Here is a 56,526-nt window from a genome sequence, read left to right as displayed (position 1 = left end):
CGTACTGGTCGCTGGCCGCGCTGAGCGTGATCGGGAACTCCAGCACCTCGGCACCCTCCTTGGCCGTCGCCGCAACGATCTTCAGCGCCGGGGTCGGGTCGTCGTCGGTGACCAGGCCGTGCCCGAACGACTCGTCGAGCAGTCCCTCGCGCGGCACCGACAGCACCAGGCTGAAGGCCAGGTCCGCGCTGTCGCGGGTGTTCGCGGTGATCGGGACGGTGATCTTCTGCCGGGTCCGACCGGGCTTGAAGACCAGCTTCTTCGCGACCTGACCGACCGAGGTGCCGAGGTCGCCGTTCGTCTCGGCGTACACGCTGACCGGGCGGATCGACGGCCGCGACAGCGTCACGAAGAAGTCGACGTTCCTGGTGCCGGTGTTGCCCTCGACGACCTTGACGTTCGACGCGGACAGCTTCGGCAGCAGCACCGCCGGGGCGGACGTGCCGACCCCCGGCCGCGAGAACGACAGGTCGCTCAGGAACACCGCACCGCTCGCCACCCGGTCGGTGCGCAGCTCAACCGCCCGCACGTCGCTCAGGTCGATCCCCTTCAGCTGCGCGAGCGGCAGCCGGACAGTCCGGAGCAGGTGCTTCGGCAGCACCTCACCCGGGCCGGGAAGTCGCACCAGCGCGTCGCCGAGAGTAGAGGCCGGTACGGCGGCCGCCCGGCCGTGTCCGTCGACCACCCGGATGCTCAGGTCGGTCCGAGGCGCTCCCACCGCGTCAGGCGACGCGCGGAACGTCAGAGCGGCGTACTGGCGGACGTCACGCTGCCCAGCGGCCACCGGGACACGCAGTACGCCGTCCTTGCCGGTCCAGCTCAGCTTGGTGACGGCCAGCGTCGGTGTCTTCTCCGCGAACGCCGCAGTGATCCAGTGCGGCGTCTGACTCGGGTCCTCGGTCTGCACGCAGCCCGACGAGCAGACCGTCGCCTTGGCCTTGCCGGAGACCGCTCCGGCGGGCAGCGGCTGGTCGAGCGCGGACAGGTCGCGCCTGTCGGCCTTGGGAGCCTGCGCAACCACCCGTACGACGGCCTTGCCCGCCGAGACCGCCCGGCCGTTGGAGCCGTCGAGCAACGGCAGCAACTGCTTCTCGTGGCCCAGCTGCAGCCGGAAGAAGCCGGCCACGTACGCCGTACCGACCGCCTGCTGCTGCAGAGCTGTCAACCGGCCCGCGTACTTCGGGCCGCACGGCGACTCGGCGCCTTCCTCGTACCAGTCGTCGTTGGACGGCGCGACGGACTGGCCGGGCGTCCACTCGGTGTTGAAGAAGTTGTGGTTCGCGCCGAGCACCGTGACGGTCGAGCGCGGCGCGTTGTCACCGGTGACCGAGTAGCGGGTGTCGTCGTAGAACTTCTGGCCCTGCAAGTCGGAGACGTCGCCGTCGCAGTACGGCAGCACGACGCTCATCGCGACTCCCGGCACGGTCGCCCGGGCGAAGTCGGTCGGCGCCAGCGGGAGCACCGCGCGGATTCCGTACTTGCCGCCGCGGTCCGCGTTCAGCACGGCCGCGCGGGCCACGCCCTCGCCGCCGCGCGAGTGGCCCATCAGGCCGACGTTGCGCAGGTCGACCTTGCCGACGAACTTGCTCCCGAACGGGCCGCCGCCGACCGTCGCCCACTTCTTCCACAGGTCGAGGTGGTCGAGCACCAGCTCGGCGCGGGCCTGGGCGCCGGCGTCGTACGCCTCGCTGTCCCAGGCGTTGATCGCGTTCGCGCTGATCGAGACGACCTGGTAGCCGTGGCTGGCCAGCGCCTCGGCCGGGCCGTCGTACCCGCGGTAGCTCGGGATCGACTTCCAGACGCCGGTGCACGGCCAGGGCTTCTCGGGGTACGGGCCGTTCTCGTCGCCGCCGTAGCAGACCTGGTGCCGGCCGTGCAGGAAGACGACCAGCGGACGCGGACCGGTCGCGCCACGTGGCGCGTAGACCTTGCCGCGCAACTCGGCCTTCTGCTTCAGACCGGGCAGGTAGATCGCCTCGTCACCGAGGTCGTACTCCGACGTCTCGACCACGTACTTGCCCTTGGCACCGGGGTCGTCGGCCAGCGCCGGACCCATCTTCGCCTTGAGCCAGTCCGCGTCGGTCGGTCCGGCGGTGGTCTTCGAGCGGTCCTGGTCCGGATCACCCGACCAGGTCAGCTCGACGTCGCGAGCTTTCAGGACCGCCGGGTCCTTGCTGACCAGCGAGACGCTGCGCCGGTCGGGCGACTCCTTGGCGACGCCGACGGCGCGGCCGTCGACCGAGAGCACCGGGAGCGCGTCGCGGAGCGGGACCGGCCGGTCCAGCGCGAGCTCGATCCGGTACCCACCGGCCACCGGCTCGATCCGCCAATCCTTGCCTTGAGCAACATTCGGGGGCGGTGGTGCCGGTGCCGCGGACGCGGCCGGTACCAGTCCCCACCCGAGCAGTGCGACCATCCCCAGCGACAGTGGTTTGCTGCCGATCAACCGCACGAGGTTCCCTTCGTCGACGAACAGGTCGTCCGTCTGACCCCCGACGCGGCGGATTGGTTGTCGCGGTCAACGGATCGGGACGAAGATCATGCCACGGTCCGAGCCGGGTTCATGCCACAGTCTGACGCCGCAGCGACCTGCGTGTGCTGGTCAGCCGACGAGCTGCCGGAACGCGCGCTCGACCTCTTCGGGGTGCTCCATCTGCGCGACGTGACCGGACTGCGGCAGGTAGAGCGACCGGGCGTCGGGGAACGCGGCCTGGGCCTTGGTCCGGATCTTGGCGTCGACGAGCTTGTCGCGGCCGCCGTACACGAGCAGGACCGGGCAGGTGATACTCGCGGCGTCGGCCCACAGCGAGCGGCGCGGCGGAGCCAGCGACGACAGCAGGATGCTGCGGGCGCCGTCCAGCGTGGCCTGCGCGCCCCACGGCTGGGTGTCACGCCGGTGCAGCTCCTCCTCGTACGCCGCCCGCACCTCCGGCGGCAGCGTGCGCGGGTCGCCGAACACCATCGACAGCGACGCCTGGAAGCGCCGCTCGAACGGCAGCTTGCGGGTCCGCTCCATCACCATCGGCCCGATCCGCGGTGTGGCGAGCGCGGTGAACCAGAGGGCGCTGGCCGAGGCCCTGGGGTGCGGCAACGCCGGGGAGATCAGCGTGAGGGAGGCGATCCGCTCCGGCCTGCGCGCGGCGAGCGCTACCGCAGCGGCGCCGCCCATGGAGTTGCCGAACAGGTGCACCGGCCGATCGCCCAGCTCCTTGTCCATCAGCTCAGCCAGTACGTCGGCCTGCGCGCCGATGCCGATCCGGCCGACCGGCGGCGTCCGGCCGAAGCCGGGGAGGTCCGGAGCGATGCCGCGGACGGTGTCGCCCAGCAGCAGGCCGAGCGCCGTCCAGTTGAGCGACGACCCGCCGAGGCCGTGCACGTAGAGCGCCGGCGGCAGGTCCTCCGCCGCGTCCGGCACTTCTCTGACCAGCAGGTCCACACCCGCGACGGGCACGGTCCGGGCCGGCCACTCCTGCGCTCCCAGCGGCGCCGACGCGCCGGTTACTCCCCCGTAACTGTCCACGAAGCCATGTTAGAACCCCGCCGAGGCTGGACACTGGGAACCATGGCGGCCGGACAGACCCAACTGACCACCGAGGTCGACGGGCAGACGATGAAGCTCACCAACCTCGGCAAGGTGCTGTACCCGCAGACCGGGTTCACCAAGGCCGAGGTGATCGACTACTACCACCAGATCGCCGAGCTGCTGCTCCCGCACCTGTCGGACCGGCCGCTGACCCGCAAGCGGTGGCCGGACGGCACCGGAGCGTCGTACTTCTTCGAGAAGAACGCACCGCGCGGTACGCCGAGCTGGGTGCGCACCGAGACGCTGCCGACGCCCGGCAGCTCGACCGGGCGGGACGAGGCGTCGTTCGTCGTCGCTGACGACGTACAGACCGTGGTGTGGCTGGCCAACCTGGCAGCGCTCGAGCTGCACGTGCCGCAGTGGCGGATCGGGCTGTCCGACGGCGGCAAGGATCCGCAGGCCGACCTGGTGGTTTTCGACCTCGACCCGGGGCCAGGAGCGAGCATCGTGGAGTGCTGCGACGTTGCGCTGGCCCTGCGCGAGCTGCTCGGGCACTACGGGCTGGAGGGCTGGCCGAAGACCTCCGGGAACAAGGGCATGCACCTGTACGTGCCGATCGAGCCGACGTCGTCGCGGACGGCCAGCGCGTTCGCCAAGCAGCTGGCCGAGCAGCTGGCGGAGGCGCTGCCGGAGAGCGTCACCGCGACCATGACCAAGGCGCTGCGGCCCGGCAAGGTGTTCATCGACTGGAGCCAGAACGCCAGCGCGAAGACCACGCTCGCGCCGTACTCGCTGCGCGGCGCGGAGGAGCCGCGGGTCTCGACGCCGATCGACTGGGACGAGGTGGCCGCCGCGACGTCGCAGGCCGAGCTGACGTTCCTGCCGCACGAGGTGCTGGCGCGGGTCGAAGAGTACGGCGACGTGCTGGCCGGGCTGTACGACGACCCTCAGCCGCTGCCGGAGTGATACCAGTCGCCGTACTGGTCCGATGAGAAACGCACCAGTTGATCAGGGAAGGGAACGGGAGTGACTACCGCTAGGTAGGATTCGCACGGTATACACCGCCGGGGTCAGCCCGGTACCGCACCACCGTAAGGAGCCGATGTGTCGACGACACCGGAGACCGCACCGAAGCGTGGCAGTCGCCTGCCCCGGCTGGCTCGCCGCGCGCAGCTGCTCGAGGCCGCCCAGGAGGTTTTCGTCGCCAACGGCTACCACGCCGCCGCGATGGACGACATCGCCGACCGGGCCGGCGTCTCCAAGCCGGTGCTGTACCAGCACTTCCCCGGCAAGCTCGAGCTGTACCTGGCGCTGCTGGACAGCTCCTGCGAGGCGATCGTCGCGTCGGTCCGGGACGCGCTGAAGTCCACCGAGGACAACAAGCAGCGGGTCGCGGCGACCATCCACGCCTTCTACGACTACGTCGCCAACGCCCAGGGCGCGTTCCGGCTGGTCTTCGAGTCCGACCTGACCAACGAGCCGGCCGTCCGCGAGCGCGTCGACCGGGTCACCCAGGCCTGCGCCGAGGCCTGCTCCGAGGTGATCAGCGCCGACGCCGGCCTGAACAAGGAGCAGTCGATGGTGCTGGCCGTCAGCCTGGTCGGCATGGCCCAGGTCAGCGCCCGGTACTGGCTGGCCTCCGAGAACCCGACCCTCGCCCAGCAGCAGGCCGCCGACCTGGTCGCCAGCCTGGCCTGGCGAGGTATCCGGGGCTTCCCCCGTACCGAGGGCTGATCTCCACTTTCCGTTTTCACCGCTGACTGGTCAGGTGGGAGTTCTGCTGTCGGCGGACTGGTGAGAGCTGGGGATCGGCAGCGGATAGGCTCGTGGCGTACCGGCGAGACGCGCCGGTCGGAACGTGCCCGGGAGGGTTCCGTGGAGGTCAAGATCGGCGTGCAGCACGCCAATCGTGAGTTGGTTCTCGAGAGCGAGCAGACCCCGGAGGAGGTCCAGTCGGCCGTCGCCGAGGCGCTCACCGGGAAGACCGGGCTGTTGACGCTGGTCGACGAGAAGGGCCGCCGGGTGATCGTGCCGGCCGAGAAGCTGGCCTACGTCGAGATCGGCGAGTCCGAGATCCGCAAGGTCGGGTTCGGCGCGGTCTGAACCACCGGCGGGGCTCCGCGCGGGGACACCGCGCGGCCACGGTCCGGGATCGGTCCGGACTCGATCGCGTGTCCCGGTTGCGGAGCGCCACGATCGGGGCACGATGAGGATGAGACCTGCGTTCAGGTGGTCTGACGACGTACCCGTTTGACCCCGGGCACTGGACAGGCGCAGGTCAGCCATCCCTCTCGAGGAGGAACCGTGGGATTTTGGGTCTGGATGATCATCGTCAGCCTCATCGCCGGAGTCATCTTCGGGCCACTGGCCCGTCTGGTGCTGCCGGGCAAGCAGAACATCAGCCTCGGTTGGACCATCCTGGGCGGCGGCATCGGCGCCTTCCTCGGCGGTCTGATCGCCTACTTCCTCGGTGTCAAGGACACCTCCGGCCCGGACTGGATCCAGTACCTGATCCAGATCATCTGCGCCGCGATCGTGGTCGCGTTCATCTCGTCGCGCAACAGCAGGGCGAGAGTCTGACCTGATCGAGCAGGACCTGGCGGCCGCCACCCCACCCGGGGCAGGCGGCCGCTTCGCGTTCCAGGGCCGGTACGCCGGCCGCGTGAGCGCCGCGGCGCAGCCTGTACGCCGTACTTACGGCTGCAGCCCCAGCGCGGTCATCCGCGCCGTGTGCGCCTCGGTCAGCCGGGTGAACATCCGCCCGATCGCCGCCAGGTCCAGCCCGGGCCGGTCCACCGACCCCGCCAGCAGCGCCGCCAGCGAGTCCCGGTCGGCGGCGATCCGCTGCGCCTGGCTCAGCGCCTCACCGACCAGCCGCCGCCCCCACAGCGCCAGCCGGCCGCCGAGCTTCGGGTCCTCGTCGATCGCCGCCCGGACCCGGTCCACCACGAACTCGGCCTGCCCGGAGTCGGCGAACACCTCCAGCACCAGCGCCCGGGTCTCGCCGTCCACGAACGACGCGATCTCGCGGTAGAAGTCGTTGGCCAGCCCGTCACCGACGTACGCCTTGACCAGGCCCTCGAGCCAGTCCGACGGCGCGGTGTGGTCGTGGAAGGCGTCCAGCGGCGTCACGAACGGCTGCATCGCGTCCATCGGGTCGACGCCGAGCTCGACCAGCCGGTCGCGCAGCTGCACGAAGTGCCCGAACTCGGTGGTCGCCAGCTGCGCCAGCTGGGCCTTGTCGTCGAGGGTCGGCGCCAGCTTGGCGTCCTCGGCGATCCGCTCGAACGCGGTCAGCTCGCCGTAGGCCAGCACACCCAGCAGGTCCACCGCCGCGGCCCGGTAGGCGGGATCGTCGAAGGCCGTCGTTTCGGTCATGGACCGCACCATATCGGCCCCGGAGGACCTGGCGGGGAAATCGGGCTGGACGGCATGGACGCCCGCTCGGGTTACACTGGCTGGTGTTTCGCCGGTGACGCGCCCAGATGGGCAGCTGGTGCGAGCCGCTTGCACAGTGTCCCGCGCCTCACGATGAAGGACGCCGGGTGTTCAACCGAAGGACACCGGATCCTGGCGCCGGCCCTGTGCATTCTGTCCGTACAAGCATGTTGAGAGGCGATCAGCCTGACCACCTTCCGAGAGCTCGGGGTGCTCCCCGAGATCTGTGACGCGCTCGACCGCGTCGGCATCGTGGAGCCGTTTCCGATCCAGGAGATGACGCTCCCCGTCGCACTGATGGGCACCGACCTGATCGGTCAGGCCCGGACCGGGACCGGTAAGACCCTCGGGTTCGGCATCCCGCTGCTGCAGCGCACGATCTCGCCGGGCGAGCCCGACTACGAGGAGCTGGCTGCCCCGGGCAAGCCGCAGGCCCTGGTCGTCACCCCGACGCGTGAGCTGACCATCCAGGTCGCCAAGGACCTGACCACCGCCTCGACCGTGCGCACGGTCCGGGTGATGACGATCTACGGCGGTGTCGCGTACGAGCCGCAGCTGGACACCCTGAAGGCGGGCGTCGACGTCGTCGTCGGTACGCCGGGCCGGCTGCTCGACCTGGCCAACCGCGGTGTGCTGGACCTGTCGCACATCAAGGTGCTGGTGCTGGACGAGGCCGACGAGATGCTCGACCTGGGCTTCCTGCCCGACGTCGAGCGGATCCTGCGCAAGACGCCCGAGCTGCGCCAGACGATGTTGTTCTCGGCAACGATGCCGTCGGCGGTGATCGGGCTGGCCCGGACCCACATGCGGCACCCGCTGAACATCCGCGCGGAGTCCCACGAGGACACCCAGATGGTCCCGACGACGGCCCAGTTCGTCTACCGGGCGCACGATCTGGACAAGCCCGAGGTGGTCGCCCGGATCCTGCAGGCCGAGGACCGCGGCCGGGTGATGATCTTCTGCCGGACCAAGCGCGAGGCGTCCCGGCTGACCGACGAGCTGACCGACCGCGGCTTCAAGGCCGCCGCGATCCACGGCGACCTGAACCAGCAGGCCCGCGAGCGGGCGCTGACCCGGTTCCGCGGTGACAAGGTCGACGTGCTGGTCTGCACCGACGTCGCGGCCCGCGGCATCGACGTCGGCGGCGTCACGCACGTCATCAACAACACCTGCCCCGAGGACGAGAAGACCTACATCCACCGGATCGGCCGCACCGGCCGGGCCGGTGCGAGCGGTATCGCGGTGACGTTCGTCGACTGGGCGGACCTGGTCCGCTGGAAGACGATCAACAAGGCGCTCGACCTTCCGTACGACGAGCCGCAGGAGATCTACTCCACGTCGCCGGAGCTGTACCACGACCTCGGCATCCCGACCGACGCCAAGGGCCGGATCAAGCCGGTCCGCGAGGAGCGCGCCGAGCGCGACCGCCCGCCGCGCCGCAACGAGGGCGAGTCCGGCTCCGCGCCGGCGTCGGGCGAGCGCCCGGGCCGCAAGCGGAACCGCAACCGCCGCCGCACCCGCAACGGGCAGGCCGTCGAGGGCGTCGAGCAGAAGACCGACGCCGATGTGACGGCGAAGACCCAGGTCCCGCCGACCGCGGCGACGTCCACGGAGGCGGCCGAGCACGCGCCGGTCGAGCGCGGCGCCGGCGAGCGCAAGCCGCGTCAGCGGACGCGCAGGCGCCGCGGTGGGGACTCGGGTGAGAGCACCGAGTCGCTCACGCCGCAGACCACGCCGGAGGCAGCACCGGTTGAGTCCAAGGCCGCTCCGGCCGAGGCGAATGCCGCACCGGTTGAGGTGACTGAAGAAAAGCCTCGCCGTACTCGCACCCGTCGGCGCACCGAGTCGACGGAGGCTGCTCCTGCACAGGAGACAGTCGAGGCACCGGCAACGGTGGCTGAGGTGGTCGACGCTCCTGCTGAGGAGAAGCCGGCTCGGCGTACGCGCACTCGGAAGACTGCCGAAGCACCGGTTGCTGAAGAGGTCGTCGAGGAGAAGCCCAAGCGGACCCGTACGCGGAAGGCTGCCGCGGCTGCGCCCGTCGAGGAGGCTCCCGTCGAGGAGAAGCCGAAGCGGACGCGCAAGAAGGCCGTCGCGGCGCCTGAAGAGGCTGCTCCGGTGGCCACGGAAGAGGCTGCTCCCGTAGCGAAGAAGACCGCGGCCAAGAAGGCTCCGGCGAAGAAGGCTGTCGCCAAGAAGGCCGTCGCGAAGAAGGCGGTGGCGAAGAAGGCCGCCGCCGAGCCTGCTGCCGACGACGCGGAGAAGCCGGCCAAGCGGACCCGCAAGAAGGCGGCCCCCGCGGCGCCGACCTTCACTGCGCCGGAGTAAGCAACAAATCAGCGAAACCCCGCCCAGAATCCTGGGCGGGGTTTTCTGTTGCCCGACCGTGACCAGCACCCCGCAACGCCCTCCCCCGCCCGGCCGTCCCAGCTCGACAGATCGTCGAGGGGAAAGAGGGTGTGGGCGATGGTGAGAACGCGGTTGACCGCCGCGGCAGCGGGTGTGCTGCTGACGGCTCTGGTGATCTCGGGCTGCAGCGGCGGAGGCGACAGCGGTGACAGCACCGCGGGCGGCGCGGTGGCTCCGGAGTACAGCGGTCCGCAGGACAAGGCCGGCCCGCAGGCGGACACATCGGCCGGCCAAGGCGGTAAGGGCGCCGCCGCGCAGCCCTCGCTGACGCGAGCGATCGTGAAGACCGGCTCGCTGACCGTCGAGCACGAGGACGTGGACAAGCAGCGCCAAGCGGCGATCGGCGTCGTGGCGGGCCTGCGCGGGCAGGTCGCCTCGGAGGACACCGGCAGCGACGCCGACGGCAAGATCGCCCGCGCGAACCTGGTGCTGAAGGTCCCGACAGCGTCGTACGAGACCGCGATCCAGCGCTTGTCCGAGCTCGGCAAGCGGACCGCGATCCACCAGGAGTCGACCGATGTCACCGAGCAGGTGGTCGACGTCGAGAGCCGGATCGCCTCCCAGCGGGCGAGCCTCGGGCGGATGCGCGCCCTGCTGGCCAAGGCGAACACGATCGCCGAGATCGTCTCGGTCGAGTCCGAGCTGACCCGCCGCGAGGCCGATCTCGAAGCGCTGCTGGCCAAGCAGAAGGCGCTCGCGGGACAGACCGAGCTCGCCACGCTCACGCTCGTCATCGCCGAACCGGGCGAGGCGCCGGTCGTGGCGAAGGACGACCGCGGCTTCCTGGCCGGCCTCCAGGGCGGCTGGAAAGCCTTCACCACAACGTTTTTCGCGCTCGCCACGGCCTTCGGCGCGCTGCTCCCGTTCCTGGTCGCGCTGGCGCTGATCGCTGTGCCGCTGTGGCGCTTCCGCCACAAGCTGCGGCGCACCCCGGCACGGCAGCCTTAGAGCAGCGCCTTCGCCAACTCCCGGTACGCCGAGGCGCCCGGACTCGCCGGCGCCGTGGTCAGGATCGTCTGCCCGATCGCCGGCGCCTCGGCGAACCGGATCGACTTCGGGATCGGCGGGTCGAGGACCGGCAGCTCGTAGGTGCCGGAGATCGTCTCGAGCACGGTCCGGGCGTGGGTCGTGCGGCCGTCGTACAGGGTGGGGAGGACGCCGAGGATCTCGAGCCCGGGGTTGGTCAGCTGCTGGACGTCGTGGATGGTGTCCAGCAGCTGGCCGACGCCGCGGTGCGCGAGGGTCTCGCACTGCAACGGGATCAGCACCTCCGACGCCGCGGACAACCCGTTCACCGTCAGCAGCCCCAGTGTCGGCGGGCAGTCCACCACGATCCAGTCGTACGACGCCGCCAGCGGCCGCAGCACGGTCCGCAGCGCCTGCTCGGCACCGGAGTCGCGCGACAGCCGCACCTCGGCGGTCGCCAGCTCGATCGTCGCCGGGATCAGGTCCGGGCCCTCGTCGAGCGTGATCACGATGTCGCGGGCCTTCGCCGTCCCGAGCAGGACGTGGTGCAGCGAGGTGTCGAGGTCCTCGGGGTCGACGCCGAGCGAGAACGTCAGGCAGGCCTGCGGGTCGAGGTCGACGAGCAGCACCCGCTGCCCGAGCTCGCTCAGGGCAGCGCCGAGCGACGCGACGGTGGTGGTCTTCGCCACCCCGCCCTTCTGATTGGCGACAGCCAGCGTCCGCGGCACCCGGCCATTGTGCCGCACCGTGGAACCCGGCGCCTGCCGGGGCACCTGTTGACTTAAAGCTTCGTTGAAGTTTCAGGATGTTCGGCATGACGACTCTGGAGACGACACCCCGCGCCGGACGCCGGGAGTGGCTCGGCCTGGCCGTGCTCGCCCTGCCCACCATCCTGATCGGCCTGGACATGACGGTCCTGCACCTGGCCGCGCCGCTGCTGACCACCGATCTGGGCCCGAGCAGCTCGGAGCTGCTCTGGATCATCGACGTGTACGGTTTCGTCGTCGCCGGGCTGCTGATCACGATGGGCACGGTCGGCGACCGGATCGGCCGCCGCCGGCTGCTGATGATCGGTGCCGCCGGGTTCGCGCTGGCGTCGCTGCTGGCCGCGTTCGCGACCAGTGCCGCGATGCTGATCGGCGCGCGGGCGCTGCTCGGTCTGGCCGGGGCGACGCTGATGCCGTCGACGCTGTCGCTGCTCAGCAACATGTTCCGGGACCCCCGGCAGCGCCAGCTCGCGATCGCGATCTGGATGACCAACTTCATGGTCGGCGGCATCGCCGGTCCGCTGGTCGGCGGCGTACTGCTGGAGAACTTCCACTGGGGTTCGGTGTTCCTGATCGGGATCCCGCCGTTGCTGCTCCTGCTGGTGCTGGCACGGCCGCTGCTGCCCGAGTTCAAGCACCCGGGTGCCGGCCGGATCGATCTGGCCAGCGTGGTGCTGTCCACGGGCGCGATCGTCGCGGTCGTCTACGCGCTGAAGGAGACCGCCAAGGACGGCGTGCACCTGGTCAGCGTCGTCGTACTGGTCGCGGGCCTGCTGGCCGGCTACGTCTTCGTACGGAGGCAGCTGACCCTCACCGAGCCGCTGGTGGACCTGCGCCTGTTCCACCGGGCGTCGTTCAGCGTCTCGCTGGGCGCTCAGACCTTCGGCCTGTTCGTGCTGGCCGGCATGGGCTTCCTCTCGGTCCAGTACTTCCAGCTGGTGCTCGGCATGGCGCCGCTGGAGGCCGGTCTGTGGTCGCTGCCGCCTGCCGTCGGCGGCATCCTCGGCACGCTCGGCGGACCGTTCGTCGCCCGCCGGATGCGCGCCGGCGCCGCCATGACGCTGGGCTTCCTCATCGCCGCCCCCGGGCTGGCGCTGGTCGCACTGTCCGGTCGTACGGCGATCGTCGCGGGCCTGGTGATCGCCAACTTCGGCATCCAGCTCGTGTTGGCCCTCACCTACGACTTGGTCGTCGGCAGCGCACCGCCGGAGCGTGCTGGAGTCGCCTCGGGCATGGGCGAGACCGGCACGGAGCTCGGCATGGCGCTGGGCATCGCCGTGGTGGGCAGCCTGGTGACGGCGGTCTACAGGAGCGAGGTGACGCTCCCCGCCGGCGTCTCCAGCGAGGCACGCGACACGCTGGGCGGCGCTGTCGCCGTAGCCGAGCAGCTGCCGCAGCCGCTGGCCAAGGAGCTCCTGGAGCTGACCAGAGCGGCGTACACGGACGGTGTGCAACTGGCGGCTCTGGTCAGCGTGGGCATCGTCGCCGTACTCGCTGTGGCGACCGCCACCCTGCTGCGGACACGTCAGCGGGATACCGTGGACTCGTGAGTACGCCGCGCACGCTGACGCTCCCGGACAATGTCTCTCCCGTCACCCTCGAGACCGACCGTGGCGACTTCGCCACCTTGCAGGCGGTGCCCGACGTCGGTACGCCGCTCGGCACGGCGCTGCTGGTCCCGGGGTGGACCGGCAGCAAGGAGGACTTCGCTCCGCTGGTCGACCACCTCGCCCGCTTCGGCTGGCGCACGGTCGCGGTCGACCAGCGCGGTCAGTACGAGACGCCCGGCCCGGCCGACGCCTCGGCGTACACGCTGGACGAGCTCGCGCTCGACGTGGTGGCGATGAGCAAGGCGCTCGGCGGCTACAGCCAGCTGGTCGGGCACTCGTTCGGCGGGCTGGTCGCCCGCGAGGCCGTGCTGGCCGACCCGTCGGTGTTCTCCACGATCACGCTGCTCTGCTCGGGCCCCGGCGGCTTCAGCGACGAGGCGAAGGTGCAGGGGCTGCAGATGCTTGCCTTCGGCCTCGACAACCTGCCGATCGAGCAGGTGTACGACCTGAAGCTCGAGCACGACAGCAAGGAGCCGCGGTACGTCGCCCCGGCGACCGAGATCGCGGCGTTCCTGCGCAAGCGGTTCACCGGCAACGTGCCGGTCAGCCTCTCCGAGATCACCAAGCGGCTGATCGACGCCGAGGACCGGACCGACCGGCTGGCCAAGTCCGGCGTCCGGGCCCAGGTCGCGTACGGCGAGACCGACGACGGCTGGCCGCTCGCGGTCCAGGACCGGATGGCCGACATCCTCGGTGTGAAGCCGCAGGTGATCGCCGACGCCGGCCACTCCCCCGCGATCGAGCAGCCGGCCGCGACCGCACGCATCCTGGTCGATTTCTGGCACGACCGTCACTGACCGGATGTCGATCAACTGACGACTGGCTGTCTATCGGCGCTGCCTAGCGTGGCTACCATGACAACCACGCCTTCTGCCCGGTCGGGCATCGTCAACGGGACGCTGTGGCGCCTCGCACTCACCAGCGGACAGGTCGTCCACGGGCGGCACCGGCGCCCAGGTCCGGTCGACTCCGAGTTCCCGGGCCTGCGCGAACTGCTCCACGGGGATCCGCTGGCCGGCCGCGCCCGGCACCGCGCCGGGACGCACCTCACCGTCGCTTCCGAGCCGACCCGCACGTCCGAGCAGACCCGTACCTCCGAGCCGAACGCCGCTGCCTGACCGAGCTGTCCCTCGGCCGTCGTCAGGACCAGGCCTCACCCTGGTCCCTTGCGGACAACGGATCCCGGCTCGTCCATCGGTTGCCGACCGGGTGTCTATCCGGACTTCCTAGCCTCGAAGCATGACAACCGAAAGCACAGACCGCTCCAGCGCGGTCGGTCGCCGCAGCCTGATCGGTGGCGGCCTCGCAGCCACCGTCGCTGCCTCCACTCTGACTTCCGCCGGTACCGCGTCCGCCGCGCCGGCCACGACCACCACGGTCGTCCCGCCGGCCGAGCTCAAGGGCTACAGCCTCCCGCTCAGCGCCCGTGGCACCGCCAACATCGTCGGCGCCCCGCCGTGGCACTACGTCGGTGACCTGATCGGCGCCGAGTTCTGGACCAACCAGGACGCCGCCAAGGCCGCTCTCCCGGCCGGGCTGACGCTGGACCCCGCGAGCATCGGCCACGGCTACGCGCTGTTCATCGACTGGCAGTTCTCCGGCGACCACCAGGAGTACCTGGACCCGGACCGCAGCCTGTACTCGGAGTTCCTGATCCTGCTCGACGCCCAGTTCAAGGGCCAGCCGGTCGCCTGGTGCCCGTACATCTACGTCGACAACGACCAGGCGCTGGCCCGCGGCTGGTTCCAGGGCTTCCCGAAGAAGCTCGGCACGATCAAGCAGACCCGCGCGTTCTCGGTCGCCAGCGACGCGGCGCCGGTGGTCGGGCCGGGCGGGACCTTCGCCGGCGCGATGTCGTCGGCCGGCCGCCGGCTGGCCGAGGCCCGGGTCACCCTCGACAAGCCGATCGCGACCATCCCCGCGCTCGGCCGGCCGATCGTCAACCTGCGGTACTTCCCGCGGCTGACCGCCGGGAACTTCAACAACCCGAGCGTCTACGAGCTGACCCAGTCGATCCTGGAGAACGCGAAGGTCGCCAACACCTGGGGCGGGACCAGCGACCTGAACTTCCTGCCCGCGCCGGGTGAGGAGCTGGCCGACCTGAAGATCGTCCGCAAGGGCATCGGCTTCCGCGGCAGCCTGTCGTACACGGTCCGCGACCTGAAGATGCTGACCGGGCCGGACGCCACCAGCTGATCCGGGCGCCCTCCCGGACGGGCGTTCGTCCGGGAGGGTTCCGCGTCAGCTGACCGGGCGGATGTACGGCTGCAGGTCGATCGTGTCGATCCCGATCGGCCGCAGCGCGTTCAGGAGCTTCTCGTCCACCATCCGCAGCTCCACCCGGACCGGCCGGTCGCCCACGCCGATCCCGACCGACGTGATCCCGTACTCCGCCGTCGGCAGCGCGTCGACCGCCTGGTGCTGCGCGAGCGCCTCGGACTGGCTCACCTTCACCTGGGTCACGCACAGGTTGCCCTTGACCAGCGGCTGCAGGTCACGGCGTACGGTCGCGAGGTCGCCGTGGGCGACACCGATCATCAGCACGCTCGGCTTGGTCGGGGACGTGCCCGGCGTCGTCTCGGTCGGGAAGCCCTCGGGCCAGCCGATCCACGGGTTCTGCAGGGCGCTCGCACGGCTCTTCACGTACTGCTCGACCGCCGGCGTGAGCGACTCGCTCGCGTCGCCTGCCTTCCAGCCGCCGGCCGGCGGCGCACACGGCACCGCCGGTGCGGCGTCGCCCGGCTCGACCGGGGGCGGCGCGCTCTGCTGCTCGACGGCGATCGATCCGGCCTTCCACACCCCGACCAGCCGCGCGTTGCCCGAGGTCACGCCGCCGATGACGTTCAGCCCGACGAGCCGCGTCAGGTCCACACCGGTCAGGTCGACCCCGGCCCCCGGCGCACAGGCCGGCGGCTTCTGGGCACCGGACTCGAGCGGCGCCGTCGTCGGCACCGGCAGGCAGTACCGCACCGGTACGCCGGGAGCCGCGATCACCTCACCGGTGACCTCGACCTTGTCGCCGTCGCGGACCTGCAGCGGATGCTCCTTGCCGTTGCCCGGGGCAACCACTGGCTCGTCCCGGTGCGGCAGCACGATGATCGCCGCGGTGGCGATCACCGCGACGCCGGCCGCGGCGAGCGCCGGGACGACCCAGCGCCGCGGCGGTTTCCGGGTGATCCGCTCCAGGTCCGGCTCGGGTGGCGAGGGCTGCTCGGAACGCCACCGCGAGCCCGCCTGCCGCAGCAGCTCGTCGATCTCGTCGGTCGGTGTCATTCGCTGACCTCCAGCAAGGACCGCAGGCGCGCCCGCGCGTCGGAAAGAGTTGATTTGACGGTGCCCTCGGAGCACCCCATGACCGCCGCCGTGTCGGCCACCGACAGGTCGGCGAAGTAGAAGCAGTCGACGGCCAGCCGCTGCCGCGCCGAGAGCGATCCGATCGCCTGCTCGACGTCCACCCGCCCCTCGAGATCGCCGCGCGTCTCCACCGCGTCGGTCTCGACCAGCTCCGCGACCGGCCGCACGCGCCGCGCGGCCTTGCGCGCCTGGTCGGCGGTGATCGCCAGCAGCCAAGCCGACGCGGAGCCGCGGTTGGCGTCGTACTGGCCGCGTTTCATCCAGGCCCGCGCCAGCGCCTCCTGGACGATGTCGTCGCGATCGGCTCCCACCCCCAGCCGCCCGGCCACTCGTGCCATCGCCGGCAGGTGCGGCCGCACCCACCCCACGAACCCAGCTCCGTCCGCCGGAGGCACCACCACCCCACCCCGCTCGGTCATCGTCGTAGCCACACCCTGTCTACCCTCTCCGCCCCACGTCCGGTTGGGTCCCTCCCTCAATCCCCCAACGAACCCGACCTGATCCGGTCACACAAGACGTGGGTCAGCCGGCGGCGTACAGCTTGGTGATGATGGATTCGATGGTGGGTTCCTGGACGGACAGGTCGACCAGCGGGTAGCCGGCGGCGATCTGAGCGACCAAGGGGGCGGCGGAGGTGGTGGGTGGGAAGGAGAGCCACTGGCGGGGGCCGTCGGTGCGGGTGACGGTGGCGCCTTCGAGGGTGATGGGTGGGTGCGGCGTGGCGAGGTCGACGACCAGGGTGCGGGGTGCGGACTGGGAGTTGCGGAGGCCGGTGAGGGTGCCGTCGTAGACCTGGTGGCCGTGGTCGATGACCATCACGCGGGTACAGAGCGCCTCGATGTCGTCGAGGTCGTGGGTGGTGAGGATGACCGTGGTGCCGCGGTCCTGGTTGAGCTGGGCCAGGAAGGAGCGGAGGCGGGTCTTGCTGACGACGTCGAGACCGATGGTGGGCTCGTCGAGGTAGACGATCTCGGGGTCGTGGAGCAGCGCGGCGGCGATGTCGCCACGCATCCGCTGGCCGAGCGAGAGCTGACGGACCGGGACGTCGAGGAGGTCGCCGAGGTCGAGCAGCTCGACGAAGGTCGCGAGGTTCTCCGCGTGCCGGGCCCGCGGTACGCCGTACATCTTCTGCAGGACGGCGAACGAGTCCTTCAGCGGGAGGTCCCACCACAGCGTGGTGCGCTGGCCGAAGACGACGCCGATCCGGCGGGCCAGCCGGGTGCGGTGCCGGGACGGGTCGACACCGGCGACCCGGATGGTGCCGGCGGTCGGGACCAGGATGCCGGTCAGCATCTTGATCGTGGTCGACTTGCCGGCGCCGTTCGGGCCGATGTAGCCCATCACCTCGCCGGGCTCGACGGTGAACGACAGGTCGTCGACGGCGCGCACCTCGCGGTGGGTGCGGCGCCAGCCGGTGCGGGTGGAGACGGTGAAGGCGCGGGACACCTGGTCCAGCTCGATCACGGGCACGACGAATCAGCTCCCTGTACTGCGGTAGCGCCGGAGTCCGCCGCGCCAGGCCAGCGCGGCGATCCCGGTCATCACGGCGGCGACGACCGGGGCGAGCAGGCCGATCCAGGACGGCAGGCCCAGCGGGGCCGGTTTCCCCAGCACGTAGAGCACCGGGTAGTAGTTGACGAAGGCCAGCGGTACGACGAACGTGACGGCGCGGACGATCTCCTGGCCGAAGATCGCCAGCGGGTACTGGGTGAGCTGCTGGCCGCCGTACGTGAACGAGTTGGTGACCTCGGCCGAGTCGATCGAGACGAACTGGAACGCCCCGCCGAGCACGAAGATCGCGCCGAAGATGACCGCGCCGCTGAGCAGCGACACGACCAGGAAGACCACCTTCAGCGCCGTCCAGTCGATGCCCACGGCACCGATCCCGAGCCCGAGGACCATCCCGGCCTGCAACGGGCGGCCGAGCCGCCGGAGCGCGAAGTTGTCCGCGATCGCCTGGACGAAGGCCGGCACCGGCCGGACCAGCCAGACGTCCAGGTCGCCGCTGCGGATCCGCTGCCCGATCCGCTCGATCGACCCGGTGATCAGGTCGGCGATGCCGAGCGTCATCGACGCGGTCCCGTACAGCAGCGCCATCTCGCCCAGGCCGAAGCCGCCGAAGCTCTCCAGGTGGCTGAACATGATCAGCACCGCGACGAAGTCGGTGACCGTGATCAGCGCGGACCCGACCAGCATCAGCACGAACGACGCCGGGTAGGCCAGCGACGACCGGATCCACATCAGCACCAGCATCCAGTACTGACCCGGTGCCTTGCGCAACGAGATCTCAGCCACCCTGGATCACCACCTTCCGGGTCGCCAGCGTGGTCGCGAGCCGGCCGGCGAGCAGCAGCACGACGATCCAGCCGAGCTGGAACCCGAGCGCCGCGGCCGGCGCCGTCTGCCCGAGCCAGACGTCGATCGGCACCTGCATGGTCGCCGCCCACGGCGTCGCCCGGGCGAACTCGCCGAACCAGCCCGGGAACACGACCAGCGGCAGGATCGTGCCGGAGAAGAACAGCGACAGCACCAGCGCGAACCCCTCCAGCCCGCGCGAGTCGGTGATCCAGAAGCCGGACAGCGCGACCAGGTACCGGATGCCGAAGCTGACCAGGATCCCGAACAGCAACGCGACCCCGACCGCGAGCCCCTGCAGCGGCGACGCCGGGAAGCGCAGGTCGAACACCAGCGACCCGACCAGCAGCGGGACGCCGCCCCGGGCGATCAGCTCGAACGACGCCCGGCCCAGATCCATCGACAGCCACCACAGCATCAGGTGCGTCGGCCGGTACAGGTCGACGGCGATCGCGCCGGTCCGGACCCGCTCGCCGAGCTCGATCGTGGTGCTCGCGCCGAAGATCCCGATCGGCACCAGCAGCCCCTGCTGCAGCCAGACGAAGGTGAGCGCGTCGGTCACGTCGTACCCGCCGAGGTTCGGCCGCTGCCCCCACAGGGTCAGGTAGACGCCACAGAAGATGAACCCGAACACGGTGTTGGTGAACGCACCCGACGCGGTGGCGATCCGGTACGTCGAGAACCGCCGGAACGACCGCGTCGCGATCGCCCAGTAGACGCCCACGGCAACCTCCTTTCGTCAGCCGAAAGTGGTGTCCGTGAGCACAGCGGCACGCTGAACAACCCCGGATCCTGAGGGACCCGGGGGTTCGGACACCACTGTGCCGGCACGCGCGAGCATGCCGTTGTCAAGACAAGAGCAGCGACGGTACGCCGGACGCCCGCGGAGCGTCAACCTGAATTGTCGCGACCGGGCGGGTCAGCTCTGGTCGGACTCCAGCAGCCGGTGCAGCAGCGTCGCGAACGGCACCGGGTGCGAGGCGTACCCGGTGTGCCCGCCCGGGAACGTCACCACCGGCCACCCGATCGTCTCCGCGATCACCCCGATCGGCCGCGCCGGCAGATGCTCCACAGAGTCCGCCCCGGCAGCAGGCACGATCTTCCCGGCCACCTCACGCAGCGCCGCCAGGTCAGGCCGATAGCGGGTGAACGGCAACAACTTGTGCGCGAAGAACGTGTCGGTGTTCCCCATCATCCGCTCCAGCGCCTGCCGGTACTCCGGCCACAGGTCCTCCGGCGCCGGCGGCTCGTCCTCGTCCAGCCCCAGCCCACCCGCGAACAACCGCAACGCCGCGCTCACCCCGTCCTCGGCGAACGTGTTGTGCACGTCCTCGAAGAAGGCATGCGCGGTCTCGGCGTCCGGCAGCACCCCGACCACCGGCGGCTCGTGCGCCACCAGCATCCGAACCCGCTCCGGCCACCGCGTGATCAACTCGATCCCGGTCACCGCCCCCGACGAACTACCGAACACGTACGCCGCCCCACCCCCGACCGCGTCGACCACCGCCAGCGCATCCTCCGCCGACTGCTCGACCCGCTCGTCGACCGCGGCCCCGTCGTACGCGCTCCGCGAGTTCCCCCGCGGGTCGTACGTCACCACCGTGTAGTCCGCCGCCAGCTGCCCGACCACCGAGTCGAAGATCCCACCGTCGGTGAATCCCCCGGCCACCAGCAGCAGCACCGGCCCGCTCCCGGTCACCTCGTAGTGCAGCGTCGCCCCAGGCACAACCAACTTGTTCACGGTCTTCGTCGTCATGCCCCCACCCTGCGCGCGCCCACTGGCACGCCACGCACACGGCGCTGGTACGGCGCTCAGCCGGCCTTGATGAAGTCCGAGACCGCGTCGGCGACCAGCTGGACGGCGATCGCGCTCAGCAGGAGACCCGCGATGCGGGTGACCAGGAGGACGCCGTTCTCGCCGAGGATGCGCATGATGACGCCGGAGAAGCGCAGCGTCAGCCACATCACCAGGTGGATCAGGACGATGCCGACGGAGATCGCCACGACCTCGGGGAGGGAGCCGTCGGCGCGCTGGACGAAGACCATGGTGGCGACGATGGCGCCGGGGCCCGCGAGCAGCGGGGTGCCCAGGGGGACGAAGGCGATGTTGACGTTCTTCGTCTGGACCGGGTCCTCGGCGGTGTCGGTGAGGAGTTGCAGGGCGATCAGGAGCAGCAGCAGACCGCCGGCTGCCTGGAGGGCGGGGAGGGTGATGCCCAGGTTGTGCAGGATCTGCTGGCCGAAGGCGGCGAAGACGACGATCACGCCGAAGGCGACCAGGACGGCCTGCCAGGCGGCCTTCTTGCGGACGGCGCGGGACTGACCGGCGGTCAGGGAGATGAAGACCGGCACCGTGCCGGGCGGGTCCATGATCACGAACAGCGTGACGAAGACCTCGCTGAGCAGGCCGAAGTTGATCACGGAGTTCACGGCAGGTACGCCTCGGGGACCTGGGCGGCGCTGGCGGCCGCGTTGACCTTGGCGACCTCGAGCAGCCGCTGGAACTGCTCGGGATCGGTCGAATTCACCCCGAGCTCGTGGTTCACCTTGCCGAGGCCGTGGTGGTCGCTCGACCCGGTCCAGATGATGCCGAGCTCCTCGGCGATCCCGCGCAGCGTCTCCCGCGACTGCGGCGCGTGGTCCTGGTGGTCGACCTCGATCCCGGCCAGCCCGTGCTCGGCGACCAGGCGGGCGATCGTCTCGGCGGTGATCACCTTGCGGCTGGAGCGGCCCCACGGGTGCGCGATCACCGGTACGCCGCCGGCCTCGCGGACCAGGTCGATCGCCCGGCCCGGCTCGATCGCGTAGTGCGAGATGTGGCCCGGGCGGCCGTCGGCCAGGAACCGGTCGAACGCCTCGCCGCGATCGGCGACGACACCCTTCGCGACCAGCGCGTCGGCGACGTGCGGACGGCCGACCGACGGCGTACCGGTCGCCTGGGCGAGGACGTCGTCGACGGTGAGGTCGACGCCGAGCCCGTTCAGCCGGGCGACGATCGAGGGGATCCGGTCGGTGCGGCCGTCGCGGACCAGCCGCAGCTCGTCGGCCAGCGGCTGGTACGACGGGTCGGGCAGGTAGGCGAGCAGGTGCACGCCGATGCCCTGCAGCTTGCAGGAGATCTCGATCCCGGGCACGAAACCGATCCCGAGCTCCTCCGCGGCACGCCGGCCCTCGGCCCACCCGTCGGCCGTGTCGTGATCGGTGAGCGCGATCACGTCCAGGCCGTCCCGCTTCGCGTGCGCGATCAGGACGTCGACCGGGTCGGTGCCGTCCGAGCGGTTGGAGTGGGTGTGCAGGTCGATGCGCACGGGTGATCGGGATCCCTTCTCTGGACAAACTCTCGACGCTGATGGTATCCGGACCGGCCTGCTCTCCTTACTGTTATCCACATGGAGCGTGACCGGATCGACTGTGTCGGGGCCCTCGTGTACGACGACCAGCGCCGCCTGCTGCTGGTCCAGCGGGCCAACGAGCCCGGCCGCGGCCTGTGGTCGCTGCCCGGCGGGCGGGTCGAGCCCGGTGAGGACGATCCGACCGCGGTGGCGCGTGAGGTCGCCGAGGAAACCGGTCTCCAGGTGGTCGTCGGCGACCTGGTCGGCGAGGTCGAGCGGGAGGCGCCGGGGCAGCGGCTGTACGTGATCCGGGACTACGAGGCGGAGCCGGTGGGCGGGACGCTGAAGGCGGGCGACGACGCCGACGACGCGCGGTTCGTGAGCCTGGACGAGTTCCACGACCTGCCGACGGCGACGCTGCTGGCCTCGACGCTCGCGCAGTGGAACGCGCTGCCTGGGTGAGGTGGGCCAGGGTCACGCGGCGCCTGGGCGACACGGCCCGGCGGAAATCGGGGTGACCGTCCTGCGGCCGGCGAGCAGACTGAGGCGATGGATCTGATCCGGGCGGTCGAGGACAACCTCGCCGGGCTGCTGATGCGGATGGGTGCGGCCGGCGGCGGCGTTCAGCGGGACGACGGGCGGGCGCGGTGGACGATCGGCGGGTCGCCGCTCGACTACCACAACGCGGTGGTCGGGGTGGATCTCGCCGAGGCCGACGCGGTGATCGCGGAGTCGCTGGCGTTGATGCGGGAGCACAACGTCCCGGGGAGCTGGCACGTCGGGCCGTCGCTGCGGCCGGAGGAGCTGGGACCGAAGCTCCTTGCCGCTGGGTTCGAGGATGGCGGAAGCGAGCCTGCGATGGCACTCGAGCTCGACGAGTTGACGCAGGAGCCGTTGGGGCCGGCCGGGTTGGAGATTCGTGAGGTCGACTCTCAAGACGAACTAGTTGTGTGGGCGGAGACGCTGGCACAAGGGTTCGGCGAGGGCAAGCTCGAGGCGGACTGGGTCGCGGAGATCTACCGGCGGGAAGGCTTCGGCGATCCCTGGGCGCACTACCTGGCGCGGCTCGACGGCGAACCGGTGGCGACGGCAACGATCTTCCGGACCGGGGACGTCGCCGGGGTGTACTTCGTGATGACCGTGCCGGAAGCCAGAAGACAAGGGATCGGCGCCGCGATCACCCAGCATGCTGTCCGCAGCAGCAACACCCAGTACGCCGTACTGGGTGCGTCGTCAGCCGGAAAACCTGTCTATGAACGGCTCGGGTTCCGAACCGTCGGCGAGATCAGGATCTACGAGTTCCACTGATGGATCGCGGGTGATCCCCGCTCCCAGCCGAGGATCGAGACCGTCGCCGTACCGAGCACGAAGTGCCGGCCCTCGGTGACGTCCAGCTCCAGCCACCGCGCCGTCAGCGCGCGCAGCGCGTGCGAGTGACCGAAGACCAGCACATCCCCGTCGACGGCCGCGATCCGCGCATTCACCCGGTCGAGCCGCGCCGCGACCTGCGCGGGGGTTTCGCCGTTGGGTACGGGATTCGCCCAGACCGTCCAGCCGGGCACGGTCTCGCGGATCTGCGCGGTGGTGATGCCTTCGTAGTCGCCGTAGTCCCACTCGACCAGGTCGTCGTCGACCTCGGCGTCCGCGAAGCCGGCCAGTTCGGCCGTACGCCGGGCGCGCTGCCGCGGGCTGGTCAGCACCAGGTCGAACTCGTGGCCCTGCAGCCGGTCGCGCAACTCGCCCGCGATCCGCTCACCCTCCGCGGTCAGCGGCAGGTCCGTGGTCGACGTGTGCTTGCCCGACCTGCTCCACTCGGTCTCGCCGTGGCGGACCAGCCAGAGCCGGTCCTTCCGCTCCCCTGACGCTGCGTGTGTGGTCACCGATCCATCGTCTCAGACCGCGGATCGAGCAGCCCCGAACCCTTGACCAACCACCCCGGGACAAGGCAGGGTCGAAAACTGTAAGCGCTTCCAATTCACCCCGAAGGAGCTCGTGATGGCCTCCGGACCGACCGGCCGGCCGGCGACGATCTACGACGTCGCCGCGCTCGCGCAGCTGTCGATCGCGACGGTCTCGCGGGTGCTGCAGGGCACCGGACCGGTGTCGGCGAAGGCGCGGGCCCGGGTCGACCAGGCGGCGCACGAGCTGAACTACGTTCCACTGCGGGCCGCCCGAAGCCTCGCGGTGCAACGGCACGAGGCGCACGGGCTCGTGCTGCCCGACCTGGCCGGCCCGTTCTACGGCGACCTGCTGATGGGCTACGAGCGCTGGGCCGGCGAGCACGGGCAGAGCGTCGTCCTGACCGTCACGCACGGGAACCCGGATCCGTCGCGGACGGTGCGCGACCTGGCCAGCCGGGTCGACGGGGTCGTTGTGCACGGCAACGCTCTCGGGCTGGAGGTGATCCGCGACCTGAGGCGGGCCAACGTGCCCGTGGTGGTGGTCGCGCATCCGCCGGTGACCGGATGCGACTCGGTTCGCACCGAGAGCGCGGCGAGTGCGGAGGAGCTGACGGCGCGGTTGCTCGACCACGGGCGGCAGGACCTGCTGTTCGTCGGCGACCCGGCCAGCTCGTACGACGTGTCGGAGCGCTACGCGGGGTTCGCGAAGGCGATGAGCGCCCGAGGTCTGAGCGCGCCGGAACCGGAGCGGGTGCCGCTGACCGAGGCGGCGGGAACCGCGCTGGCCGGGGCGTTGCTCAAGGCAACCGGTGGCGCCGGGCGCGGGGGGCGGCCGGAGGGCCTGGTCTGCGCCAACGACGAGCTCGCGCTCGCGCTGCTCAAAGGCCTGCGGGCCGGCGGTATCGCAGTACCGGACGACATCGTCGTCACCGGCTGGGACGACGTGATGGCCGCCCGCTACGTCTCGCCCGGTCTGACCACCGTGCGGCAGCCGATGGCCGAGCTCGGCCGGCTGGCCGCCCAGCGGCTGCACGAACGCGTGACGGGTGAACGCACCCGCGCGCGCAACGACGTACTACCGACAGAACTGGTGCTGCGGGACTCCTGCGGCACCGCACAGGGGGACGGCACGGCAACTGCAGTACACAACTGAGGAGACGAGCATGATCACCCAGAGCACCCGTCGCCGGCTGGTGACCGGCGGCGCCGTACTCACCGCCGCGGCGCTGGCCCTGGCCGGCTGCGGCCGGTCCGAGGACTCCCCCGAGTCGCAACCGCAGGCCTCCACCAGCATCGGCAGCGACCCGGCCACCGGCGAGCTGACCGTGTGGGCGATGGGCACCGAGGGCGAGAACCTGCCCAAGCTGACCGCCGCGTTCGAGCAGGCCAACCCGGGCGTCAAGGTGAAGGTGACGCCGATACCGTGGGACGCCGCGCACAACAAGTTCACCACCGCGATCACCGCGCAGTCGCTGCCGGACGCGGCGATGGTCGGCACCACCTGGATGGGTGAGTTCGCCGATCTCGGCGCGCTCGACCCGACGCCGTCCGGGATCGACACCGCGAGCTTCTTCCCCGGCGCGCTGGACACCACCAAGGTCGGCGACGTCGGCTACGGCGTGCCCTGGTACGTCGAGACGCGGGTCGTCTACTACCGCAAGGACCTGGCCGCCAAGGCCGGCATCACCACTCCCCCGACCGACTGGGACGGGCTGAAGGCGATGGCCAAGGCGATGAAGGACAAGGCCGGTGCGCAGTACGGGATCAACCTGCAGCCGGGCGGTCAGGGCTCCTGGCAGACCGTGATGCCGTTCGCGTGGTCGGCGGGCGCGAGCATCACCAGCGACGACGACAAGCAGTTCACGCTGGACACCCCGGAGGTGCAGGAGGGGCTGAAGTACTACCAGTCGTTCTTCACCGAGAAGCTGGCCGGGACCGATCTGCCGCCGAACCAGACCGAGGCGCAGTTCGTCAGCGGCCAGGTGCCGATGTTCATCTCCGGGCCGTGGATGGCGGGCTCCATCGCCAAGCTCGGCGGCGACAAGATCAAGCCGAACATCGGCGTCTTCGAGCTGCCGAAGAACAAGACCTCCACCTCGTTCGTCGGTGGCAGCAACTTCGTCGTGTTCAAGGCGAGCAAGAACAAGGACAGCGCCTGGAAGCTGGTCAAGTGGCTGTCCGACGGCAAGACCCAGGCCGACTGGTTCAAGCTGTCGACCGACCTGCCGGCCGTCCAGGCCGCCTGGAAGGACCCGAGCATCGCCAACGACCCGCTGCTGCCGGTCTTCGGCAAGCAGCTGGAGACCGCGAAGGCGCCGCCCGCGATCGTGAACTGGGAGCAGGTCGCGACCGCCTTCGACGCCGAGGTGGAGAAGCTGGCCAAGTCCGGGCAGTCGCCGGAGGAGACCGCGAAGGCGATCCAGACCAAGGCCGCGTCGATCGGCACCGGTAGCTGACCGATGCGATCGCTCAGGCGAGAAACCACCGCCGCGTGGATCCTCGTCCTGCCGTTCGTGGTGCTGTTCCTGGCCTTCACGGCCGGACCGGTGCTGGGCTCGTTCGGGATGAGCTTCACCGACATCAAGCAGCGTGACCTGCGGACGCCGTTCGCGGTCGAGGGCGTCGGGCTCGACAACTACGTGAAGGCGCTGTCCGACGAGACGTTCCGCAAGGCCGCGTTCAACACGGCGTACTTCGTGATCGTCGGCGTCCCGGTGACGCTGGCGGTCGCGCTGGCCGCCGCGGTGCTGCTGGACCGCGGCATCAAGCGGTTCCAGGCGCTGTTCAAGGTCGGCTACTACCTGCCGGTGGTGACCTCGATCGTCGCGATCGCGGTGATCTGGCGGTTCGTGCTGGCCCCGGACGCCGGTCTGCTGAACACGGTGCTCGGCTGGTTCGGGATCGACGGCCCGAACTGGCTGGCCTCGAAGACCTGGGCGATGCCGTCACTGATCGCGATGGCGGTCTGGCGCAACTTCGGCTCGGCGATGATCATCTTCCTGGCCGGGCTGCAGGGCATCCCGCAGACCGTCGAGGAGGCCGGCCAGATCGACGGTGCGGGCGCGTGGCAACGGTTCCGGTACCTGATCCTGCCGTTGCTGCGCCCGACCGTGCTGTTCACCAGCGTCACCACCGGGATCGGCTACCTGCAGTTCTTCGAGGAGCCGCTGGTGATGACCCAGGGCGGTCCGCTGAACTCGACGCTGTCGGTGTCGATGTACACCTACCAGCAGTTCGGCTTCGGCAACTACGGGCTGGCCACGTCGATGGCCTACATCCTGTTCGTGGTGATCGCCGTGATCACGTTCATCCAGTTCCGGCTGCTGAGGGAGAAGTGATGCGCCGCACCTGGTGGATCTACCTGATCGGCGTGCTCGGGCTGGTCGCCGTCGCGGCGCCGTTCGTCTGGATGCTGCTCGGCAGCTTCAAGACCCAGGGCGAGCTGCTCCGGGTCCCGCCGACCTGGTTGCCCGAGGCACCGACCACGCAGAACTACGACGACCTGTTCGGCAAGGCCAACTTCCCGCGCTACTTCCTGAACTCGACCGTGGTGGCGCTGGCGGTGACGGCCGGCAACCTGGCCTTCTGCTCGATGATCGGGTACGCGCTGGCCAAGCTGCGGTTCAAGGGCCGCGACGCGCTGTTCGTGCTGGTGCTGGCGACGCTGATGGTGCCCGGCATGGTCACCTTCGTGCCGCTGTTCGTGTTCGTCACCAACGCCGGGCTGGCCAACAGCTACCCGGGCCTGATCCTGCCGTTCCTGGTCTCGCCGTTCGGCGTGTTCCTGATGCGGCAGTTCTTCTCCGGGCTGCCCGACGACCTGATGGACGCCGGCCGTGTCGACGGTACCAGCGAGCTGGGCATCTTCGCCCGGATCATGCTGCCGCTGACCCGGCCCGCGCTGGCCACGCTCGGGATCCTGACCTTCCTCGGCTCCTGGAACAACTTCCTCTGGCCGCTGGTGATCGCCCAGACCGAGGACAAGTACACCCTTCCCGTCGCCCTGGCGCTGTACTCGACCGGGCAGAACGCGCAGAACTACGGCCTGCTGATGGCCGGCGCGGTCGTGGTCGTCGTACCGGTGCTGGTGATGTTCCTGGTCTTCCAGCGGCACGTCACCAAGGGCATCGCGATCACCGGACTCAAATAGGAGGCAAAGATGACCGCCAACATCAGTCGCCGAACACTGTTAGCCGCCACTGGAACTGCCGCGCTCGTGGGAACAACACTTCCTGCGTACGGAGGAACTTCTTCACCAGCTGATCAGTTGAAGGGCGGCTGGAAGCCCAACCGGCACGACAAAGCCCTGGTCGGGCGCTGGGCGCGCGACACCTGGCGCAGCCTGGTCGCGATGACCGACGAGAGGACCGGTCTGCCCGCCGACAACATCGGCGCCTCGGTCACCGACCCGGTGCGCAGCAAGTACACCTCGCCGACCAACATCGGCGGGTACCTGTGGAGCACCGTGGTCGCGAAGGAGCTGGGGATCATCTCCCCGCAGGAGTCGCTGCGGCGGCTCACCCAGACGCTGACCACGATGACCCGCGTCGACCACCACGAGCCGAGCGGCATGTACTTCAACTGGTACGACGAGGCGACCGGCGAGGTGCTGCACGTCGATCCCGACGGCACCCGGGAGATCACGCCGTTCGTGTCGAGCGTCGACAACGGCTGGTTCGCGGCCGCGCTGATGGTGGTCCGCAACGCCGAGCCGCGGGTTCGCCGGCTGGCCGACGGGCTGCTCGGCAAGATGAACTTCGCCTACTACTACAACCCGGACGCGCGCCCGGGCGTCGGTGCCGGGCTGATGCGCGGCGGGTTCTTCGAGACGCCGCCGCCGGACGAGGAGACCGACCAGGGCAACCACGCCGGCACCGGGCCGGACGTGTACTACCGCAAGTTCCACTACGACACCTGCAACACCGAGGCGCGGATCGCGCCGTACATCGGGATCGCGCTCGGGCAGGTGCCGCCGCAGCAGTACTTCGCGACGTACCGGACGTTCCCGGACTCCTGCGACTGGTCGTGGGTCGAGCAGCGGCCGGTCGGCGTGACCCGGACGTACCTCGGGATCGACGTGTTCGAGGGCAGCTACTCCTACCGAGGGATGCGGCTGGTGCCGTCGTGGGGCGGCGACATGTTCGAGTCGCTGATGCCGGACCTGTTCGTGCCGGAGGGTCGCTGGGCCACTCGCAGCTGGGCGATCAATCACCCACTGACGGTCCGAGCGCACATCGAGCACGGGCTGAGCGAGGCGAAGTACGGCTACTGGGGCTTCTCGCCGGCCTCCAACCCCAAGGGCGGTTACAGCGTGTACGGCGTGGACGCGATCGGGATGGACCCGAACGGCTACCCGTCGGACCTGGAGGCGACCAACTTCGACGCCGGTTTCGAGGGGTGCCGGGACGGCGTCAACCCGAACCCGGCGTACGGCGACGGCGTGGTCACGCCGCACGCGGCGTTCCTGGCCATGCAGTACGCGCCGCGGCAGGCGATCGACAACCTGGCGCGTATCGAGTTCCGGCTGAAGGCGTACGCCGGGGGCGGGTTCTACGACTCGGTCGCGGTGAAGTCCGGCACGATCGCCAAGCGCTACCTGTCCCTCGACCAGGCCATGGTGATGGGTGCCATCGGCAACGTCTTCGGCAACGACGTGATCCGGCGCAACTTCAGCCGCGGCGCGGTCGAGCGGCACGTCAAACCGCTGATCGCGATGGAGAAGTTCACCGCCGGTCTCGACTGACCTACTTTCACGGGAGAAGCATGCAGAACGACGCCAAGGCCGACTGGGACGCGCGGATCGCGCTCCGCAGCGACGAGGACCGGGAGTTCACCTTCCCGGACCTGGACCCGCCGAAGGAGGTGAGCGCGGTCGGTGGCGCCGGCCAGGTCACCGTCGACTGGTCGCTGGTGCCCGGAGCGGTCGGGTACCTGATCCTGCGCGGCACCGAGGACGGGCCGCTGGAGCCGGTCGACCACCACAGCGGCGACGTGCTGTCGGTGCCGCTGCCGCCGTACGTGGACACGACCTGCACGCCTGGTACGGCGTACAGGTACGCGGTGGCGAGTGTGCCGGAGGTGACGGTCGCGGGGCGCGCCAGCGAGGTGGTGGGCGCGGTACCGCTGGTTGCCGACGGGACGATGCCGGTGGTGCGAGTCGCTGTCGACGCGGTGGCCGAGGGGGTCGAGCTGCCGCGGCCCTGGGTGCCGATGGTGGGTAGCGAGCGGCTGAGCCAACTGCTGTGCACCGACCTGAGTGGTGGTCGCGAGATCGGGCCGGAGCTGGAGCGGGCGCTGCAGCGGATGCACGACGAGATCGGCGTCCGTACGGTGCGGGCGCACGCGATCTTCCACGACGACACGCGCGTCTACACCGAGGTCGATGGTTCGCCGGTCTACGACTTCACGGTTGTGGACAAGATCTACGACAAGCTGCTGGGGCTGGGGCTGCGGCCGGTGGTGGAGCTCGGGTTCATGCCGCGCGATCTGGCGTCGGACCCCACGAAGACGGTCTTCGAGTACGGCGCGATCATCTCGCCGCCGCACTCGTACGAGCGGTGGGGCGCGCTGGTTTCCGCTCTGGTGCAGCATCTGGTCGAGCGGTACGGGCTGGACGAGGTGCTCGGGTGGGACTTCGAGGTGTGGAACGAGGCGAACCTCGAGGTGTTCTGGTCCGGCACCAAGGCGGAGTGGATGCGGCTGTACGACGTTTCGGCCGCTGCCGTGAAGGCTGTCGACCCGCGGCTGGCCGTGGGTGGGCCGTCGTCGGCTGCCGCGGGCTGGGTCGACGACCTGCTGGCGCATGCCGCGGCGGTCGGGTCGCCGGTGGACTTCGTGTCGACGCACACGTACGGGAGCCCGCCGCTCGACGTACGGGCCTCGCTGGAGCGGCACGGCTTCGGGGACGCGCGGATCCTGTGGACGGAGTGGGGGGTGACGCCGACGCACTTCAACCCGATCAACGACTCGGTGTTCTCCGGGGTGTTCCTGCTGCGCGGGATGAAGTCGGCCGCCGGGCGGGTGGACGCGCTGGCCTACTGGGTCGCGTCGGACCACTTCGAGGAGCTGGGCCGGCCGCCGCGGTTGCTGCACGGGGGCTTCGGGCTGCAGACCGTCGGCGGACTGCCGAAGCCGCGGTTCCACGCCATGTCGCTGCTGAGCCGGCTGGGGCCGGTGGAGCTGCCGGTGGTCGTTGAGGGTGACGGCGCGGGGAGCCTGGTGGAGACCTGGGCGTCGCGGGACCGCGACCGGGTGGCGGTGCTGGTGTGGAACCTGACGCTGGACCAGACGAAGGCGACAGGCGCTGAGGAGCTGCAGCGGATGGTGGAGCTGTCAGTTCCGGGTGTGGACGACAGCTGGACAGCTACTGCGACCTACCTGACTCCTGAGGGTTCAGGAGACCTGGTGGCCGCAGCAACTGCACTGGGTATTGGCGACTGGCCGACTGACGAGCAGTGGAGCCAACTGGCAGAGCACTCGGTACTGCGGAGCGAACGCGTTGCCAGAGACGGCGACTGCGTACGACTGACGCTGGCGATGCCGTCCGCCGTACTGCTCGAGTTCCGGCCGGTCTAGCTGAGAGGCGTGGGGCGGCCCGGCTGTTCGCCGCCTCGCGCCTCCAGGTAGGAGTTCTTCGGGACCATCACCTTGCGCTTGAACAGGCAGACGACGGTGCCGTCCTGCTTGTAGCCCTTGGTCTCCACGTGCACGACGCCGCGGTCGTCCTTGGACTTCGACTCCCACTTGTCCAGCACCACGGTCTCGCCGTAGATGGTGTCGCCGTGGAAGGTCGGGGCGACGTGCCGCAGCGACTCGATCTCCAGGTTCGCGATCGCCTTGCCGCTCACGTCCGGGACCGACATCCCGAGCAGGATCGAGTAGATGTAGTTGCCGACCACAACGTTCTTGCCGAACTGGGTGCTGCCCTCGGCGTAGTGGGTGTCCAGGTGCAGCGGGTGGTGGTTCATGGTGAGCAGGCAGAACAGGTGGTCGTCGTACTCGGTGACCGTCTTGCCGGGCCAGTGCTTGTACACGGCCCCGACCTCGAACTCCTCGTAACTGCGCCCGAACTGCATCCGTGCTCCTTCCGTTCCGGCCCATGCTGCCGGTCCGGGAGCATCCAGCGCAGCCCCAACACCCAGTGGCGTTGGTCTCAGTTGGTCTGTTCAGGCAGGCGCGGCGTGACCTCGCCCTTCAGGGCCAGCTTGGCCAGGTGGTTGCGGGCCTCCTCGGCGAACTTGAAGTCGCAGAGCACGTCGTACGTCGTCGCGACGACCGCGGTGCGGGAGGTGAAGTCGCGGCGGCCGCCGAGCTGGGCGTAGCCGATCGCGCCGAACGCCATCCCGAAGATCGCGCCGAGCACGACGCCGGTGAGCAGCGCGGCCAGCCAGCCGCCGTCGCTGGTGAACAGGCCGAGCAGCACGCCGACGAACAGGCCGAACCAGGCGCCGCTGGCCAGGCCGGCGGTCAGCGCCCGGGCCCAGGTCAGCCGGCCGGTGATCTTCTCGACCTGGCGCAGGTTGTTGCCGACGATCGTGGTGTGCTCCACCGGGAACTTCTCGTCCGAGAGGTAGTCGACCGCTCGCTGCGCCTGCAGGTAGGTGTCGTACGTGCCGATCGTCAGCCCCGTCGGGCGGGGGTCCATCGAGGGCATGCCCTGGGTGGTCATCGTCGTTCCTCTCCGCTGTTGCTTCCGTCCCATCATTGCCGACGCTTGGTAAGGACAGCGCGGCAGCCACACCGGCGGGGCGTTGATAGCCTCGCGTCGATGACCGGACGAAGGTGGGACATGGGCGCGTCACGGCGCGTCGGACGGGTGTTCGCCCGCCGTCCGGCGGCTCCCGACGCCCCCGCGTTCGACCTGGTCGCCAGCGGGAAGCTGGACGGCGCTCTGATCGACTGGGCCTACTACCGCGACGGCCGCCGGGACACCCGCGACGGGAACTACGTGGACGCCCTGCAGCGGGCCCGGCGCGGTGACGGGTACGTCTGGATCGGCCTGTTCCAGCCCAACGAGCACCAGCTGGCCGTGATCGGGCAGGAGTTCGGGCTGCACCCGCTGGCGCTGGAGGACGCGACCGAGGCGCACCAGCGGCCCAAGCTGGAGCGGTACGGCGACACACTGTTCGCCGTACTGAAGACCGTGCGGTACGTGCCGCACGACGACCTGACCGCGACCAGTGAGGTGGTCGAGTCCGGTGAGGTGATGGTGTTCTGCGGCCCCGGCTTCGTGATCACTGTCCGGCACGGGGACCACGGCGAGCTGGCCGGGCTGCGGCAGCTGCTGGAGGAGAAGCCGAAGCGGCTGGCCGCCGGGCCCGGCGCGGTGCTGCACGCGATCGCCGACCACGTGGTGGACAGCTACCTGGCTGTCGCGGACGCGGTCCAGGCGGACATCGACCAGATCGAGATCGAGATGTTCAGCCCGCGCGGCTGGCGGCACATCGACCGGGTGTACCAGCTGAAGCGCGAGGTGCTGGAGCTGAAACGGGCGGTGGCGCCGCTGACCGGCCCGATGCGGGCGCTGGCGACGCTGCGGCACCCGATGATCGCCGACGAGACCCGGGACTACTTCCGCGACGTCGACGACCACCTGCTCCGGGTCAAGGAGCAGGTGATCTCGTTCGACGAGCTGCTCAGCTCGATCCTGCAGGCCGGTCTGGCCCAGGTGCAGGTCTCGGAGAACGAGGACATGCGCCGGATCTCGGCCTGGGTCGCGATCATCGCGGTGCCGACGCTGATCGCCGGGGTCTACGGGATGAACTTCGAGAACATGCCGATCCTGACCACCAGTTACGGCTACTACGTCGTACTCGGCGTGATGCTGGTCGCCTGCACGGTGCTGTACCGGTTGTTCCAGAAGAACAACTGGTTGTAGCTGTTGTGCTACCTCCCGTGTTTTTGGTTCAATGCCAAGAGCGTCTGCTGGGGAGGGGCACGTGCTTCGCATCCACTTCACTCCGCGCGACCTGGCCCGGGTGACGATCTCGACCAAGCCCGCTCCGCTGTGGGAGATCCTGCTCAGCCTGCACATGCTGCAGCACACCGACGGCCGGCTGGTCTTCGACGACTGGCGGCGGCACGTCCGGACCAAGGTGGCGCCGGACCAGATGCGGCTGCTGCTGGAGCTGATGCCGGCCCGCGGCTACTCCCCCGACTTCCTGACCCCGGCCGACTGCCCGGCCGACTTCGACAGCGCGCTGGAGAAAGCGCTGTCCACGCCGCAGCAGCAGGTTCGCTCCGAGCTCGACCTGCTCAGCAAGTACCGCCCGGGCTCGCCCTGGACGCGGGAGCTGGCCAAGGGTGACCGCGCCGCGATGCGCAAGCTGGGGCACGCGATCCGGACCTACCACGACGCCGCCATCGCGCCGTACTGGAAGTCGATCGGGACGCACGTGGCCGCCGACCAGGCGCACCGCGGCGACGCGCTCGCCCGGCACGGTGTGGACCGGCTGCTGTCGTCGCTGCACCCGCGGGTCCGCTGGGTCGCTCCGGTGCTGCAGGTGCTGGACATGAACGACCGCGACTTCTACCTGGACGGCCGCGGTATCGAGCTGCAGCCGTCGGCGTTCTGCTGGCAGGTCCCGACCAAGCTGCGCGACCCGGGGCTGAAGCCGATCCTGGTCTACCCGATCCAGCACGCACCGGGCATCCTGCGCCAGTCCTCCGACGGGTACCGCCCGTCCGACGCTCTCGGCTCTCTGCTCGGTACGACGCGCGCTGCCGCGCTGGAGGCCGCAGTCGAGGGCTGTACGACGACCGAGCTGGCCAAGCGCTGCAAGATCTCCCCCGCGGCGGCCAGCCACCAGGCGACCGTGCTGCGGGAGGCCGGGCTGATCACCACCCGCCGGGCCGGTGCCTCGGTGCGGCACGAGGTGACCCAGCTGGGCATCTGGCTGCTCGCCGGGTACGGCTCCGGCGGCCTGCGTCACGACAACCGCCCTGCTGTCACCTCCTAGCGAGCAGGCCTTCCACCTCGGCCCGTACGTCGTCCAGCAGGCCCTGGCCGTGGTCGTCGATCAGCTCCAACGCGTAGATCCACGCCTGCTCGGCTGCAGCGTCGTCGGTGCCCTGCCATGCCTGGCCGAGCCGGATCTGCGAGCCGACCGCGGCGACCGGGCTGCCGAGCTTGAGGTTCAGCGTCACCGCCGCGGCGAACCGCTCGGTCGCGAGTTCCACCTCGCCGAGCCCGACGTACGCCTGGCCCAGCGTGTCCAGGACGAAGCAGAGCGGCCGCTGGTCGACCAGGTCCTCGCTGATCCGGATGCACTCGATCGCGGTCAGCCGCGCCTCGGCGTACCGGCCGGACTCGTTGTAGGTCATCGCCAGGTTGTTCAGCAGCCCGGAGGTCGCGTGGTCGTCGCCGTTGGCCCGGGTGATCTCCAGCGCCGCCCGCTGGTGCTCGACCGACTCGTCGTACCGGCCCTCCAGCTGGCGCAGGAAGCCGAGGTTGCCGCGGATCAGCGCGACACCGGCCTGGTTGCCGATCTCGGTGAACATCCGCAGCGCCTTGGCGAACTCCGCGTCCGCCTGCTCGAGATCGCCCTTGGCGCCGTGGCTGGTCGCCAGCTGGTTCGTCGCCAGCGCTGCGAGCATCGGGTGGCCGACCACGCGTGCTGACTCGGCTGCGACTCGCTGGATCGCCAGCGCCTCGTCAGGACTCACCAGCCGCGCCAACGCGTTCCACAGCAGCAGCGCGAGCCGGGCTGCCTGTGCGTGCATCCCGCGGGCGGCGCCGCCGGTCACCATCGCCATCAGCCCGCGCAGCTCCAGGTCGAACCAGGCTCGGGCGGCCGGCTGGTCGGCGAACGTGAGCGTCACCGTCCCCGGCAGCGGGTCCTCGACGTAGTGCAGCTTCTGCGGCTCGCCGAGCACCAGCCGCCCAGCGACCGCTGACTGCACCGCCCAGTCCAGCAGGCGCTCCCAGGCCGCGTCGACGTCGTCGGTGGCCTTCGCCAACTCCTCAGCGGCGTACGCGCGGAGCAGGTCGTGCAGCTGGAACCTGTTCGCGCTCGTCTCCACCGCGAGGTGCAGGTCGGCCAGGCGGCGCAGCAGCTTGCCGGCGGTCCGGTCGTCATGACCGGTGAGCGCAGCCGCGGCCTGCGGGCCGAACCGCCGCCACGGGTAGATGCTGAGCATCCGGAAGAACCGTGCAGTCTCCGCATCGAGCGTCCGGAACGACCAGGAGAACACCGCCCGCAGGTCGGTCGCTGGGTCGTCGCCGGCATCGAACGCGTCCAGCTGGTGCTCGGTCAGCTCACTGACCAACTCAGCCAGCGCCGAGCCCGATCGCCTGGCCACCTGCTCTGCCGCGATCACCAGCGCCAGCGGCAGGTGGTTGCAGCGCTCAGCCAGCTGATCGAGCAGCTGCACGTTCCCGGTCTCCGGCAGACCAATGCGGCCGGTCAGCAAGCTCCTGGCGTCAGCTGCTGACAGCTGGTCGATCGCTACCTGCCGAGCGCCCTCCCGCGCGACCAGGCCGCGCAACCTGCTCCTGCTGGTGATCAGCACGACCGCACCCATCCCCGGCAGCAGCGGCCGAACCTGCTCCGCGTTGAGCGCGTTGTCGAGCACCAGCAGCACCCGCTGACCGGCGAGTGTCGACCGCAGCAGCGCACTGCGTCCGCCCACCTCCGCCGGGATCTGCGAAGCCGGTACGCCGAGAGCATGCAGCAGGTACCCCAGCGCCACCGACGGATCCACCGGGGCGCCCGGCCCGTAGCCACCGAGGTCCACGAACAGCAGCCCGTCCGGGAACTGCTCCGCGACCAGGTGACTCCAGTGCACCGCCAGGCTGGTCTTCCCGGCTCCACCCGGGCCGTGCAGCACCACTGCGACCGTGCTCTCCGGATCGCGTCCGGCCAGTACGTCGTCCAGCTCGGCCAGGAGCGCCTTGCGGCCGGTGAACGCGAGCACGTCCGACGGCAGCTGGCTCGGCGCGACTCGGCGGGACGGCCTGCTCCGGGCTCCGGTCAGCTCGTCGAACACGGCCCGCAGCTCGGCGCCCGGGTCGACACCGAGCTCGTCGGCGATGCGGCCGCGCATCTCTTCGTACAGCTCCAACGCCTCGGCCGTGCGGCCGCTGCGGGCCAGCAGGCGCAGGAAGCGCGCCCAGAGCGACTCCCGCAGCGGGTACGCCGCCGTGAGCCGGCGCAGCTCGGACAGCTCCTCGCCACGGTTCTGCGGCGAGCGGTCGAGCGAGCGCAGGTCGAAGCGGCGCTCGACAGCGGCCAGGTACTGCTCCTCCAGGCGCGGCAGCTCGATTGACTCCAACCAGTCCGACCGCACGCCGCTGAACGGGCGACCGGTCCACAGCGCCAGCGCCGCGTCGATCGCCGCCCGCTCCTGCGAGCGCTCGATGGACTGGGCAGCGGTCCGCAGCAGCCGACCGAACCGCAGTACGTCGACCTGCTCGGGCTCGACGCGCAGGCTGTATCCGGTCGGACCAGTGGTCACCAGATCGGCTCCGACCGCCCGCCGCAACCGGGTGACCAGCGTGTGCAGGCTCGGCGCGGCGTTGGCCGGCGGCGCCTCGCCCCAGATCCGTTCGACGAGCAGCGGCGTCGGCACGCTCTCCCCGGCCGTCAGCGCCAGGATCGCCAGCAGCGACCGCAGCCGGTCGCCACCCAGCTCGACGCTGCGTCCGTCCAGCCGCACCGCCACCGCACCGAGCAGCTGCACGTCCGTGCTCACACCGCGTCCCGGCCTTCCGCTGCCGTGCCAAGTCGCCTGAGGATCTCATCGCGCTTGAAGTACGTCGATGGTCCGTACAGGTCGGACGCCTCCAGCGCGCGCTGCCAGGCGTCGACGGCGCGGTCCGGCCGGTGGCACGCGTCGTACGCGTCCCCGAGGCTGATCAGCGTCGGCACCTCGAGCGCACCGAGCTGCAGCTCACCGCACATCCGCACGGCCTCTTCCAGGCTCGTCACGGCCTGCTCGAACTCGCCGGCGGCGAGCTGCGCCATGCCGAGCGAGTCCAGCGCGTCGGCCTCGCCGCGGGCGTGGCCGGTCCGGCGGGCCAGCCCGATCGCCTCGCGGGCGGCGGCGATCGCCTCGTCGTACCGACCGAGGGCGTAGTAGGTGGTGGACAGGTTGTTGTAGGTGCCGCCGATCGACGTCACGTCGTCGTTCACCGTCAGCCCGGTCCTCAGGTGCTCCAGCGACAGCTCCAGGTCACCGAGACGCTTGTAGGTGATGCCGAGGTTGCTGTGCACCTTGGCCATCCCCGACCGCTCTCCGAGGATCGTGAACAGCTCCAGCGCGCGCAGGAACTGGTCCCGCGACTCGGCGTACCGGCCGGACATGCCGAAGCTGACCGCCGACTGGTTGGTGACCACCGCCTCCAGCAGCGGCTCGCCGGTCCGCACAGCAGCCTGTACGGCGATCTCGTGCGCCGCGACCGACTCAGGACTGGGTGAGCGGCCCTGATCGAGGTAGTCCCAGAGTGCACTGCCCAGACAGGCCACCAGGCGGTCATGCCCGCGCTCTGCCCCGGCGAAGATCGCAGCGACCATCGTCGGCCACTCCCGGTCGAACCACGCCAGCGCATCGGCGTCCGCCACGAACTGCACCGCCCGTACGCCGGGCAGCGGGTCGAGCAGCACCCTGCGGGCCTTGTTGCGGCGGGTGATCTGGGCGGACAGGGCGCTCTGCGCCAGCCAGTCCAGCGACCGGGCCAGGGCGTCCCGGCTCTCCTCGGAGTCGTCCGCGAGCCCAGCGGCGTACAGCCGCAGCAGATCGTGCAACTGGTAGCGCCCGGGCTCGACCAGCTCCAGCAGGTTCACCTCGACCAGGTGGTCCAGCAGCCGCTCAGCCGTCACATCGTCGAGCGCAGCCAGCGCTGCGGCCGCCGCTCGGTCGAAGACCGCGCCGGGGTAGACACCGAGCAGCTGGAACAGGCGGGCGACCTCAGGTGCCAGCGCCTGGTAGGACCAGGACAGAGCGGCCCGGACGCTGCTCAGCTCGTCGTCGGCGATCTCCAGCTCGTCCAGCCGGTCACCGGTCTCCGCGAGCTGCCGGGTGATCGCCGCGAGGTCCGAGCCCGCGCTGCGACCGGCCCGCTCGGCAGCGATCACCAGGGCCAGCGGCAGCCGCCCGCACAGCTCGGCGAAGGCGGTCAGCTCGGTCACGTCGTACGGGCGACCGGCGACAGCCATGGCCAGCAGGGCTGCGGACTCCTCGGCGGACATCGGACCGAGGCTGAGGCGTTGCGCGCCCTCGCGGGCGACCAGACCGCGCAGCTGGTTCCGGCTGGTGACCAGTACGAAGCCACCGGCCCCCGGCAACAGCGGGCGGACCTGGGCGACGTTGCGGACGTTGTCGAGCACCAGCAGCATCTGGCGGTCGGCGACGAGCGAGCGGAACAGGGCCGACCTGGCCTCGACGTCCTTGGGGATCTCGCTGGCCGGTATCCCGAGACCGTGCAGCAGCTGCTCCAGCGCGTTCTCCGGCTGGAGGAGACCGCCCGCGCTGTAGCCACGCAGATTCACGTACAGCTGGCCGTCCGGGAAGTGCGCGCGAGCGCTGTGCGCCCAGTGCACGGCCAGTGTCGTCTTGCCGACTCCACCGGTCCCGTCGATCGCCACGACCACAGCAGCCTCGTCCGGATCCCACCCAGCCAGTACGCCGTCCAGCTGCTCCAGCGACGCCCCACGACCCGTGAAGCCCGGCACGTCGGCCGGCAGCTGCCGCGGCACGACCTTCGGCGGCGGCGCCACTGGATCGCTGTCCAGCAGGGCGGCGTACATCGAGCGCAGCTCGGTACCGGGATCCACACCGAGCTCCTCGGCGATCCGGACGCGCACCGACTCGTACAGCTCCAGCGCCTCCGCCGTACGGCCCGCTCTGGCGAGCAGCCGGAGCAGCCGGACCCACAGCGACTCCCGCAACGGGTACGCCGCCGTCAGGTCGAGCAGCTCGCCCAGCACCTCGCCGTACTCGCGGTCGTCGACCCGGAGATCGACCCGGCGCTCGACAGCCGCCAGGTACTGCTCCTGCAGCCGCGGCCCCTCGCTGGACTCCAGCCAGTCCGACCGGACCCCTTCGAACGGCCGCCCGGCCCACAGGCTCAGCGCCTCGACCAGTACGGCGGACTCCCGCTCCGGGTCGTCGCTGTTCACGGTGCTGCGGACCAGGCTGACGAAGCGCAGCGCGTCGACGTCGTCCGGGGTGATCCGCAGGCTGTAGCCCGCCGTGCCGCTGACGACCAGGTCGGCGCCGATCGCCCGGCGCAGCCGGTTGGCCAGCGTGTGCAGGCTCGGACCGATGTTGGCCGGCGGGTCGTCACCCCAGACCCGCTCGGCCAGCGCGGGGGTCGGCAGCGGCTCGCCACCGGCCAGCGCGAGGACCGCGAGCAGGGCACGAACCCGCTCCCCACCCACCTCGACCGGACGGCCGTCGAGCCGTACCGAGACAGCACCGAGCAACCGGATGGCGACCTGCGGCCGCTCCAGCTCTCTTGCCGTCATCTGTCTCCGCTCCCCAGGTGCCCGGAGGATAGCGCGTGGGATCGATTTCCAACCATTCTTCGCCACCCTCGGTGACGAGCGGTGACAAGCGCTTTCCCGCACAGGTTGCCCGTTAGCGCACCGAACAGGGGCGGCACGACCGGTGACAGGAAGTTGACAGGACCCTGCTTGCACGATGGGTGGTGGAGAGAGGAGTACCTGTCGTGCTGCGGATTCACTTCACCAGTCAGGACCTGGCTCGAACCACTGTCGCCGAAGAACCGGACCCGCTCTGGGAGGTCCTGCTGAGCCTGCACCAGCTGCAGGTCCAGGACGGGACGGCCCAGTACGGCCACTGGCGCGACCGGGCCCGCCGGCAGCTGCCCAGGCCGGCGACCAAGCTGCTGCACCTGGCGCCTCCGCGCGGCTACTCCCCCGACTTCCTCACCCCGGCACACCAGTCCGGGAGCTTCGAGGAGGGCGTGGAACGCGTCCTGTCCACCTCCCGCAACCGCTTCCAGCGGGAGCTCGAGCTGCTCGCCGTACGGCGGCCCGGGTCGAGCTGGACCCGGGAGCTGATCGGCGGACGCACCGAAGCGGTCAAGGGCCTCGGCCAGGCCATGCACACCTACCACCAGTCGACCATCGCGCCGTACTGGGAGTCGATGCGGTCGATGGTCCGCGCCGACCACCAGCAGAAGGTCAGCCACCTGTCCGGTGCCGGAGTCGACCAGCTGCTCGGCCACATCCACCCCACTGTCCGCTGGGAGTCCCAGGTCCTCACTGTCGACGGCCTGCCGGACCAGGACCTGCACCTGGAAGGCCGGGGGCTCCGCCTCCAGCCCTCGGTGTTCTGCTGGCGTACGCCGACCAAGCTGCTCGACCCGAACCTGCCGCCGGTCCTGGTCTACCCGGTCAAGCACGGCCCTGGCGCACTGCGCCGCGGCCTGGCCGAGCAGCGCTCGCGTCCGCTGGCCGCTCTGCTCGGCAGCACCCGGGCAGCGGCCCTGGAGGCGATCGCAGACGGCTGCACGACGACCGAGCTCGCCCAGCGCTGCAGCATCTCGCTGGCCGGCGCCAGCCGCCAGGCGGGCATCCTGCGCGAGGCCGGGCTGATCACCACCCGCCGGGCCGGCCAGGCCGTCCGCCACGACCTGACCACCCTCGGCCGGATGATCCTCGACGGCTGCGGGACACCGATCGGATGATCAGGCCGGGTCCCGCCGCCTGCGGGTGGTCAGAGCTTGTAGTCCTCGAGCAGCCGGCGGCCGATGATCATCCGCTGGATGTCGGCCGTGCCCTCACCGATCAGGAGCATCGGCGCCTCCCGGTACAGGCGCTCGATCTCGTACTCCTTGGAGAACCCGTAGCCGCCGTGGATCCGGAAGGAGTCCTCCACCACCTGCGCGCAGTACTCGCTGGCCAGGTACTTGGCGACCCCGGCCTCGAAGTCGTTGCGTGAGCCGGCGTCCTTCTTGCGGGCCGCCTTCACCATCAGCTCGTGCGCGGCCTCGACCTTGACCGCCATGTCGGCCAGCCGGAACAGCACCGCCTGGTGGTCGGCGATCTTCTTGCCGAACGTCTCGCGCTGCTGGGCGTAGGAGATGCCCAGCTCGAAAGCGCGCCGGGCGACCCCGCAGCCGCGGGCGGCGACGTTGACGCGGCCGACCTCGACGCCGTCCATCATCTGGTAGAAACCCTTGCCCGGAACGCCGCCGAGGATCTGGCCTGCGCCGATCTCGTACCCGTCGAAGATCAGCTCGGTGGTGTCGACCCCCTTGTAGCCCATCTTCTCGATCTTGCCCGGCACGCTGAGGCCCTTGTCGACCTCGCCGAAGCCGGGCTCCTTCTCGACCAGGAACGTGGTCATGTTCTTGTAGACCGAGTCCTGACCCTCGTCGGTCTTCACCAGGACGGCGACCAGGTTCGACGAGCCGCCGTTGGTCAGCCACATCTTCTGGCCGTTGATCGTGTAGCTCTCACCGAACTTGGCGGCCTTGGTCTTGATCGCCGACACGTCGGAACCGCAGCCCGGCTCGGACATCGAGAACGCGCCGCGCACGTCACCGGTCGCCATCCGCGGCAGGTACTTCTGCTTCTGCTCGTCGGTGCCGTGCTGCAGCAGCATGTAGGCGACGATGAAGTGCGTGTTGATGATGCCGGACACGCTCATCCAGCCGCGGGCGATCTCCTCCACGCAGAGCGCGTAGGTGAGCAGCGACTCGCCCAGGCCGCCGTACCCCTCGGGGATCATCAGGCCGAACAGGCCGAGCTCCTTGAGGCCCTCGACGATCTGGGTGGGGTACTCGTCCTTGTGCTCCAGCTCGGTGGCGACCGGCAGGATCTCGGCCTCGACGAAGGCCCGGACCGTCTTCAGGATCTCCTCCTGGACGTCGGTCAGTCCCTCGGTCTGCTGCAACCTGCTCATCTCGGCGGCTCCTCGGCTCGGCTTACTCGCGAGTATCGCGACTCACCAGCATCCCGGTACACCCCGACACCCGCTGTGACACCGACCACCTGAATCCCGTCAGGTGCCTCACGCCCAGTACGCCGACTGGTACACCCGCTCCAAGTAGTCGCCACCGAAGCCCGCCCTCGTTTCCCGAGGCAGCCTCGGCCTACTCGTCGGAGTCGCGCTCGTCCTCGTTGTCGCCGCCGCCCTGGCCGTAGCCGGCCCGGCCGAGGTCGCGGTTGATCGCGGCGATCAGCACGAACTCCTGCGGCGTCGGCTGCCACTGGTTGCTCCGCTGCGCCGTACCCAACCTGCGCAACGCGCTGCGGTACTGCTCGCCCGCCTGGCCCTCGTGCCCGTCGCCGAGCGCCTTGGCCGCCTGGTCGAGGTCCTTGGCCGCCTCACGGACCGGCCGGCTGACGTGGTCGCCCTGCCGGAGCAGCTGGGCCAGCGAGCGCAGCTGAGCCATCGTGCCGGTCTCCACCGGCGGCTTGGGGGTCTTCTTCGGCGGCTTCGACGGAGTCGGCGTGGGCTTCGGCTTCGGCGTCGGTGTGGGAGTCGCCTTCGGCTTCGTGGTCACCTTCGCGGCGACGGTCGGGGTGACCGTCGGCGTACCACCTGCCTGTGCCGGCGGCTCCTGCGAGACGCCCTCACGCAGCAGCGCAGCGGCCATCACACCGACCACCAGTACGGCGGCGCCGACCAGGACCTTGGTGAGCAGGGAACGGTCGCGCGGGGCAGCGTGGGCCGCCGTCGGCGGCTCGCGGTCGTCGTCGACGGGGTCGCCGAGCAGCTCGGCGTCCAATGCAGGAACAGGTGCTGCTGCGGCAACTCCGGGAACAGCTCCTGCCGCGAAGGGCAGCACCTGGGTGGAGTTGCTGACCTGTCCGTTCAGCAACGCCAGTACGTCGGCGGACGACGACGGGCGCTGCGCCGGGTTCTTGGCGAGCATGCGCTCGACCAGCGCGGCCAGACCGGGGACCTCGTCCGTCGGCCGGACCTCCGGGATCGGAGCCTCCAGGTGCTGGCGCAGCACGCCCTCGACGCTGTCCGCGACGTACGGCGGGACGCCCTCGAGCAGTTCGTACAGGACGCAGCCGAGCGAGTACCAGTCGCTGGCGGTCGTGGCCGCGCCGCCGGTGACCTGCTCCGGGGAGATGTAGGCCGCCGTACCGAGCAGGACCTGGCCGGTGGCGCCGTTGAGCTCACCGGCGTGGGCCAGGCCGAAGTCGGTGATCTTCAACGTGCCGTCGGCGGCCATCAGCAGGTTGCCGGGCTTCACGTCGCGGTGGATGATGCCGGCGCCGTGCGCGGCGTCCAGCGCGCGGGCGCCCTGGACGGCGATGTCGGCGACCAGCTTGGTGCCCGGCAGGCCCTTGCTGCGCATCAGCTGGGCCAGGTCGGTGCCGGTGACCAGCTCCATCACCAGGAACACCTGGTCGTCGGCAGCGCCCACGTCGTACGTCGCGACGACGTTCGGGTGCTGCAGCCGGGCGGCGGCCTGGGCCTCGATCCGGAAGCGCTGCACGGCGTCCATGGGGTCGCCGTCGAGCGCGCGCAGCAGCTTGATCGCCACCGGGCGCGCGAGCACCGTGTCCTCGCCCCGCCAGACCTCACCGGCACCACCTCGCCCGAGCAGGCTGAGCAAGCGGTAACGCCCTGCGAGTACCTCGCCGTTCACAGAAAACCTCACAACAGTCAGCTTCGGGCCGGATCGCCGCCCTACCTTAGGTGCCCGCGGGCGTTGAGGCGAGCCGTCGGACGCCGTACTGGACGGTCTTAACCTGCTCCTGCCCGGTTTCCGGGTGCTCGTGGCGACGGCGCGTACTAGGTTGATCGCATGAAGCGATCACTTGTCCCTGCTTTGATCGCGACGACCTTGCTCGCCGCGACGCTGACCACGACGCCTGCCTTCGCAGCGCCCGCCGGCCGCCCTTCGGCCCCGACGGTGAAGTGCGAGTTCACCCCGACCCCGGAGAACCCGGCCGCCAAGCCGGTCACGGTGCCGAAGGCGACCGCGAAGGCCAAGGGCACCGTCGACGTCTTCTTCGTCACCAACTACGGCCCGTTCGTGGTCCGGATGAACCGCGCGACCGCGCCCTGCGGCGTGCACAACTTCGTGCACCTGGTGCAGAGCCGGTTCTACGACCGCACCCAGTGCTTCCGGCTGACCAACTCGGCCCGCCTCGGCGTCCTGCAGTGCGGTGACATCTACCGCCAGGAGGAGGGCGGCCCGGGCTACAAGTTCCCCGACGAGGTCGACGGCACCGAGACCTACCCGCGCGGCACCGTTGCCTACGGCAACCAGGGCCCGGGCACCAACGGCAGCGAGTTCTTCGTCGTGCACTCGTTCGCCAACATCGACCCGAACTACACCGTGCTCGGCCACGTCACCTTCGGCATGTCCACCTTCGACCGGATCCTGGCCGCCGGCATCGCCGACCCCGACCAGGACGGCCCGCCGAAGCGCCCGGTCCGGATCCTGAAGGTCCTCACCCTCGGCTGACGCAGTCCGCGGTACGCCGTACGACGAACGGCCCGGCCCGGAGCACTCCGGGCCGGGCCGTCGCACGTTCTCAGTCGGCCGGCGGCTGCCAGACGTTCGTGCGGGTCATCGCGGCGGCGCGGCCCTTGGCGGAGATCACCAGCGCCATCTTGCGGCTGGCCTCGTCGATCATCTCGTCGCCGAGCATCACGGCGCCGCGAGCGCCACCGGCGGCGGAGGTGAAGTGGTCGTAGGCGTCGAGGATGTTCTCGGCGTGGTCGTAGTCGTCCTGGCGGGGCGAGTAGACCTCGTTGGCGGCGGCGATCTGGTCGGGGTGCAGGACCCACTTGCCGTCGAAGCCGAGCGCGGCCGAGCGGCCGGCGACGCGGCGGAAGCCGTCGACGTCCTTGATCTGCAGGTACGGGCCGTCGATGGCCTGCTTGCCGTGCGCGCGGGCCGCCATCAGGATCTGCATCAGGATGTAGTGGTAGGCGTCGCCGACGTCGTAGCCGGGCGGCTGCTCGCCGACCACCAGCGACTTCATGTTGATCGAGGCCATGAAGTCGGCCGGGCCGAAGATGATCGTCTCCACCCGCGGCGAGGCGGTGGCGATCGCGTTCACGTTGGTCAGGCCGAGCGCGTTCTCGATCTGCGCCTCGATGCCGATCCGGCCCGGCTCGAAGCCGTGCACCTTCTCCAGCTGGGTGAGCAGCAGGTCGAGCGCGACCACCTGCTCGGCGGTCTCCACCTTCGGCAGCATGATGCAGTCCAGGTTGGCTCCGGCGCCGGAGACGACCTCGATCACATCGGCGTAGGTCCACTCGGTGGTCCAGTCGTTCACGCGGACGACCCGGACCTTGTTGCCCCAGCCGCCCTCGTTCAGCGCGGCGACGATGTTCTTGCGGGCGTCCACCTTGGCGATCGGCGCGACCGAGTCCTCCAGGTCGAGGAACACCTGGTCGGCGTCCAGCCCCTTCGCCTTGGCCAGGAACCGCGGGTTCGACCCCGGTGTCGCCAGGCACGACCTTCTGCTGCGCAGAACCTGCTCGGACATCTCGACCTCCGCCTTGGTTACTCACCGGTCACCGGCAGCGTACGGCGAAACCCGCGCGCGGCGCCCGGTGACATCGCTCACTGTGACACCCTGATGCGATGACGCGCGAGGAGGCTGTGACGGAGATCGCGGCCGTGATGAAGAAGGCCGGACTGGTCTGGCTGGCCTGGGACGGGCGCAGGGCGGTCCCGGCCTGGTTCGCCGCGGTCGACGGCTCGTACGTCGTACTGGCCGACCGCGACGGCAGCGCCGAGCAGCCGCTGCCCGGGCTGGTCGACGCGACCGCTGTCGAGGTCGTCGTACCGGCCAAGCCCGCCACCAGTCGTCTGTCGGCGTGGGGCGCGACCGTACGCCGTCTGGAGCCCGGCAGCGAGGAGTGGACCGCTGCTGCGCTCGTACTGCGCACCGAGCGCCTCAACGCGGCCGGTCTGGGCAACCAGCTGGACCGCTGGCAGACCCAGACCGACCTGCTGGTGCTGGAGCCGACCGGCGCCATCACCAGCACGTACGACGACGCCCACCCCGCGGTGACTCCGCCGGAGACGTCAGCAACGACCAGAGGCAAGCGCCCGATCACGTTGCACCGCCGAGCGAGCCGCCGCCCCAAGCTGAGCTGAGGCGGCGGCCGGCCCTACTAGCTGAGGCCGAACGCGCGGTCGACCGTCTGCACGACGCTGTTGCCTGCCGTGTCCCGCGCGGTGGTGCGCAGGGTGACGTACCGCGCCTTCGACGGCGCGTCCAGCTGCGCACGCCAGGTCGTGCCCGAGCGGTCGGTCCGCAGCGTCCGCCAGCTCGCGCCGTCGTCGTACGAGACCTCCAGCGAGGCGCTGCTGATCTTGCTGGCTCCCACTGCGCCCGGCAGGTGCGACGGCGTCACCGACACGCTCGTACGCCGGTGCGCCCGGCCCGACACGTCAGTGGCGACGCTGTAGTCCAGCTGGATCAGCGGGAGCGTCTCCAGCTGGGTGTAGTCGCCCTGCGCCGAGAGGAAGCCCCACTCGGTGTGCGTCTTCGGCGAGTACGGCCGGGTCGGCAGGACGCGACTGCTGTCCACGTCAAGCCGGTACGGCAGGCGCTCCGGCGTGACCTCGGCGAACAGGAAGTCGGAGCCTTCGCTGACCAGGGTGTCGCCCTGGTACAACGCCGTCTTCAGGGTGAGCTCCCCGAACGCGGTGCCCTCGTGAGCACCAGTGCCCCAGGCAGGCAGCCCGAAGACGTTGACGAGGTCGCCGATCCGGGACGGCGGTGTCGACATCGGGTTGTCGCTCAGCAGCCGCGGCCGCCGGATCCCGGCGAACCAGGTCTCCTTCGTAGTACTGCGAGCCGGGTAGGCCCGCGCGGTGCCGAACTCGCTGAGGTCGCCCGGTACGACTGCCTGCGTCAGCCACTTCACCTTCGGCCCGGCGGTCACCCACACCGTGTGGTCGCCCTGCGCCAGGACGACGGTGCTCGCCGGACCGACCGCCCAGGTGCCGTCGGGCGACAGGTCGTAGCGGACGTCCAGCGCCTCGCCCGGCATGACGTCGCGGTAGGACATGTCCAGCCGGGCCAGGTCCCGCGTGCTCGGCCGGTAGCCGGGGTCGCGCGGGATCGCACCCTCGTGGTGCTGCACCAGGTCGTACAGGTACTCCGGGTACGGGTGCGACGTCAGCTTGACTGTCCGGGAGCCGTGCCGGAGCTCCGACAGCAGCCGCTTCCCGGCGTCGGTCGGCAGCGAAGCGACCGGCAGCGTCGGCGCATCCTCCAGCGGCAGGTCGGCCCAGGCGTCCAGCACGCCGTAGCCGTCGTGGATGATCAGCAGCTGCTTGGCGCCGGCCTTCGCCGCCGCCTTGGCCTGGTCCACGGCCGCCACCTGGTCGTTGCGGAGCACCACTGCGACCTTGCCGCGGACGGAGGTGCGCTGGAAGTCCTGCGTCGTTCCCTTGCCCAGGTAGACCAGCGTGCTCGCACCGTTGCTCGCCTTGAGCTTCGGCGACAGGCTCTGCACCTGCGGCGTCCACGAGTGGTTGCCGGAGGCAATCGTCACCGCGGGCTGCTGCTCGCGCCAGCGGCTGGTGAACGTGTACGACCCCTGGGTCACCTTGCGGGTCGGCGTCGCCCAGACACTGTCGTACCGCCACCACTCCAGCTGGTAGCTGTCGAAGAACTCGTGCAGGTCCGGGTAGCTGCGGTACTGGTCGATCCGTACGCCGTTGTTGATGGTCGGCTGCGGCGCGACCGCGCCGACCTTGCGCAGCGCGGAGGCGTCGAAGGTGAGCGTCCGGTCCTTGCTGAGCACCAGCTCGGGCTCGCTGAGCAGGGCCCGGGCCAGCGAGTGCGGTCCGTCGAGCCCGGCGACGTCGGCGTACATCCAGACGGCGTACGTGCTGGGACGGATGCTCAGGTCCAAGCGGCCGGTGTCGTCGACCAGGTAGGCCTTCGGGACGGTGTCGCGGAGGACGTCCTTCATGATGACCACACCGGGCAGTGCCGAGCGGTCGCGGTCCTTGCCGTTGATCGTCAGGTTGACGCGCTCGCTCTGCTTGCTGACGCCAACTGGCGTGTGCAGCTCACCAGCAGGACCAGTAGCGGTCAGCATCGCGCTGTAGCCGGCGTCCTCGACAGCAACGTCCAGATGCGCCTGTACGCCGACCGTCGCGGTCCCGTGCGCGGGCACGGTCACCTGCGACGACGTGAGCGTCAGCAGCCCGGCAGGAACGCCAGGAGCGGTCACTGCCAGGTTCAACGTGACCGGCTCGGCAGCTGTGTTGGTGTAGACGACGTCCTTGGTCTGCACGCCGCTGGACGGATAGGGGAACTTCGCGAACAGGAAGGCCGATCCGGTGGCGAACACCGTGCTCTTGACCGCGTTGGCGACGTCGAGGCGGCCGCTGCCACCGGCGTACGGGCTGATGGCGGCGGTCCGCTTGGTGGTGCTGACCAGTGCGTCCTTCAGCTGCACACCGGTCCAGTCGGGGTGCACCTTGGCCAGCAGGGCAGCCGCACCAGCGACGTGCGGCGTCGCCTGGGAGGTGCCACTCATGGTCAGGTACGACCCCTCCCCCTCCGGCGCGTACTGCGACCGAGCGGCCAGTACGTCGACGCCCGGAGCGGTCAGCTCCGGCTTCAGCGCCGAGTCACCGAGCCGCGGCCCGCGGCTGGAGAAGGAGGCCAACCGGTCGGAGGTGTCGACCGCGCCAACCGTCAGCGCGGCGTCGGCCGCGCCAGGAGCACCGATGCTGTACGGCGCGGGCCCGGTGTTGCCGCCGGCGATGACGAACAGCGCACCGGTCTCGGCGCTCAGCCGGTTGACCGCCTGGCTCAGCGGGTCGGTCCCGTCGGACGCGGCCTCCGAGCCGAGGCTCATGTTGATCACCTTGGCGTGCTGGTCGCGGGCGGCCCACTCCATGCCCGCGAGGATCCACGAGTCCTGGCCGCCGCCGTCGTCGCCGAGGACCTTGCCGATCCGCAGGCCCGCGCCGGGCGCGACGCCCTGCTCCTTGCCGCCGGAGGCCGCGCCGGTCCCGGCGATGGTCGACGCGACGTGGGTGCCGTGGCCGTGCCGGTCGGTGACGTCCTGCCCCGGTACGAAGCTCTCCGACGCCTTGATCTGCCCCGCGACGTCCGGGTGCTGGGCGTCGATTCCGGTGTCCAGCACGGCGACGTCGACGCCCTGGCCGGTGTTGCCGCCCTGCCAGACCTCCGGCGCACCGATCTGCGCGGTGGTGTCGGCCAGCGACGCCTTCACCTTGCCGTCCAGCCAGACCTTGGCGATCCCGGCCGACTTGCTGGTGACAGCGGACCAGAACGACTCGCTGCGGTCGGCCTCCAGCGCGGCGCCCTGGATGCTGCTCAGGGCGCGCGTACGCCGGGCACCGGGCGGCACCGCCTGCTTGCGGGCGGCAGCGTCGGTGTAGGAGACGATCAGCGGCAGCCGGGTCGTCTTCGCGTCGTCGTAGCCGTCGGCGATCAGGTCGGAGACGTTGAACAGGCCCTCGTCGAGCACACCGGAGGCGACGTACGGCATGGCGGCGTCGGGGTAGACGTAGGTGTCCTTGCCGACCGTCATGATGTGCGCGCCGGCCGGGCCGCCGGTTGGCTTCTGGACGGTGGCGGTGGTGTGGCCGTCGGCGGTGGTGGTCGCGGTGACCTTGTCGCCGGTGATGAGGGTGACGGTCCGGGTCTTGCCGGTGCTGCCGCTCTTGGTGGCGCTGGGCTGGGGCGAGCCGGTCTGGGCAGAGCTGGTCTGGGCGGAGCTGGTCTGGGCAGCTCCAGCGGGCGCCGGCCAGGCCGCGGTCAGCAGCACGAGCGTGGCGCCGACGGCGACCACACCGCGACCGCGACCGCCGCTGCGGGCGAAGTACTGGGACAAGGGGACTCCAAGGGGTGCAGGGGTTCCCCGCATTACACGCGCGGCGCCCCGCCCGCTGCCATCGATCTGCCCTGGCGCAAAGCTGACACGACCAATTCGGACAGGTCGTCCAGCAACTGGACAGCCGTCAGAGCCAGCCGCGGTCCCGCGCGTGCCAGCCGAGCTGCAGGCGCGAGCGCGAATTGGTCCGCTCCATCAGCAGCTGTACCCGGCGCGCCACCGTCCGCCGGCTGATCCCCAGCCGGACGCCTGCCGCGTCGTCGGTCAGCCCGGCCACCAGTAGCGACAGCAGGTACCTGTCCTCGGCCGACATCGGGTCCTCTGCCGAGAGCGTGTCCTCGGCCGTCACGACGAGCGGACTGGCCCGCGACCAGACGGTCTCGAACAGGGCGACCAGTGCGTCGAGCAGGCCGCAGGGGTGCACCAGCAGCGCAGCGTCCCGTGCTGGCGTTGCCCAGTCGAGCGGCAGCAGCGCCAGCTCCCGGTCCGCTACCGCCAGCTTGGTCGGCAGGTCGTCGACGATGCGCGCCTGCTCGCCAGCACGCACGTGGCTGACCGCGCTGGCCGACAGCAGCTCGTCGGTGAGCGCTGAGCTGTCGTAGACGACCCGGTACGCAACGCCCTCCGCCTGCCGAGCGAGCTGGGTCCTGTTCACCTCAGCCGTCGCGGCGTACGGGGGTGCCACCAGCTCGCGCACCTGCTCCCGCGCCGCCCGCTGAACCCGGTCGAACGCCAGCCCGACCGCTGTCTGCCCGGAGACGATCTCGATGAGCTCCTCGGTCCGCCGGTCGCTGGCCAGGTTGTACGCCGCCGCCGTCAACCGGTACGCCGCCTCGCGGACCCGCTCGAGCTCCTCCTCCTGGCGCTGGACCAGTTGCTCCACCGCCAGGTCAGGCGGCACCGGTACGACCAGCTCCCGCGGCGGAGGCGTGCGGTGCACGAACCCCTCCCGCTGCAGCGCGTCGACGGCCCGCAGTACATCCGCCTCCGACAGCCCGACCCGGTCAGCCAGCTCGGACGGGGTCGCCGACCCCTGGCGCACCAGCGCCAGGTACGTCGCCTCGTTCTCGGTCCCCAGTCCAGTGGATCTCAGCATGCCCGCCCCATCCGCCCACGACTCAACCGACCGATGACAACGATGTACCGGCCCGGAGGAATTCTAGAAACCGTTTGCCGATTCGGCACCCCGCCGTCCAGGAGCCGACACGCCCCCGTCGCCGAGGCAACCTGTTCGAACCGGGTCCCGTACTTGTGATCGTCAACTGATCCGGCGACGACGGGAAACGCAGATGCTGGGCAAACACCGGCGGGACCAGGAGTTCTCCGAGTACGTCGCGACCCGGCGGTCCCGGCTGGTCGGCACCGCCTACCTGCTCTGCGGCGACCGGCACCACGCCGAGGACCTGGTCCAGACCGCGCTCGCCAAGCTGTACGTCGCGTGGCCGCGGGTCCGGCGTACGGACGGGGCCGACGCCTACGTGCGGCGGATCCTGGTCAACGCCGGGATCGACGCCAGCCGGCGGGCCTGGCGGCGCGAGCAAGCCTCCGGCGAGCTGCCGGAGCGCGCTGTCGACGAGGGGCTCGGGCTGGAGGACCGCGACGAGCTGATGGCCGCGCTGAGCACGCTCGCCGCGGGGCAGCGGCGGGTGATCGTACTGCGGTTCTGGCTGGGGCTGTCGGTCGAGGAGACCGCGGCCGACCTGCAGATCACCGCCGGCACGGTGAAGAGCCAGTCGTCGAAGGCGCTGCACAACCTCAGGGGTCAGTTGGCCGACTCCCGACTCGCAGAACTGATGGAGGACGCCTGATGAACGAGAACGACCTGCACGAGCAGCTGCGCCGCAGTACGGCGTGGACCGAGACCTTGGCGGCCGATCCCGGTGCCGACGTCGTCCGGGGCCGCCGCCGGCTGCGGCGCCGCCGGGCGGCGATCGGCGCGGGGAGCGCGTTCGCGGTGGCGCTGGTCGCCGGCGGGGGCAGCCTGGCGAGCGCTCACTTCGGCGGTACGGCGGAGCCCGGGGTGGCTGGGGACGTGTCGGCTCCGGGCGGCGGGAGCGTCCAGCTCCGCGCGGACGGGAGCTACGTGATCCAGCCGACGCCCGGCGGGCCGTCGTACACGTGTCCTCGGGACGGCGCCATGCCGCCCGCTGGTCTGCCCGGTCGCCCGAAGCCGCCCCCGTCGAACCACCTGGACGTCTTCGCCGCGCACGCCGACCCGAACCGTGAGCACCTGGTCGGACGCTCGACCAGCTCGGTCGTCAAGGCTTCGACCATCCCCTGCCACAGCACGGTCGGCCGGGCCGGAGCCCGCGCGGACTGGACCGAGGCCGGCGGCGTCGGCTGGGTCGCGATCGCCGTGATGCCGAGGGCCGCCCACGAGCCCCCGAACGGCAACGGCATCCCGCACCCCCGCGCCGACACCTGCGGCCTGATGGACGACAACTCGAAGTTCACCACCTGCTGGGTCACCACCACCGCCACCGGCGAGCAGGTCCGCGTCGGCACCCGAGGCACCCAGGCCTACTGGGCCAGCTACGTCCGCCCGGACGGCCAGCTCGCCATCGCCACCGTCGAAGGCGACGGCCGCCGCGCCAACCCCGGCATCTGGAACGCCCCCGTCCCGATCACCACTCCCCCGGTCCAGCACCCGAGCGTCACCCTCGCCGAGCTGATCGCCACGGTCACCGACCCCACCCTGGACACCGCCGGGTAGTCAGCCCCCAGCTCGCCCCGCTCCCGCCAGCGGGGCGGGCTGGGCGCTGCCCCCTGGCCCCGCGGCGATGCGGCCGACAAGGTCGGCACGGGCTGGGGCCCCACCGGCCGGGAACAACCGGAGTGCCTCGCCCCCGCCTTCGCTGCGCTCGGCGGCGATGGGACGGGCAGGGCGCCGCTCAGTCCTCTTCCCCACCGGCGGGCAGGCACTTCACAAGCCCGCAGGCGGACTCTTCCCCACCGGGCGGGTGAGCTCCTCAGCACCAGCGGGGGGCGGACTCTTCCCCACCGGGCGGGTGAGCTCCTCAGCACCAGCGGGGGCGGACTCTTCACCATCGGGCGGGTGGGCTCCTCAGCACCAGCGGGCCGACTCTTCCCCACCGAGTGAGCGGACTCGACACAGCACCCTGCCGACAGCTGGTGAGAGGGCTGGACGGGTTGGGCGGTTAGCCTCGGGGCATGAGCGGATCTCCGGCGCGTGTGTACGTGGCCCGGTTGGCCGGGTTGCCCGTGTACGACCCGAACGGGGACCAGGTCGGCAAGGTGCGTGACGTCGTGGTGATGCTGCGGCAGGACACCCAGCCGCCGCGGGTGCTCGGGCTGGTCGTCGAGGTGTTCACCCGGCGGCGGATCTTCCTGCCGATGACGCGGGTGACCTCGGTCGACGTCGGTCACGTGATCACCACCGGGCTGCTGAACATGCGCCGGTTCGAGCAGCGGGCGACCGAGGTGCTGGTGCTCGGCGAGCTGCTCGACCGGACCGTGACGATCCGCGAGACCGGCGCCTCCGCGGTCGTGTTCGACCTGGCGATGGAGCAGTGGCGGACGCGCGACTGGGTGCTGTCCAAGGTCGCCGTCACCGAGGGCGCCAAGCGGTTCCGGCGGCGCGGGCAGTCGCACGTGCTCGACTGGTCCGACGTCAGCGGGTTCGCGCAGACCGAGGAAGCGCAGGGCGCGACCCACATGCTGGCGGCGATGGACACGATGAAACCCGCCGACCTGGCCGGCGTACTGCACGAGCTGTCGCCCAAGCGGCGCAAGGAGATCGCGTCGGCACTGAACGACGAGCGGCTGGCCGACGTACTGGAAGAGCTGCCCGAGGACGACCAGGTGGAGATCCTGGCCGGGCTCGACACCGAGCGGGCCGCGGACGTGCTCGAGGAGATGTCGCCCGACGACGCCGCCGACCTGATCGCCGAGCTGCCGACCGAGACGGCCGAGCGGCTGCTGACGCTGATGGAGCCGGACGAGGCCGAGGACGTACGCCGCCTGCTGACGTACGAGGAGCGGACGGCGGGCGGGCTGATGACGTCGGAGCCGGTGATCCTGCCCGCGGACGCGACCGTCGCCGACGCGCTCGCGCATGTGCGCAACGCGGAGCTGAGCCCGGCGCTGGCGGCGATGATCTACGTGTGCCGCCCGCCGCTGGAGACGCCGACCGGGCGCTTCATCGGCATCGGCCACATCCAGCGCCTGCTGCGCGAGCCGCCGTCGGCGCTGGTGTCCGGCGTGCTGGACACTGACCTGGACGGGCTGCGGCCGGACGACGGGCTGCAGGCCGTCAGCAAGTACCTGGCGACGTACAACCTGGTCGCCGCTCCCGTGCTCGACGACGAGGGCCGGCTGCTCGGCGCGGTCACCGTCGACGACGTACTCGACCATCTGCTGCCCGACGACTGGCGCGGCTCCGCACAGCAGGAGGTGGACCGGGATGCCCCGTGACGACCGCGACGACCGCCGTACCGGCCGGTCCCGCCAGGACGGCCGCTCCGGCCGCTCGGACGACCGCCGGCCCGCGCGCTCGGAGGAGCGCCGGCTGACCCGCCCGGCCGCCGACCGCCTCGACGTCCCCCGCGAGCTGCGCCGCACGCTGGTCCGCCGCCGCGCGTACGACGCCGACGCGTTCGGCCGGCTGTCGGAACGCATCGCCCGCTTCCTCGGCACCGGCCAGTTCCTGGTCTACATGACCGCGACGATCCTGTTCTGGGTCGGCTGGAACATCTTCGCGCCGGAGAGCCTGCGCTTCGACCAGTACCCGTTCATCTTCCTCACCCTCGCGCTCAGCCTCCAGGCGTCGTACGCCGCCCCGCTGATCCTGCTCGCCCAGAACCGCCAGGAGGCCCGCGACCGCGTCCAGTACGAACGCGACCGCGACGTCGACGCCCGAACCCGCGCCGACATGGAGTTCCTGGCCCGCGAGATGGCTTCGCTCCGCATGTCCGTCGGCGAGGTGGCCACCCGAGACTTCCTCCGCTCCGAGCTCCGCTCCCTGCTGGCCGACCTCGACAAGGACCGTGAGGACGACCGGGTCTAGTACGGCGTCCGCGCGACCAGGCACTGCCCGGTGAACTCGGTCGACGGGCCCAGCCGCAGCGGATCCACCGAGTACGCCGCGGCGATCTCCGGCGCGAGGTCGAACCGGATCGACTTCCACTCGTCGGGGTCCTCGTCCGCCAGCCTGCTGACCTCGAGCTCCACCGGCTCCCCGATCGTCAGCAGGTCGTCCCCCGGCTCTCCCCTGGCCACGAACCGCCGCCGCACGACGCCGTCCTCCGCCAGCAACCACGCCGACCCGTCGGCCTGCAGGCCGAAGAAGTACGCCTGCGCCCGCCCGTACGTCGTACTGAGTTCCTCGCACACCCGCAGCACGTCAACGGCCCGCTCCTCGTCGTCCGGCGCGCACCAGCGCCCGAACACCAGGACCCACCCGTCCAGCGCCGGCGTCACCACGACGTGCTCGTACACGGCGTCCCCGTCGAGGTGCGCGTGCTCGTCGACCAGATCCGCGGCTGTCGCGAAGTCGATCGGGGCGGCGGCGGTCAGGTCGAGCGCTGCCAGCACACCCGCCTGGTCCTCGGTCGGGACGGCGATCCAGTGCAGCCAGCAGGGCTGGAAAGGTACGGGGAGATCGGTCGTCACGAGGGTCCTGTCGGTCGGTCCGGGGGCGCCGGCTATCGCTCGGTGGACGGATCATAGTTCAAGCCTTACTTAGGGTTGCCTTGCCGGAGCTACGTCACACGGACCGTGGTGGGAGGGTTGTGGAGCACCACGTAGCCTGTGTGCATGGCTCCCTCTGCTGACCAGGTGACCGCGGCGCTCGGGTCTGTGATCGACCCCGAGATCAAGAAACCGATCACCGAGCTCGGCATGGTCGAGTCCGTGGTGGTGAAGACCGACGGTGTGGTCGCGGTGAAGATCCTGCTGACCGTCGCCGGGTGCCCGATGAAGGACACGTTGCGGCGGGACACGATCGCCGCGGTGAGTGCGCTCGACGGCGTCACCGGGGTCGAGGTCGAGCTCGGGGTGATGTCGACCGAGCAGCGGGCGGCGTTGCAGACGCAGCTGCGCGGCGGGGTCGCGGAGAAGGAGATC

The 56,526-nt window shown here is 70.6% G+C and carries 51 protein-coding genes (2 of these 51 cut by a window edge); 28 read left to right on the top strand and 23 right to left on the bottom strand.

What is annotated here, in order from left to right; translation table 11 throughout:
- Together ACZ6Z4_RS24855 and ACZ6Z4_RS24850 are read right to left on the bottom strand one after the other, a co-directional pair.
- Positions 1-2,452: the 5' portion of a Calx-beta domain-containing protein gene (locus tag ACZ6Z4_RS24855; RefSeq protein ID WP_465568971.1), read on the bottom strand. Its footprint begins 257 nt before the window's first position; only the first 2,452 of its 2,709 coding nucleotides appear in the window; it begins with the start codon at positions 2,450-2,452; its stop codon lies beyond the left edge, outside the window.
- Between the two features lie 150 nt (positions 2,453-2,602).
- On the bottom strand, positions 2,603-3,520 hold the full coding sequence (locus tag ACZ6Z4_RS24850; RefSeq protein WP_465568969.1) for an alpha/beta fold hydrolase: 918 nt from the start codon (positions 3,518-3,520) through the stop codon (positions 2,603-2,605).
- A gap of 42 nt (positions 3,521-3,562) precedes the next feature.
- On the opposite strand from ACZ6Z4_RS24850, the gene ligD reads away from it, so the two are divergent.
- The 4 genes from ligD to ACZ6Z4_RS24830 all read left to right on the top strand — a co-directional run bounded on the left by ligD (position 3,563) and on the right by ACZ6Z4_RS24830 (position 6,103).
- Positions 3,563-4,489, top strand: coding sequence for a non-homologous end-joining DNA ligase (ligD, locus tag ACZ6Z4_RS24845; protein ID WP_465568967.1), 927 nt, complete (start codon positions 3,563-3,565; stop codon positions 4,487-4,489).
- Between the two features lie 138 nt (positions 4,490-4,627).
- Positions 4,628-5,257 carry a TetR/AcrR family transcriptional regulator gene (locus ACZ6Z4_RS24840; RefSeq protein ID WP_363665130.1) on the top strand — a complete coding sequence of 210 codons (630 nt, stop codon included), beginning with the start codon at positions 4,628-4,630 and terminating at the stop codon, positions 5,255-5,257.
- A gap of 141 nt (positions 5,258-5,398) precedes the next feature.
- Positions 5,399-5,626, top strand: a complete 228-nt coding sequence (locus tag ACZ6Z4_RS24835; RefSeq protein ID WP_344179834.1) for a DUF3107 domain-containing protein — start codon at positions 5,399-5,401, stop codon at positions 5,624-5,626.
- A gap of 201 nt (positions 5,627-5,827) precedes the next feature.
- Positions 5,828-6,103 (top strand): GlsB/YeaQ/YmgE family stress response membrane protein, encoded by a 276-nt coding sequence (locus tag ACZ6Z4_RS24830; protein ID WP_363665131.1) that lies wholly within the window; start codon positions 5,828-5,830, stop codon positions 6,101-6,103.
- 114 nt (positions 6,104-6,217) lie between these two features.
- Here the strand turns inward: ACZ6Z4_RS24830 and ACZ6Z4_RS24825 are convergent, their stop codons facing one another.
- Complete coding sequence (locus tag ACZ6Z4_RS24825; RefSeq protein WP_465568964.1) at positions 6,218-6,901, bottom strand: ferritin-like fold-containing protein; 684 nt, start codon at positions 6,899-6,901, stop codon at positions 6,218-6,220.
- Positions 6,902-7,171: 270 nt separating this feature from the next.
- On the opposite strand from ACZ6Z4_RS24825, the gene ACZ6Z4_RS24820 reads away from it, so the two are divergent.
- Together ACZ6Z4_RS24820 and ACZ6Z4_RS24815 are read left to right on the top strand one after the other, a co-directional pair.
- Positions 7,172-9,289 (top strand): DEAD/DEAH box helicase, encoded by a 2,118-nt coding sequence (locus ACZ6Z4_RS24820; protein WP_465568962.1) that lies wholly within the window; start codon positions 7,172-7,174, stop codon positions 9,287-9,289.
- Between the two features lie 138 nt (positions 9,290-9,427).
- Positions 9,428-10,318, top strand: a complete 891-nt coding sequence (locus ACZ6Z4_RS24815; protein ID WP_465568960.1) for a DUF4349 domain-containing protein — start codon at positions 9,428-9,430, stop codon at positions 10,316-10,318.
- Here ACZ6Z4_RS24815 and ACZ6Z4_RS24810 read toward each other — a convergent pair.
- A complete protein-coding gene (locus ACZ6Z4_RS24810) occupies positions 10,315-11,064 on the bottom strand; it encodes a ParA family protein (RefSeq protein WP_465568958.1) in 750 nt (249 codons plus the stop codon). The two genes, ACZ6Z4_RS24815 and ACZ6Z4_RS24810, sit on opposite strands and share 4 nt — an antisense overlap.
- An 86-nt stretch (positions 11,065-11,150) precedes the next feature.
- On the opposite strand from ACZ6Z4_RS24810, the gene ACZ6Z4_RS24805 reads away from it, so the two are divergent.
- The 4 genes from ACZ6Z4_RS24805 to ACZ6Z4_RS24790 all read left to right on the top strand — a co-directional run bounded on the left by ACZ6Z4_RS24805 (position 11,151) and on the right by ACZ6Z4_RS24790 (position 14,909).
- Positions 11,151-12,653 (top strand): MFS transporter, encoded by a 1,503-nt coding sequence (locus ACZ6Z4_RS24805; protein WP_465568956.1) that lies wholly within the window; start codon positions 11,151-11,153, stop codon positions 12,651-12,653.
- A complete protein-coding gene (locus tag ACZ6Z4_RS24800) occupies positions 12,650-13,510 on the top strand; it encodes an alpha/beta fold hydrolase (RefSeq protein ID WP_465568954.1) in 861 nt (286 codons plus the stop codon). The genes ACZ6Z4_RS24805 and ACZ6Z4_RS24800 overlap by 4 nt, the downstream gene beginning before the upstream one ends.
- 57 nt (positions 13,511-13,567) lie before the next feature.
- A complete protein-coding gene (locus ACZ6Z4_RS24795) occupies positions 13,568-13,831 on the top strand; it encodes a hypothetical protein (protein WP_465568952.1) in 264 nt (87 codons plus the stop codon).
- Positions 13,832-13,952: 121 nt separating this feature from the next.
- Positions 13,953-14,909, top strand: a complete 957-nt coding sequence (locus ACZ6Z4_RS24790) for an acetoacetate decarboxylase family protein (RefSeq protein ID WP_363665139.1) — start codon at positions 13,953-13,955, stop codon at positions 14,907-14,909.
- A 45-nt stretch (positions 14,910-14,954) separates the two neighbouring features.
- Here ACZ6Z4_RS24790 and ACZ6Z4_RS24785 read toward each other — a convergent pair whose 3' ends face one another.
- From ACZ6Z4_RS24785 to ACZ6Z4_RS24750, 8 genes are all read right to left on the bottom strand, one after another.
- Positions 14,955-15,986: a hypothetical protein gene (locus tag ACZ6Z4_RS24785; protein WP_465568950.1), complete on the bottom strand. Its 1,032-nt coding sequence runs from the start codon at positions 15,984-15,986 to the stop codon at positions 14,955-14,957.
- The gene (locus ACZ6Z4_RS24780; RefSeq protein WP_465568948.1) at positions 15,983-16,498 is read right to left on the bottom strand and encodes an RNA polymerase sigma factor; all 516 of its coding nucleotides are present in this window, start codon (positions 16,496-16,498) and stop codon (positions 15,983-15,985) included. The genes ACZ6Z4_RS24785 and ACZ6Z4_RS24780 overlap by 4 nt, the downstream gene beginning before the upstream one ends.
- A 91-nt stretch (positions 16,499-16,589) precedes the next feature.
- Positions 16,590-17,537: an ABC transporter ATP-binding protein gene (locus ACZ6Z4_RS24775; RefSeq protein ID WP_465568946.1), complete on the bottom strand. Its 948-nt coding sequence runs from the start codon at positions 17,535-17,537 to the stop codon at positions 16,590-16,592.
- A gap of 6 nt (positions 17,538-17,543) precedes the next feature.
- Entirely contained in the window at positions 17,544-18,362 is an 819-nt protein-coding gene (locus tag ACZ6Z4_RS24770; protein WP_465568944.1) for an ABC transporter permease, read from the bottom strand.
- Entirely contained in the window at positions 18,355-19,146 is a 792-nt protein-coding gene (locus ACZ6Z4_RS24765) for an ABC transporter permease (protein WP_465568942.1), read from the bottom strand. The genes ACZ6Z4_RS24770 and ACZ6Z4_RS24765 overlap by 8 nt, the downstream gene beginning before the upstream one ends.
- A gap of 195 nt (positions 19,147-19,341) precedes the next feature.
- Positions 19,342-20,178, bottom strand: a complete 837-nt coding sequence (locus ACZ6Z4_RS24760) for an alpha/beta hydrolase (protein ID WP_465568940.1) — start codon at positions 20,176-20,178, stop codon at positions 19,342-19,344.
- A gap of 56 nt (positions 20,179-20,234) precedes the next feature.
- A complete protein-coding gene (locus ACZ6Z4_RS24755) occupies positions 20,235-20,843 on the bottom strand; it encodes a MarC family protein (RefSeq protein WP_465568938.1) in 609 nt (202 codons plus the stop codon).
- Positions 20,844-20,848: 5 nt separating this feature from the next.
- Complete coding sequence (locus ACZ6Z4_RS24750) at positions 20,849-21,730, bottom strand: PHP domain-containing protein (RefSeq protein ID WP_363665147.1); 882 nt, start codon at positions 21,728-21,730, stop codon at positions 20,849-20,851.
- Positions 21,731-21,811: 81 nt separating this feature from the next.
- Between ACZ6Z4_RS24750 and ACZ6Z4_RS24745 the strand changes: the two genes are divergently transcribed.
- Both ACZ6Z4_RS24745 and ACZ6Z4_RS24740 read left to right on the top strand, forming a co-directional pair.
- Positions 21,812-22,216 carry an NUDIX hydrolase gene (locus ACZ6Z4_RS24745; protein ID WP_465568936.1) on the top strand — a complete coding sequence of 135 codons (405 nt, stop codon included), beginning with the start codon at positions 21,812-21,814 and terminating at the stop codon, positions 22,214-22,216.
- Between the two features lie 87 nt (positions 22,217-22,303).
- Entirely contained in the window at positions 22,304-23,062 is a 759-nt protein-coding gene (locus tag ACZ6Z4_RS24740; RefSeq protein WP_465568934.1) for a GNAT family N-acetyltransferase, read from the top strand.
- On the opposite strand, the gene ACZ6Z4_RS24735 is transcribed toward ACZ6Z4_RS24740, so the two are convergent.
- Positions 23,047-23,634 (bottom strand): histidine phosphatase family protein, encoded by a 588-nt coding sequence (locus tag ACZ6Z4_RS24735; RefSeq protein WP_465568932.1) that lies wholly within the window; start codon positions 23,632-23,634, stop codon positions 23,047-23,049. The genes ACZ6Z4_RS24740 and ACZ6Z4_RS24735 overlap by 16 nt on opposite strands.
- 115 nt (positions 23,635-23,749) lie before the next feature.
- On the opposite strand from ACZ6Z4_RS24735, the gene ACZ6Z4_RS24730 reads away from it, so the two are divergent.
- The 6 genes from ACZ6Z4_RS24730 (at position 23,750) to ACZ6Z4_RS24705 (ending at position 31,230) form a co-directional block, all read left to right on the top strand.
- Positions 23,750-24,808, top strand: a complete 1,059-nt coding sequence (locus tag ACZ6Z4_RS24730) for a LacI family DNA-binding transcriptional regulator (protein ID WP_465568930.1) — start codon at positions 23,750-23,752, stop codon at positions 24,806-24,808.
- Positions 24,809-24,818: 10 nt separating this feature from the next.
- A complete protein-coding gene (locus ACZ6Z4_RS24725; RefSeq protein ID WP_465568928.1) occupies positions 24,819-26,111 on the top strand; it encodes a sugar ABC transporter substrate-binding protein in 1,293 nt (430 codons plus the stop codon).
- A gap of 3 nt (positions 26,112-26,114) precedes the next feature.
- Positions 26,115-26,993, top strand: a complete 879-nt coding sequence (locus tag ACZ6Z4_RS24720; protein WP_363665153.1) for a carbohydrate ABC transporter permease — start codon at positions 26,115-26,117, stop codon at positions 26,991-26,993.
- A complete protein-coding gene (locus ACZ6Z4_RS24715) occupies positions 26,993-27,805 on the top strand; it encodes a carbohydrate ABC transporter permease (RefSeq protein ID WP_465568925.1) in 813 nt (270 codons plus the stop codon). The genes ACZ6Z4_RS24720 and ACZ6Z4_RS24715 overlap by 1 nt, the downstream gene beginning before the upstream one ends.
- A 117-nt stretch (positions 27,806-27,922) precedes the next feature.
- Complete coding sequence (locus tag ACZ6Z4_RS24710) at positions 27,923-29,398, top strand: glucoamylase family protein (RefSeq protein ID WP_465568923.1); 1,476 nt, start codon at positions 27,923-27,925, stop codon at positions 29,396-29,398.
- 20 nt (positions 29,399-29,418) lie between these two features.
- Complete coding sequence (locus tag ACZ6Z4_RS24705) at positions 29,419-31,230, top strand: GH39 family glycosyl hydrolase (protein ID WP_465568921.1); 1,812 nt, start codon at positions 29,419-29,421, stop codon at positions 31,228-31,230.
- On the opposite strand, the gene ACZ6Z4_RS24700 is transcribed toward ACZ6Z4_RS24705, so the two are convergent.
- Together ACZ6Z4_RS24700 and ACZ6Z4_RS24695 are read right to left on the bottom strand one after the other, a co-directional pair.
- Positions 31,227-31,730 (bottom strand): MaoC family dehydratase, encoded by a 504-nt coding sequence (locus tag ACZ6Z4_RS24700; protein ID WP_465568919.1) that lies wholly within the window; start codon positions 31,728-31,730, stop codon positions 31,227-31,229. The two genes, ACZ6Z4_RS24705 and ACZ6Z4_RS24700, sit on opposite strands and share 4 nt — an antisense overlap.
- Before the next feature lie 77 nt (positions 31,731-31,807).
- The gene (locus tag ACZ6Z4_RS24695; RefSeq protein WP_465568917.1) at positions 31,808-32,323 is read right to left on the bottom strand and encodes a YflT domain-containing protein; all 516 of its coding nucleotides are present in this window, start codon (positions 32,321-32,323) and stop codon (positions 31,808-31,810) included.
- Between the two features lie 99 nt (positions 32,324-32,422).
- Here ACZ6Z4_RS24695 and ACZ6Z4_RS24690 point away from each other — a divergent pair, with 99 nt between their 5' ends.
- Both ACZ6Z4_RS24690 and ACZ6Z4_RS24685 read left to right on the top strand, forming a co-directional pair.
- Positions 32,423-33,532: a magnesium and cobalt transport protein CorA gene (locus ACZ6Z4_RS24690; protein WP_465568915.1), complete on the top strand. Its 1,110-nt coding sequence runs from the start codon at positions 32,423-32,425 to the stop codon at positions 33,530-33,532.
- A 61-nt stretch (positions 33,533-33,593) separates the two neighbouring features.
- A complete protein-coding gene (locus tag ACZ6Z4_RS24685; RefSeq protein ID WP_465568913.1) occupies positions 33,594-34,613 on the top strand; it encodes an ArsR/SmtB family transcription factor in 1,020 nt (339 codons plus the stop codon).
- On the opposite strand, the gene ACZ6Z4_RS24680 is transcribed toward ACZ6Z4_RS24685, so the two are convergent.
- Positions 34,603-37,347, bottom strand: coding sequence for an AfsR/SARP family transcriptional regulator (locus ACZ6Z4_RS24680; protein WP_465568911.1), 2,745 nt, complete (start codon positions 37,345-37,347; stop codon positions 34,603-34,605). The genes ACZ6Z4_RS24685 and ACZ6Z4_RS24680 overlap by 11 nt on opposite strands.
- The gene (locus ACZ6Z4_RS24675; protein ID WP_465568909.1) at positions 37,344-40,121 is read right to left on the bottom strand and encodes an AfsR/SARP family transcriptional regulator; all 2,778 of its coding nucleotides are present in this window, start codon (positions 40,119-40,121) and stop codon (positions 37,344-37,346) included. Before ACZ6Z4_RS24675 ends, ACZ6Z4_RS24680 begins: the two co-directional genes overlap by 4 nt.
- Positions 40,122-40,324: 203 nt before the next feature.
- Here ACZ6Z4_RS24675 and ACZ6Z4_RS24670 point away from each other — a divergent pair, with 203 nt between their 5' ends.
- Entirely contained in the window at positions 40,325-41,308 is a 984-nt protein-coding gene (locus ACZ6Z4_RS24670; protein ID WP_465568907.1) for an ArsR/SmtB family transcription factor, read from the top strand.
- 29 nt (positions 41,309-41,337) lie between these two features.
- Here ACZ6Z4_RS24670 and ACZ6Z4_RS24665 read toward each other — a convergent pair whose 3' ends face one another.
- Together ACZ6Z4_RS24665 and ACZ6Z4_RS24660 are read right to left on the bottom strand one after the other, a co-directional pair.
- The gene (locus tag ACZ6Z4_RS24665) at positions 41,338-42,528 is read right to left on the bottom strand and encodes an acyl-CoA dehydrogenase family protein (protein WP_465568905.1); all 1,191 of its coding nucleotides are present in this window, start codon (positions 42,526-42,528) and stop codon (positions 41,338-41,340) included.
- A 190-nt stretch (positions 42,529-42,718) separates the two neighbouring features.
- Positions 42,719-44,245 carry a serine/threonine-protein kinase gene (locus ACZ6Z4_RS24660; RefSeq protein WP_465568903.1) on the bottom strand — a complete coding sequence of 509 codons (1,527 nt, stop codon included), beginning with the start codon at positions 44,243-44,245 and terminating at the stop codon, positions 42,719-42,721.
- A gap of 147 nt (positions 44,246-44,392) precedes the next feature.
- Here ACZ6Z4_RS24660 and ACZ6Z4_RS24655 point away from each other — a divergent pair, with 147 nt between their 5' ends.
- Positions 44,393-45,058, top strand: a complete 666-nt coding sequence (locus ACZ6Z4_RS24655; protein ID WP_465568901.1) for a peptidylprolyl isomerase — start codon at positions 44,393-44,395, stop codon at positions 45,056-45,058.
- A gap of 70 nt (positions 45,059-45,128) precedes the next feature.
- Here ACZ6Z4_RS24655 and ACZ6Z4_RS24650 read toward each other — a convergent pair whose 3' ends face one another.
- Complete coding sequence (locus tag ACZ6Z4_RS24650; RefSeq protein ID WP_465568899.1) at positions 45,129-46,091, bottom strand: HpcH/HpaI aldolase/citrate lyase family protein; 963 nt, start codon at positions 46,089-46,091, stop codon at positions 45,129-45,131.
- Between the two features lie 98 nt (positions 46,092-46,189).
- On the opposite strand from ACZ6Z4_RS24650, the gene ACZ6Z4_RS24645 reads away from it, so the two are divergent.
- Positions 46,190-46,708 (top strand): hypothetical protein, encoded by a 519-nt coding sequence (locus ACZ6Z4_RS24645; protein ID WP_465568897.1) that lies wholly within the window; start codon positions 46,190-46,192, stop codon positions 46,706-46,708.
- A gap of 17 nt (positions 46,709-46,725) precedes the next feature.
- Here the strand turns inward: ACZ6Z4_RS24645 and ACZ6Z4_RS24640 are convergent, their stop codons facing one another.
- Positions 46,726-50,442: a S8 family serine peptidase gene (locus ACZ6Z4_RS24640; RefSeq protein WP_465568894.1), complete on the bottom strand. Its 3,717-nt coding sequence runs from the start codon at positions 50,440-50,442 to the stop codon at positions 46,726-46,728.
- 127 nt (positions 50,443-50,569) lie between these two features.
- Positions 50,570-51,538 (bottom strand): helix-turn-helix domain-containing protein, encoded by a 969-nt coding sequence (locus ACZ6Z4_RS24635; protein WP_465568892.1) that lies wholly within the window; start codon positions 51,536-51,538, stop codon positions 50,570-50,572.
- Between the two features lie 193 nt (positions 51,539-51,731).
- On the opposite strand from ACZ6Z4_RS24635, the gene ACZ6Z4_RS24630 reads away from it, so the two are divergent.
- The 4 genes from ACZ6Z4_RS24630 (at position 51,732) to ACZ6Z4_RS24615 (ending at position 55,468) form a co-directional block, all read left to right on the top strand.
- Positions 51,732-52,250, top strand: a complete 519-nt coding sequence (locus ACZ6Z4_RS24630) for a SigE family RNA polymerase sigma factor (RefSeq protein ID WP_465568890.1) — start codon at positions 51,732-51,734, stop codon at positions 52,248-52,250.
- Entirely contained in the window at positions 52,250-53,155 is a 906-nt protein-coding gene (locus ACZ6Z4_RS24625) for a hypothetical protein (RefSeq protein ID WP_465568888.1), read from the top strand. Before ACZ6Z4_RS24630 ends, ACZ6Z4_RS24625 begins: the two co-directional genes overlap by 1 nt.
- A 458-nt stretch (positions 53,156-53,613) precedes the next feature.
- Positions 53,614-54,876, top strand: a complete 1,263-nt coding sequence (locus ACZ6Z4_RS24620; RefSeq protein ID WP_363665171.1) for a magnesium transporter MgtE N-terminal domain-containing protein — start codon at positions 53,614-53,616, stop codon at positions 54,874-54,876.
- Positions 54,866-55,468: a DUF1003 domain-containing protein gene (locus ACZ6Z4_RS24615; protein ID WP_465568886.1), complete on the top strand. Its 603-nt coding sequence runs from the start codon at positions 54,866-54,868 to the stop codon at positions 55,466-55,468. Before ACZ6Z4_RS24620 ends, ACZ6Z4_RS24615 begins: the two co-directional genes overlap by 11 nt.
- On the opposite strand, the gene ACZ6Z4_RS24610 is transcribed toward ACZ6Z4_RS24615, so the two are convergent.
- Entirely contained in the window at positions 55,465-56,073 is a 609-nt protein-coding gene (locus ACZ6Z4_RS24610; RefSeq protein WP_465568884.1) for a hypothetical protein, read from the bottom strand. The two genes, ACZ6Z4_RS24615 and ACZ6Z4_RS24610, sit on opposite strands and share 4 nt — an antisense overlap.
- Positions 56,074-56,217: 144 nt before the next feature.
- Here ACZ6Z4_RS24610 and ACZ6Z4_RS24605 point away from each other — a divergent pair, with 144 nt between their 5' ends.
- Positions 56,218-56,526: the 5' portion of an Mrp/NBP35 family ATP-binding protein gene (locus ACZ6Z4_RS24605; protein ID WP_363665174.1), read on the top strand. The gene runs 837 nt beyond the window's last position; 309 of the gene's 1,146 nt are visible here — the first part of the coding sequence; the start codon lies at positions 56,218-56,220; the stop codon falls past the right edge of the window.

The sequence above is a fragment of the Kribbella sp. NPDC104740 genome (assembly GCF_055583505.1).
This window is presented reverse-complemented; position numbering and strand designations above follow the sequence as displayed.

Bases quoted from the DNA above. Each gene is read 5' to 3' on its own strand.
- ligD (WP_465568967.1), top strand. From the start codon at position 3,563: ATGGCGGCCGGACAGACCCAACTGACCACCGAGGTCGACGGGCAGACG.
- ACZ6Z4_RS24825 (WP_465568964.1), bottom strand. From the start codon at position 6,901: ATGACCGAAACGACGGCCTTCGACGATCCCGCCTACCGGGCCGCGGCG.
- ACZ6Z4_RS24815 (WP_465568960.1), top strand. From the start codon at position 9,428: ATGGTGAGAACGCGGTTGACCGCCGCGGCAGCGGGTGTGCTGCTGACG.
- ACZ6Z4_RS24805 (WP_465568956.1), top strand. From the start codon at position 11,151: ATGACGACTCTGGAGACGACACCCCGCGCCGGACGCCGGGAGTGGCTC.
- ACZ6Z4_RS24795 (WP_465568952.1), top strand. From the start codon at position 13,568: ATGACAACCACGCCTTCTGCCCGGTCGGGCATCGTCAACGGGACGCTG.
- ACZ6Z4_RS24790 (WP_363665139.1), top strand. From the start codon at position 13,953: ATGACAACCGAAAGCACAGACCGCTCCAGCGCGGTCGGTCGCCGCAGC.
- ACZ6Z4_RS24785 (WP_465568950.1), bottom strand. From the start codon at position 15,986: ATGACACCGACCGACGAGATCGACGAGCTGCTGCGGCAGGCGGGCTCG.
- ACZ6Z4_RS24760 (WP_465568940.1), bottom strand. From the start codon at position 20,178: ATGACGACGAAGACCGTGAACAAGTTGGTTGTGCCTGGGGCGACGCTG.
- ACZ6Z4_RS24745 (WP_465568936.1), top strand. From the start codon at position 21,812: ATGGAGCGTGACCGGATCGACTGTGTCGGGGCCCTCGTGTACGACGAC.
- ACZ6Z4_RS24740 (WP_465568934.1), top strand. From the start codon at position 22,304: ATGGATCTGATCCGGGCGGTCGAGGACAACCTCGCCGGGCTGCTGATG.
- ACZ6Z4_RS24730 (WP_465568930.1), top strand. From the start codon at position 23,750: ATGGCCTCCGGACCGACCGGCCGGCCGGCGACGATCTACGACGTCGCC.
- ACZ6Z4_RS24725 (WP_465568928.1), top strand. From the start codon at position 24,819: ATGATCACCCAGAGCACCCGTCGCCGGCTGGTGACCGGCGGCGCCGTA.
- ACZ6Z4_RS24720 (WP_363665153.1), top strand. From the start codon at position 26,115: ATGCGATCGCTCAGGCGAGAAACCACCGCCGCGTGGATCCTCGTCCTG.
- ACZ6Z4_RS24715 (WP_465568925.1), top strand. From the start codon at position 26,993: ATGCGCCGCACCTGGTGGATCTACCTGATCGGCGTGCTCGGGCTGGTC.
- ACZ6Z4_RS24705 (WP_465568921.1), top strand. From the start codon at position 29,419: ATGCAGAACGACGCCAAGGCCGACTGGGACGCGCGGATCGCGCTCCGC.
- ACZ6Z4_RS24700 (WP_465568919.1), bottom strand. From the start codon at position 31,730: ATGCAGTTCGGGCGCAGTTACGAGGAGTTCGAGGTCGGGGCCGTGTAC.
- ACZ6Z4_RS24695 (WP_465568917.1), bottom strand. From the start codon at position 32,323: ATGACCACCCAGGGCATGCCCTCGATGGACCCCCGCCCGACGGGGCTG.
- ACZ6Z4_RS24690 (WP_465568915.1), top strand. From the start codon at position 32,423: ATGACCGGACGAAGGTGGGACATGGGCGCGTCACGGCGCGTCGGACGG.
- ACZ6Z4_RS24675 (WP_465568909.1), bottom strand. From the start codon at position 40,121: ATGACGGCAAGAGAGCTGGAGCGGCCGCAGGTCGCCATCCGGTTGCTC.
- ACZ6Z4_RS24665 (WP_465568905.1), bottom strand. From the start codon at position 42,528: ATGAGCAGGTTGCAGCAGACCGAGGGACTGACCGACGTCCAGGAGGAG.
- ACZ6Z4_RS24655 (WP_465568901.1), top strand. From the start codon at position 44,393: ATGAAGCGATCACTTGTCCCTGCTTTGATCGCGACGACCTTGCTCGCC.
- ACZ6Z4_RS24650 (WP_465568899.1), bottom strand. From the start codon at position 46,091: ATGTCCGAGCAGGTTCTGCGCAGCAGAAGGTCGTGCCTGGCGACACCG.
- ACZ6Z4_RS24645 (WP_465568897.1), top strand. From the start codon at position 46,190: ATGACGCGCGAGGAGGCTGTGACGGAGATCGCGGCCGTGATGAAGAAG.
- ACZ6Z4_RS24635 (WP_465568892.1), bottom strand. From the start codon at position 51,538: ATGCTGAGATCCACTGGACTGGGGACCGAGAACGAGGCGACGTACCTG.
- ACZ6Z4_RS24630 (WP_465568890.1), top strand. From the start codon at position 51,732: ATGCTGGGCAAACACCGGCGGGACCAGGAGTTCTCCGAGTACGTCGCG.
- ACZ6Z4_RS24625 (WP_465568888.1), top strand. From the start codon at position 52,250: ATGAACGAGAACGACCTGCACGAGCAGCTGCGCCGCAGTACGGCGTGG.
- ACZ6Z4_RS24620 (WP_363665171.1), top strand. From the start codon at position 53,614: ATGAGCGGATCTCCGGCGCGTGTGTACGTGGCCCGGTTGGCCGGGTTG.
- ACZ6Z4_RS24615 (WP_465568886.1), top strand. From the start codon at position 54,866: ATGCCCCGTGACGACCGCGACGACCGCCGTACCGGCCGGTCCCGCCAG.